This is a genomic window from Streptococcus sp. Z554 (assembly GCF_053010305.1).
This window is the reverse complement of the sequence record NZ_JBRKNV010000006.1, coordinates 54,387-112,057: the sequence shown is the minus strand read 5'-3', so window position 1 is coordinate 112,057 and position 57,671 is coordinate 54,387. Positions and strand designations below refer to the sequence as shown.

At 41.5% G+C, this 57,671-nt stretch carries 47 protein-coding genes and 4 pseudogenes (2 of these 51 cut by a window edge); 13 read left to right on the top strand and 38 right to left on the bottom strand.

Annotation, left to right across the window (positions count from 1 at the left end; genetic code table 11):
* The 3 genes from trxB to ACVC7R_RS06680 all read right to left on the bottom strand — a co-directional run.
* Positions 1 to 549: the 5' portion of a thioredoxin-disulfide reductase gene (trxB, locus tag ACVC7R_RS06690; RefSeq protein WP_447264032.1), read on the bottom strand. It extends 372 nt beyond the left edge of the window; the window shows 549 of its 921 coding nt (coding positions 1-549); its start codon is at positions 547 to 549; the stop codon falls past the left edge of the window.
* An 8-nt stretch (positions 550 to 557) separates the two neighbouring features.
* The gene (gene trxA, locus ACVC7R_RS06685; RefSeq protein WP_447264031.1) at positions 558 to 872 is read right to left on the bottom strand and encodes a thioredoxin; all 315 of its coding nucleotides are present in this window, start codon (positions 870 to 872) and stop codon (positions 558 to 560) included.
* 399 nt (positions 873 to 1,271) lie between these two features.
* Positions 1,272 to 2,000 (bottom strand): ArsR/SmtB family transcription factor, encoded by a 729-nt coding sequence (locus tag ACVC7R_RS06680; RefSeq protein ID WP_447264030.1) that lies wholly within the window; start codon positions 1,998 to 2,000, stop codon positions 1,272 to 1,274.
* 415 nt (positions 2,001 to 2,415) lie between these two features.
* Here ACVC7R_RS06680 and ACVC7R_RS06675 point away from each other — a divergent pair.
* The 3 pseudogenes from ACVC7R_RS06675 to ACVC7R_RS06665 all read left to right on the top strand — a co-directional run.
* Positions 2,416 to 2,715, top strand: a pseudogene (locus ACVC7R_RS06675) (tyrosine-type recombinase/integrase); the annotation flags it as partial.
* Positions 2,716 to 3,266: 551 nt separating this feature from the next.
* Positions 3,267 to 5,509: pseudogene (gene gshAB, locus ACVC7R_RS06670) on the top strand (bifunctional glutamate--cysteine ligase GshA/glutathione synthetase GshB).
* Between the two features lie 136 nt (positions 5,510 to 5,645).
* Positions 5,646 to 5,970, top strand: a pseudogene (locus ACVC7R_RS06665) (transposase); the annotation flags it as partial.
* A gap of 357 nt (positions 5,971 to 6,327) precedes the next feature.
* On the opposite strand, the gene ACVC7R_RS06660 reads toward ACVC7R_RS06665, so the two are convergent.
* The 11 genes and pseudogenes from ACVC7R_RS06660 to pbp2b all read right to left on the bottom strand — a co-directional run bounded on the left by ACVC7R_RS06660 (position 6,328) and on the right by pbp2b (position 15,525).
* On the bottom strand, positions 6,328 to 6,699 hold the full coding sequence (locus tag ACVC7R_RS06660) for a type II toxin-antitoxin system death-on-curing family toxin (protein WP_447264029.1): 372 nt from the start codon (positions 6,697 to 6,699) through the stop codon (positions 6,328 to 6,330).
* Entirely contained in the window at positions 6,696 to 6,953 is a 258-nt protein-coding gene (locus ACVC7R_RS06655) for a type II toxin-antitoxin system Phd/YefM family antitoxin (RefSeq protein WP_023919367.1), read from the bottom strand. Before ACVC7R_RS06655 ends, ACVC7R_RS06660 begins: the two co-directional genes overlap by 4 nt.
* A 267-nt stretch (positions 6,954 to 7,220) precedes the next feature.
* Positions 7,221 to 7,535 (bottom strand): annotated as a pseudogene (locus ACVC7R_RS06650) (zeta toxin family protein); the annotation flags it as partial.
* Between the two features lie 257 nt (positions 7,536 to 7,792).
* Complete coding sequence (gene rpsI, locus ACVC7R_RS06645) at positions 7,793 to 8,185, bottom strand: 30S ribosomal protein S9 (RefSeq protein WP_000075969.1); 393 nt, start codon at positions 8,183 to 8,185, stop codon at positions 7,793 to 7,795.
* Between the two features lie 18 nt (positions 8,186 to 8,203).
* Entirely contained in the window at positions 8,204 to 8,650 is a 447-nt protein-coding gene (gene rplM / locus ACVC7R_RS06640) for a 50S ribosomal protein L13 (RefSeq protein WP_001044624.1), read from the bottom strand.
* A gap of 159 nt (positions 8,651 to 8,809) precedes the next feature.
* Positions 8,810 to 9,517, bottom strand: a complete 708-nt coding sequence (locus tag ACVC7R_RS06635; RefSeq protein ID WP_447264028.1) for a YwaF family protein — start codon at positions 9,515 to 9,517, stop codon at positions 8,810 to 8,812.
* Between the two features lie 120 nt (positions 9,518 to 9,637).
* Positions 9,638 to 10,249 (bottom strand): NUDIX hydrolase, encoded by a 612-nt coding sequence (locus ACVC7R_RS06630; RefSeq protein WP_447264027.1) that lies wholly within the window; start codon positions 10,247 to 10,249, stop codon positions 9,638 to 9,640.
* Positions 10,236 to 11,609, bottom strand: coding sequence for a UDP-N-acetylmuramoyl-tripeptide--D-alanyl-D-alanine ligase (locus tag ACVC7R_RS06625; protein ID WP_447264026.1), 1,374 nt, complete (start codon positions 11,607 to 11,609; stop codon positions 10,236 to 10,238). The genes ACVC7R_RS06630 and ACVC7R_RS06625 overlap by 14 nt, the downstream gene beginning before the upstream one ends.
* A gap of 53 nt (positions 11,610 to 11,662) precedes the next feature.
* Positions 11,663 to 12,706: a D-alanine--D-alanine ligase gene (locus tag ACVC7R_RS06620; protein WP_447264025.1), complete on the bottom strand. Its 1,044-nt coding sequence runs from the start codon at positions 12,704 to 12,706 to the stop codon at positions 11,663 to 11,665.
* Between the two features lie 166 nt (positions 12,707 to 12,872).
* Positions 12,873 to 13,469 (bottom strand): recombination mediator RecR, encoded by a 597-nt coding sequence (gene recR / locus ACVC7R_RS06615; RefSeq protein WP_006152788.1) that lies wholly within the window; start codon positions 13,467 to 13,469, stop codon positions 12,873 to 12,875.
* Positions 13,470 to 13,479: 10 nt separating this feature from the next.
* The gene (gene pbp2b / locus ACVC7R_RS06610) at positions 13,480 to 15,525 is read right to left on the bottom strand and encodes a penicillin-binding protein PBP2B (protein ID WP_447264024.1); all 2,046 of its coding nucleotides are present in this window, start codon (positions 15,523 to 15,525) and stop codon (positions 13,480 to 13,482) included.
* A gap of 192 nt (positions 15,526 to 15,717) precedes the next feature.
* Here pbp2b and ACVC7R_RS06605 point away from each other — a divergent pair, with 192 nt between their 5' ends.
* Positions 15,718 to 16,569, top strand: coding sequence for a MurR/RpiR family transcriptional regulator (locus tag ACVC7R_RS06605; protein ID WP_447264023.1), 852 nt, complete (start codon positions 15,718 to 15,720; stop codon positions 16,567 to 16,569).
* Between the two features lie 113 nt (positions 16,570 to 16,682).
* Here ACVC7R_RS06605 and ACVC7R_RS06600 read toward each other — a convergent pair whose 3' ends face one another.
* The 22 genes from ACVC7R_RS06600 to nrdR all read right to left on the bottom strand — a co-directional run bounded on the left by ACVC7R_RS06600 (position 16,683) and on the right by nrdR (position 51,753).
* The gene (locus ACVC7R_RS06600; protein WP_447264022.1) at positions 16,683 to 24,542 is read right to left on the bottom strand and encodes an alpha-L-fucosidase; all 7,860 of its coding nucleotides are present in this window, start codon (positions 24,540 to 24,542) and stop codon (positions 16,683 to 16,685) included.
* Between the two features lie 311 nt (positions 24,543 to 24,853).
* Positions 24,854 to 25,738 (bottom strand): ROK family protein, encoded by an 885-nt coding sequence (locus ACVC7R_RS06595; RefSeq protein ID WP_447264021.1) that lies wholly within the window; start codon positions 25,736 to 25,738, stop codon positions 24,854 to 24,856.
* A gap of 15 nt (positions 25,739 to 25,753) precedes the next feature.
* On the bottom strand, positions 25,754 to 26,671 hold the full coding sequence (locus ACVC7R_RS06590; RefSeq protein ID WP_049548138.1) for a dihydrodipicolinate synthase family protein: 918 nt from the start codon (positions 26,669 to 26,671) through the stop codon (positions 25,754 to 25,756).
* A gap of 166 nt (positions 26,672 to 26,837) precedes the next feature.
* Positions 26,838 to 27,488, bottom strand: coding sequence for a YesL family protein (locus ACVC7R_RS06585; protein WP_447264020.1), 651 nt, complete (start codon positions 27,486 to 27,488; stop codon positions 26,838 to 26,840).
* Positions 27,489 to 27,508: 20 nt separating this feature from the next.
* Positions 27,509 to 27,961, bottom strand: coding sequence for a YhcH/YjgK/YiaL family protein (locus ACVC7R_RS06580; protein ID WP_447264019.1), 453 nt, complete (start codon positions 27,959 to 27,961; stop codon positions 27,509 to 27,511).
* A 256-nt stretch (positions 27,962 to 28,217) separates the two neighbouring features.
* Positions 28,218 to 29,057, bottom strand: coding sequence for a carbohydrate ABC transporter permease (locus ACVC7R_RS06575; protein WP_004250812.1), 840 nt, complete (start codon positions 29,055 to 29,057; stop codon positions 28,218 to 28,220).
* A 16-nt stretch (positions 29,058 to 29,073) separates the two neighbouring features.
* On the bottom strand, positions 29,074 to 29,940 hold the full coding sequence (locus ACVC7R_RS06570) for a carbohydrate ABC transporter permease (protein ID WP_447264048.1): 867 nt from the start codon (positions 29,938 to 29,940) through the stop codon (positions 29,074 to 29,076).
* 233 nt (positions 29,941 to 30,173) lie between these two features.
* Positions 30,174 to 31,508, bottom strand: coding sequence for an ABC transporter substrate-binding protein (locus ACVC7R_RS06565; protein ID WP_447264018.1), 1,335 nt, complete (start codon positions 31,506 to 31,508; stop codon positions 30,174 to 30,176).
* Between the two features lie 116 nt (positions 31,509 to 31,624).
* The gene (locus tag ACVC7R_RS06560; RefSeq protein WP_447264017.1) at positions 31,625 to 32,323 is read right to left on the bottom strand and encodes an N-acetylmannosamine-6-phosphate 2-epimerase; all 699 of its coding nucleotides are present in this window, start codon (positions 32,321 to 32,323) and stop codon (positions 31,625 to 31,627) included.
* Between the two features lie 281 nt (positions 32,324 to 32,604).
* Positions 32,605 to 36,756 (bottom strand): SIALI-17 repeat-containing surface protein, encoded by a 4,152-nt coding sequence (locus ACVC7R_RS06555; protein ID WP_447264016.1) that lies wholly within the window; start codon positions 36,754 to 36,756, stop codon positions 32,605 to 32,607.
* A 347-nt stretch (positions 36,757 to 37,103) separates the two neighbouring features.
* Positions 37,104 to 38,087, bottom strand: a complete 984-nt coding sequence (locus ACVC7R_RS06550; RefSeq protein WP_447264015.1) for an acetylxylan esterase — start codon at positions 38,085 to 38,087, stop codon at positions 37,104 to 37,106.
* A 311-nt stretch (positions 38,088 to 38,398) separates the two neighbouring features.
* Positions 38,399 to 40,489, bottom strand: coding sequence for an ATP-dependent DNA helicase RecG (recG, locus tag ACVC7R_RS06545; protein ID WP_447264014.1), 2,091 nt, complete (start codon positions 40,487 to 40,489; stop codon positions 38,399 to 38,401).
* Complete coding sequence (gene alr / locus ACVC7R_RS06540) at positions 40,440 to 41,543, bottom strand: alanine racemase (protein WP_447264013.1); 1,104 nt, start codon at positions 41,541 to 41,543, stop codon at positions 40,440 to 40,442. The genes recG and alr overlap by 50 nt, the downstream gene beginning before the upstream one ends.
* Positions 41,533 to 41,895 (bottom strand): holo-ACP synthase, encoded by a 363-nt coding sequence (gene acpS / locus ACVC7R_RS06535; protein WP_447264047.1) that lies wholly within the window; start codon positions 41,893 to 41,895, stop codon positions 41,533 to 41,535. The genes alr and acpS overlap by 11 nt, the downstream gene beginning before the upstream one ends.
* Positions 41,896 to 41,939: 44 nt before the next feature.
* Positions 41,940 to 42,971, bottom strand: a complete 1,032-nt coding sequence (locus ACVC7R_RS06530) for a 3-deoxy-7-phosphoheptulonate synthase (protein WP_447264012.1) — start codon at positions 42,969 to 42,971, stop codon at positions 41,940 to 41,942.
* Position 42,972: 1 nt separating this feature from the next.
* Positions 42,973 to 44,004, bottom strand: a complete 1,032-nt coding sequence (locus tag ACVC7R_RS06525) for a 3-deoxy-7-phosphoheptulonate synthase (protein WP_447264046.1) — start codon at positions 44,002 to 44,004, stop codon at positions 42,973 to 42,975.
* A gap of 80 nt (positions 44,005 to 44,084) precedes the next feature.
* Positions 44,085 to 46,598, bottom strand: a complete 2,514-nt coding sequence (gene secA, locus ACVC7R_RS06520; protein ID WP_447264011.1) for a preprotein translocase subunit SecA — start codon at positions 46,596 to 46,598, stop codon at positions 44,085 to 44,087.
* Positions 46,599 to 47,178: 580 nt separating this feature from the next.
* Positions 47,179 to 48,489 (bottom strand): ribosome biogenesis GTPase Der, encoded by a 1,311-nt coding sequence (der, locus tag ACVC7R_RS06515; protein ID WP_447264010.1) that lies wholly within the window; start codon positions 48,487 to 48,489, stop codon positions 47,179 to 47,181.
* A 13-nt stretch (positions 48,490 to 48,502) separates the two neighbouring features.
* The gene (locus tag ACVC7R_RS06510; RefSeq protein WP_447264009.1) at positions 48,503 to 49,216 is read right to left on the bottom strand and encodes an NADPH-dependent oxidoreductase; all 714 of its coding nucleotides are present in this window, start codon (positions 49,214 to 49,216) and stop codon (positions 48,503 to 48,505) included.
* Complete coding sequence (gene dnaI / locus ACVC7R_RS06505) at positions 49,213 to 50,109, bottom strand: primosomal protein DnaI (RefSeq protein ID WP_447264008.1); 897 nt, start codon at positions 50,107 to 50,109, stop codon at positions 49,213 to 49,215. The genes ACVC7R_RS06510 and dnaI overlap by 4 nt, the downstream gene beginning before the upstream one ends.
* On the bottom strand, positions 50,110 to 51,279 hold the full coding sequence (locus ACVC7R_RS06500) for a DNA helicase (RefSeq protein WP_447264007.1): 1,170 nt from the start codon (positions 51,277 to 51,279) through the stop codon (positions 50,110 to 50,112). It lies immediately after the preceding gene.
* Complete coding sequence (gene nrdR / locus ACVC7R_RS06495; RefSeq protein WP_004250782.1) at positions 51,280 to 51,753, bottom strand: transcriptional regulator NrdR; 474 nt, start codon at positions 51,751 to 51,753, stop codon at positions 51,280 to 51,282.
* Between the two features lie 142 nt (positions 51,754 to 51,895).
* Here nrdR and ACVC7R_RS06490 point away from each other — a divergent pair, with 142 nt between their 5' ends.
* From ACVC7R_RS06490 to ACVC7R_RS06480, 3 genes are read left to right on the top strand one after another with little or no spacing between them, the layout of a single operon-like run.
* Positions 51,896 to 52,261 (top strand): GntR family transcriptional regulator, encoded by a 366-nt coding sequence (locus ACVC7R_RS06490; RefSeq protein ID WP_247913217.1) that lies wholly within the window; start codon positions 51,896 to 51,898, stop codon positions 52,259 to 52,261.
* Between the two features lie 3 nt (positions 52,262 to 52,264).
* Complete coding sequence (locus ACVC7R_RS06485) at positions 52,265 to 52,960, top strand: ABC transporter ATP-binding protein (protein WP_447264006.1); 696 nt, start codon at positions 52,265 to 52,267, stop codon at positions 52,958 to 52,960.
* 15 nt (positions 52,961 to 52,975) lie between these two features.
* On the top strand, positions 52,976 to 53,707 hold the full coding sequence (locus ACVC7R_RS06480) for a hypothetical protein (RefSeq protein WP_368910524.1): 732 nt from the start codon (positions 52,976 to 52,978) through the stop codon (positions 53,705 to 53,707).
* Positions 53,708 to 53,777: 70 nt separating this feature from the next.
* Here ACVC7R_RS06480 and ACVC7R_RS06475 read toward each other — a convergent pair whose 3' ends face one another.
* Positions 53,778 to 54,473 carry an LrgB family protein gene (locus ACVC7R_RS06475; protein ID WP_447264005.1) on the bottom strand — a complete coding sequence of 232 codons (696 nt, stop codon included), beginning with the start codon at positions 54,471 to 54,473 and terminating at the stop codon, positions 53,778 to 53,780.
* On the bottom strand, positions 54,470 to 54,844 hold the full coding sequence (locus ACVC7R_RS06470) for a CidA/LrgA family protein (protein ID WP_447264004.1): 375 nt from the start codon (positions 54,842 to 54,844) through the stop codon (positions 54,470 to 54,472). Before ACVC7R_RS06470 ends, ACVC7R_RS06475 begins: the two co-directional genes overlap by 4 nt.
* A 179-nt stretch (positions 54,845 to 55,023) precedes the next feature.
* Between ACVC7R_RS06470 and ACVC7R_RS06465 the strand changes: the two genes are divergently transcribed.
* From ACVC7R_RS06465 to queE, 6 genes are all read left to right on the top strand, one after another.
* Complete coding sequence (locus ACVC7R_RS06465; RefSeq protein ID WP_004250773.1) at positions 55,024 to 55,404, top strand: MarR family winged helix-turn-helix transcriptional regulator; 381 nt, start codon at positions 55,024 to 55,026, stop codon at positions 55,402 to 55,404.
* A gap of 95 nt (positions 55,405 to 55,499) precedes the next feature.
* Positions 55,500 to 55,721, top strand: a complete 222-nt coding sequence (locus ACVC7R_RS06460) for a DUF4649 family protein (protein ID WP_004250771.1) — start codon at positions 55,500 to 55,502, stop codon at positions 55,719 to 55,721.
* Positions 55,722 to 55,735: 14 nt separating this feature from the next.
* On the top strand, positions 55,736 to 56,050 hold the full coding sequence (gene trxA, locus ACVC7R_RS06455; protein WP_001029581.1) for a thioredoxin: 315 nt from the start codon (positions 55,736 to 55,738) through the stop codon (positions 56,048 to 56,050).
* A 202-nt stretch (positions 56,051 to 56,252) separates the two neighbouring features.
* A complete protein-coding gene (queC, locus tag ACVC7R_RS06450; RefSeq protein WP_004250769.1) occupies positions 56,253 to 56,906 on the top strand; it encodes a 7-cyano-7-deazaguanine synthase QueC in 654 nt (217 codons plus the stop codon).
* Positions 56,906 to 57,349 carry a 6-carboxytetrahydropterin synthase QueD gene (queD, locus tag ACVC7R_RS06445; RefSeq protein WP_447264003.1) on the top strand — a complete coding sequence of 148 codons (444 nt, stop codon included), beginning with the start codon at positions 56,906 to 56,908 and terminating at the stop codon, positions 57,347 to 57,349. Before queC ends, queD begins: the two co-directional genes overlap by 1 nt.
* Positions 57,342 to 57,671 carry the 5' portion of a 7-carboxy-7-deazaguanine synthase QueE gene (gene queE, locus ACVC7R_RS06440; RefSeq protein WP_447264002.1) on the top strand. The gene runs 387 nt beyond the window's last position, so the window shows 330 of its 717 coding nt (coding positions 1-330); its start codon is at positions 57,342 to 57,344; its stop codon lies beyond the right edge, outside the window. The genes queD and queE overlap by 8 nt, the downstream gene beginning before the upstream one ends.

The window sequence follows — 57,671 nt, the reverse complement described above, 5'->3', positions numbered from 1 at the left end:
CATAATATCAGATGCGCGTAACTCATTGCGGCGGTGGACAACGGTCACTTTCGATGCAAAGCGTGTCAAATAGAGGGCTTCTTCCATAGCGACATCACCCCCGCCAACTACAAGAACTTCACGCTCTTTATAGAAGAAAGCATCACAGGTCGCACAAACGCTGACACCTTTTCCGACGGCCTCTTCTTCGCCTTCAATCCCTAGATATTTAGCGCTAGATCCTGTTGCGATAATAACGGCCTTGGTATCAATGATTTCACCATTATCCAGATGTACCTTGAAAGGAGACGATTCACCTTCAATTTTTTGAACAAATCCAAAGGTCATTTCGGTGCCAAACTGTTCTGCTTGGCGACGCATTGTTTGGACTAATTCGTTGCCAACAATCCCGTTTTCAAAACCTGGATAATTTTCTACGAGGGTTGTGGTGGTTAATTGACCACCCTCCAAATAGCCTGTGATCAATCGATTTTTCAAACCAGCTCGACTTAAATAAATGCCAGCTGTGTACCCTGCAGGTCCTGAACCTACAATAATTACATCATACATAAATCACCTCATGATAACTGTGCTTGAATTTTTTCCATCAATACTTGTTTAGGATGAACACCAACAAGAGCATCGACGGGTTTGCCATCTTTAAAAATCACCATTGTTGGGATAGAACGAATGCCAAAGAGATTGGCGAGCTCTTGTGATTGGTCCACATCCACCTGAGCAATCGTTGCTTTTCCGTCAAAGTCCTGTGAAAGTTCTTCCACTACCGGTTCCATCATCCGACAAGGCGGGCACCACTGCGCCCCAAATTCGATAAAACTCACCCCATTTTGGATAGCTTTTGCAAATGTTTCGGTTGTTAGTTGTGTCGTCATAAAAAACTCCTATCTAAAATAAATCGCTTCTATTCAATCATATGATTGAATAGTATAAGAATAAAAGAATGAATTTCAAAAAGGTTAACTTAGCCCTTCTAAAAATCCAATTTGTATCACTTAGTTTCTTTGAGATACTAAATAAGAAGTATTTCAAAGATGTAATTCAATAAAATCATTGAATAGGTTGAGTAAAAAAGAAATTCAACTTTTTTATTGAATAATTGAATTATAGCACACTAAATCTATTTTGCAAAGATTTTGCTCACGAGTCTCAGGTTATAAGAAAAGAGGCTGGGAAAAAAGTCCTAGCCTCTCAATTGTTTTTGGATTGTCGAGCAAGACGTAGTGGTTGAGTGGGCTCTACTACGATGATTTCATCAGCTTTTACAGCCCAACTCAACTTTTCGGAGGTGGGACGATGAAATCGAATTCTACGAATGACCGATTTCTGTCCCCACTCTCAAGTTCTGAACGAGAGGACGCACCCCACTTCCAATCAGCAAAACTGCGATTGAGACTATAGATACTGTAGCCTAAACTCTGTAAATCCTGTGCTGCTAGGTTAGCATAGCCACATTGGCGCCCGCGACAATAAACAATGATGGTCTTCTCTTTGGGAAGCTGAGCTTTTTTTTGATCAAACTCATCGATTGGTAAATTAAGAGCTTTTGGCAAGTGCCCTGCCTCATACTCCTCAACAGGCCTTAAATCAAGTAGGAGAGCATCTGTCTTAGCTGCTAATTCAATTGCATTAGCGAGCTCAATCTGAGGAACACCAGCTGCCTCATCATAGTCTGACTCAATCGCTCTGACTTCTGCTAACTGTTCTTCACCGACGGCAAATAACAGAAGGACTAACTGGATAACCTTTTCAGAAGCCAAGCTATAACGGATAAAATTACCATTTCGACTCGTCACCACCAAGTGACTTTCTTTTAAAATCTGAAGGTGGCGCGAAGTATTGGCAACAGAGAGACCCGTCGCATGCGCAATTCCCTCAACTGTCTTTGGTCCCTGTGATAATATATTTAAAATATCAAGACGCTTCTCACTTCCTAGCCCCTTTGTTAAGCGGGATAGCTCTTGGTAAATTTTTTGTTTGTAATCAATCATTGTCTCTTGCATCAAATCAACTCCTTATCTATTCAATTTAATAGTATAATTCTTAAAAACAATTGTCAACTATTCCATTCGAAAGATGTTGATACTCATTTGTGGCAAAAAGCCGGCATTCGCCAAAAAATAAAAAGAATACTTATCCTTAACATTTACTAATATTAATAGGTAAATCATGTAAAAAGAGACCTATCTCTGAAAAAATGAAATTTTTAACGAGCCGCACTTTCTTTTGTGACATACTATCTATGTGCGACCATAAATTGTATCAAAATGATTTACTTAGAGCTCTCAACTGCCAACAATTTTCTAATGATTAATTTGAACATTCATAAAAATAGTCCACAACTACTTCTCTTGTCGCTATTATCTCAAAGCCTAAAACAAGAGACAAGAAGTAAACAGCATGCAAGACATACTACCCGAACAGTTTGTCTTTACTTATATAGACACTAGAGGAAACATCAACAAGCCTTTACATGCTGACTATCTCAACAATAAAATGAAAAGCATCAGAAAGCTACATAAAGAGCTGGCACATGCTACACCTCACAAGTTACGCCATACAGGAGCAACACTCGCTAAACAGGCTGGAACCTCTATGGAAGCTATCTCTGAAGCACTCACTCACAGTGATACAATTACAACTAAGACTTATGTCAACACTTCAAATGTAATCCCAATGGCTGTTGGGGAAATTGCCTTTCGTAATCTTAAAAAATAATGGTGTGAATTTGGTGTGAAAAGTGGTGTGAATTTTGCTAAAATCCATCAAAAAAACACCCCATGGTGTGAACCACGAAGTGTTTCGAAACGTTGATATAATCGTATTGATTAACGTTTTGAGAATTGTGATGCTTTACGAGCTTTCTTAAGACCTGGTTTGGAAAGTATGGATTTCAGTTGGACTAAAAACAGCGTAATATAACGGCTTTTCAGAACTATATCTACTAATTAATTTCATAAAATATGAATCATTATTTTTTAAATAGGGGAATAGTTTAGGTCTGTAAGAATTAACTTATACACTTACAAGGTTTATTCTGATCGACTTTATAACTGTCTACGAAAAAAAGACAGAAATGAGAGATTGAGTGTGGGGAAAAAACTATTAGGTGTAGTTTCAATACTTCTACTAATGTTTTTGCTTATATTTAATGCAAGTAAATAGTCAATTCGTCCGAGCATTTCCTTCTCCATCTCCGTAGCAGAAAGTTGAGTTTATTTAACAAACTGATAAAATAATAGAGAAACTAGTTATTTCGAGGCCCAATCATGAACCTATCAAACGTATTTCAAAAATTATCCCCAAATACTCCCATCTTACAAGCTACCTTTGGTCTGGAGCGCGAATCTCTACGAATCAATACTGAAGGCCGTGTCGCTCAAACGCCACACCCTGAAAAATTGGGTTCTCGCAGTTTCCATCCCTATATCCAGACAGATTATAGCGAACCTCAACTAGAGCTCATTACACCGGTAGCACAGTCGACCACGGAAGCTCGTCGCTTGGGGCCATCACCGATGTGGCTATTCGCTCAATGGATAAGTCAGAATATCTTTGGCCTTTATCCATGCCACCTGTGATTGTAGAAGAAGAGATTCAGATTGCCCAGTTGGAAAGTGACTACGAGTATCAATACCGAGTTGGTTTGGCAGAACGCTACGGCAAATTGCTCCAGTCCATATCTGGAATTCACTATAATTTTGAACTCGGCAAAGATCTGACCCAGCAGCTCTTTGAAGTCAGTGACTATGACGATTTACTGACCTTCAAGAATGCCCTCTATCTCAAGTTAGCTCAGAACTTCTTGCGTTATCGCTGGCTCTTGACCTACCTTTACGGAGCAAGCCCGCTAGCAGAAAAAGGGTTTTTGACAGATGAAATTGGTTGCGTGCGGTCGATTCGTAACTCCAACTACGGCTATGTCAATGCCCCCGATGTTCACATTTCCTTCTCTTCACTGGAGCAATACGTGACCGACATCGAAAACGCTGTTGGATCTGGGCAACTGTCCGCCGAAAAAGAATTTTACTCTGCCATCCGTTTACGCGGTGCTAAGACTAGCCGGGACTTTTTGACTAAGGGCATCTCCTATCTAGAGTTCTGCAACTTTGACCTCAACCCCTTTGAGCCACTGGCAATCAGCCAAGAAACACTAGACACCACCCACCTCTTTGCACTCGCACTCTTGTGGCTAGACGATATGGAGCAAGTCGACGAAGAATTGGCAGTAGCTGCTACTCTCAACAACCAAATCGCTCTCAGCCATCCCCACACACCACTTCCTAAAAAGGCTGACCCTAAACCTATCGTGACAGCCATGAAGGACATCGTCGCTCACTTTGGACTGGATGACTATTATAGCCAGCTTATCACTAAGGTGGAGGCCTCTCTTCTTGATCCACGTTTGACCCTTTCTGGAAAAATAGCAGAGCAGGTTGAAGAAGGGTCCCTTGAAAAATTTGGCCAACAACAAGGACAAGCCTTTCATGACTATGCTTGGACAGCACCTTATGCCCTCAAAGGCTATGAAAACATGGAACTCTCCACCCAAATGATTCTCTTTGACGCCATTCAGCTGGGCTTGAACGTAGAAATTTTAGATGAGGAAGACCAATTTCTCAAACTCTGGCATGGTGACCATGTGGAGTACATTAAAAATGGCAACATGACATCCAAAGATAACTACGTAATTCCACTGGCCATGGCTAATAAGGTTGTGACCAAAAAGATTTTGGACAAGGCTGGTTTTCCAGTACCTGCGGGAGCAGAATTTGCTAACAAGGACGATGCCTTGCGGTACTACGGACAAATAGCCAACTCTGCTATTGTTGTCAAACCCAAATCCACCAACTTCGGTCTGGGCATTTCCATCTTCCAAGAGCCAACAAGCCTTTCTGGCTATGAAAAAGCCCTAGACATCGCCTTTTCGGAAGATAGCCATGTGCTAGTCGAGGAGTTTGTGGCAGGGACCGAGTACCGTTTCTTTATCTTGGATGGAAAATGCGAGGCTGTCCTGCTCCGCGTCGCGGCCAATGTCGTAGGCGACGGAAGCTCAAGCATCCGAGAATTAGTCGAAAAGAAAAACCAAGACCCTCTGCGTGGTCGCGACCATCGCTCACCTCTTGAAATCATCAATCTGGGTGATATTGAATTACTCATGTTGGAACAGCAGGGTTACACACCTGATACAGTCTTGCCTAAAGGTAGCCAAACCTTTCTGCGTGGTAATTCTAATATCTCAACTGGAGGCGACTCCATTGACATGACTGACCAGATGGGCGAGAGTTACAAACAACTAGCTGCCGATATGGCGACTGCTATGGGGGCTTGGGCCTGTGGAGTCGATTTGATTATCCCAGACTACACCAAGCCTGCTAGTAAGGAGCTACCAAATTGCACCTGTATCGAACTCAACTTCAATCCTGCCATGTACCTGCACACCTATACTTACGTAGGGCCAGGACAACGTATCACACCGAAAATTTTACGGAAGTTGTTTGGAGAGATATGAGAATAAGATCAGAGATTTTCTGAGCTTACTTTTTTATATTTGATAAATGGTAAAATATAGTGCAACAAAAAACTCATAGAGCCCAATCTCGTGTAAACTGTAAGTAACCACACTAAACAGAACACGGGAGAAATCTATGAGCTACCATCATATTACCATAATTGAGCGAATTAAGATAGAGACTTACCTAGAATTAGGTCTCAAACTCTGCCAAATAGCTAGAAAATTAGGCGTTCACAAATCAACCTTCTCAAGAGAATTAAGTGTTGTAATGACACTTACTCTGCACAAGCAGTACAAACACACAATGAACAATTGGCTAAGCAGATGAGAAGAAAATCGAGTTAGACTCCTGTGAATTGAAGTAGGAAATTAAAGAGCGATTACAATCTTCATGGTCTCCAGAACAAATTTGTAGTCGTTATCAACTTGAAAATAGGTCCATGGTGTCCTTCAAAACCCAATTTGTAAAATTAAGCTAGAAAAAAAGCATCTCGTATTTTTGATACGAAATGCTTTTAATAAATGTAAATAAGTTTTAACGTTTACTAAATTGTGACGCTTTACGGGCCTTTTTCAAGCCTGGTTGGAAACACTTCTATTGAATACGTTTCAAAATGCGCTTAAAATCAATGTTTTCTCACGTTTTCAGAAAGAACAATTTCATCTAATTTGAATAACTTTCATTTGAATGGTGTGAATTTTACACTAAAAATACACTAATTGAGCTAGATTTTACCAAAAAGTTCACACCATTATTACCTTCGAATCATTAAAAAATAAAGCAAGTAATTTTTAATAGTCACTTGCTTTTTGTATCAATGACTTTTTACAAAATCTAAAATATCTTCGTAGGTTAATTCTGATGCCGCTACACCCAATCCGAGATGAACCAACTCTTCATCAGTACAATCAAGCATAATATCGTTAAGTTCTAGTAGCACAAGCATTACAAAAATACCAATGCGCTTATTTCCATCTAAAAAAGCGTGATTCTTAATCAAAGAATAACAAAGCCTAGATGCCTTTTCTTCAATAGTTGGATATTGATCAACTCCAAAATAAGTGTCAAAAACATTCGAAAGCGAGGCCTCAACTAACCCCTTGTCTCGTACACCATCCATTCCTCCCGTAGATATAATCAATTGATTATGTAAGGCAACAACCTGTTCAACGGTTAATCGCTTCATTTAGCTAATTCCTTCAAGGCTTCTAGGTGGCGTGACAAGATAGAGCTTGCCACCTCGTCAACACTAGCTTGATCTGCAACAACAGCTTCTGTCTGTTCTACTTGAACCAAGGTGTTATAGTCAACTAAAACATATTTAGGTTTATTGTTTTTCAAAATAACAGCTGTACCCTTACTATCAACCATACGAGCAACTTTAGAGAAATTCTGATTTGCCTCCGTGATTGGAATTAAATTTTCAAGATTAATTTGCATTGTCATCGCCTCCTTTTGTTTATCATACCATTATTAAGCAACAAAAGCAAAAATATAGGATGGATTTATCCTATATTAAGTGAAATAACTTAGTAATTTGAGGGGGGGTTAGATCTTGCGTACGGTAAATGAGAATACTTTCATGCTCAACTATAGTAAAATGATGGCAGCTCATAAGACTTCCTTTCGTAACTAGTTCGTTCAATTCTATTTTACTAGAAAATCTTATGAGTTTTTATTATCATGTACTCATAAATTAGCCCTTCGTCACTTATTAATTCCCCCCATCTCTCTCGACCGTTCCTGTCCCAACTTCAACATCTCTTCCTCCACCTTACTCCATTTTCCAAATAGGCATTCGTGTAGAACTTCTGTTGCTGAGGTTTCGTCTACTTGCGAATCATAAACACACGATTGATCTCTTTGATAAATTTGAATTTGTCTAAAAAGTTTATCCTTTCCCAACTCCCGTAAGTTATCCACCAAATGTTCTACAATTCCATCATGGTGTGCTTTAGGAGTTGCTCTAGATTGACTAGGATCTATGGCGTAGAGCTCCTCATAACGTATCAAAGTACTGATATCCTGCTATTTCCCATAGTTTTTAAATTTTTAAGCAAACCAAAAAAAGACATCCAAGAGAAAATTCTTGAATGTCTGTAAACGTTGATAGTATCGTGTTGATTAACGTTTTGAGGCAACTGACTTCGTCAGGTTGCAGCCACATTTGTAAGCGACTAAAGTCGCAACAACTGTGTCAATTGCACCAATTTAGTAAAAAAGTACAAAAAAAGAACACCCCGAAAGGTGCTCTTTGTAAGTATAGTAATTCTCTCGAATTAACGTTTACTAAATTGTGATGCTTTACGAGCTTTCTTAAGACCTGGTTTCTTACGTTCAACTTTACGTGAGTCACGTGTAAGAAGTCCTGCGCGTTTCAATGAATCGCGGAAGTCTGGGTCTACTTGAAGAAGGGCACGAGCGATACCGTGACGGATAGCTCCTGCTTGACCAGCGTATCCACCACCTACAACGTTAACGAAAACGTCATATGAACCTACAGTTGAAGTAACTGCGAATGGTTGGTTGATTACAAGACGAAGGTCAGCGTGTGGGATGTACTCTTCAACATCTTTTTTGTTAACAGTGATTTTACCAGTTCCTGGAACAAGGCGAACGCGTGCAACAGCGTTTTTACGACGTCCAGTACCTGCATATTGTGCTTGTGACATACTTTATTGTTCCTTTCCTTAGATAAGTCCTGAAATATCAAGAACTTCTGGTTGTTGTGCAGCGTGAGTGTGCTCAGCTCCAACGAATACTTTCAATTTCATACCTTGAGCGCGTCCAAGAGTATTGTGTGGAAGCATACCTTTAACTGATTTCTCGATCAAACGAACTGCATTTTTAGAACGAAGTTCACCAGCAGAGATTTGTTTCAATCCACCTGGGTGGTTTGAGTGAGTGTAGTAGATCTTATCAGTTGCTTTTTTACCAGTCAATTTAACTTTTTCAGCATTGATAACGATTACGAAGTCACCTGTATCAGTGTGTGGTGTGAATGTTGGTTTGTTTTTTCCGCGAAGTACGCTAGCAACAACTGCTGAAAGGCGTCCAAGAGGTACATCAGTTGCGTCAACAACGTACCATTTGCGTTCTACTTGGCCTGGTTTAGCCATGAATGTAGTTTTGTTCATGATTTCTCCTATATGAATGTCGTTTTTGTTTACAGGGCGGATGTTCCGGTCCGCAGGGTATTTGAAAGGTTCCGGGGCCTTACAAATGGGGTAAACAATACCGCCTACTATTGTATCAAAATTCTCAGATAAAAGTCAAGCGGTTGGGAAAATATTTTTTTATTTCTGCCAGATTCTGAGTCTTCTTTCACCCTTCTCCTCAAGCATTGTCAGAAAGGCTTTAGAAACTAAGTAAATGGCGCATGTCAAGAATAGCGTAACGACTAGATAATTGATCAAACGGCCGTGGTCTCCAATCAATGGTGGTTTTGTTAAAAATCCATAATCTCCACCCGTCATTAGATTAACCACAAAGATCACAGCATTAAGGGAAGAGGTGATGACTAGGATTCGTTTGAAATCCAATAAACTGGCATCGTAGTCCTTCAAGAGATAAATCAAAGAATTTCCAAAGAGGGCTAAGTGGCCGAAAATAAAGGACAGGATAGCGATATGGGGGAAAGGATAGGGATCTGGAACTGGATAAACAAAGGCCGCCAAAGGGCCAAAGGTTCCCAATACAGCAAAATACTGCTTAACTCTAGAAACACCAGGAGTCAACAGCACTACAAACATAGCCAAGCGGCAATGATAAAAGGGTAGGCTTTCAGTTAGAGGCATCTGATTAACCAAATACCAACCGTAAAGAAGGATTAACTGTGTCGCCTGTAAAATCTGGAAAAAGCGCTGACAAGCTTTCTTCTCCCCATAACGATAAGCAATAAATACAGTCAATGCTAATAATGTAAATAGACTTCCATACCAAAGAAGATCAAATCGGGGTGGCTCCGTCGGCTGCGTGCTAAATAAAGCATCCCAAAAATTCATGTAACTTTCCTCATTTTCATATAAGCCAATCTCTTACTGATTTTTATAGAGCCTAGCTTATATTTATTTCTTATAATTTTGTGTAAAAGAAACTGTCAATCTTAATATAAAGTAAAACTTCTAATCGACATATTGTTCCCGCTCACCCTGATAGACCTGCCATAGAATTTCCATTTGTTCTTGGGTTATTCGTTTTTCAGATAGGGGTGGGAGATTCTTGATGTCAAAAAATTCAAGTTCCGCAATTTCTTGATTTTCTTGAAATTGTCCATCTAATAACTGACAGTCAAAGACGAACTTGGCATACTGCTTGTTCTGAAGTTGAAAGCGGTTGGTATCAAAAACTGCCAATAAAGAGCCTACTTCTGCTGAAAATCCTGTTTCTTCCTGAACTTCTTTTCGGATATTTTCCTTGGGAGAATATCCTACCTCACCAAAGCCACCAGGTAATGCCCAAGTATCCTCTCCTTGTTCTCTAACCAAACAAATCTTCTGGTCTTGAACAATCCAAGCTCGCACATCCATCAAGGGCGTTGCATAGCTACCTGTTGGTTTTAAAATTGCAGTCAATTCCTCTTGTTTGAGCTCTGTTTGATCCTGCAAGACACTTGATAAAATCTGACGTAAATTCTCATAACGTTCACGGTCAAAAGGATCCCTTGTATAGGTCAAACCAGTATCGGTAATGGCTAACATTCTCTGCAGAGCCTTAGCAAAATCAGTTGTGCTCATTTTCTAGACTTTCTACTAGCTTAGCTAGATTCATAGAGTTTGAACCTTTAAGCAAGATTTGGTCATGTGCACCAAGACTTTCCTTAACTTGCTTGACCATGGCTTCAAACTGGTCTTCTTCAGCTGTTTTCTTGAAGTAGTAAACATGGCCAATTGGGAACATTTGACTGGCTAATTGAGCCAATTCAGCAATGTCTTCACCATAGAAAATAACAGTATCAAGAACATCTGGTGAAATGCTCAAAATCATCTGATTATGAAGTTGAACAGACTGATCTCCAAGTTCTTTCATATCTGCCAGAACTGCGATTTTCTTACCACCTTCATTTGCTGGAATAGCTGAAAATGTTTCGAGGATGAGCTTCATAGCAGTCGGATTGGCATTGTAAACATCTGATAAGATATCCGCACCGTTGGCTGCCTTTTTCCACTCTGTACGATTGCGGGTCAACTCTAGATTTCGGAAGGCTTGACCAAGCTGCTCCTCAGATACTCCTTCTTGCAAGGCAACATAAGATGCAATCATAGCATTGGTCGCATTGTACTTACCAGTTACTGGCAAGTCAAGAGCCTGCACCAAGAAATTAGCCTTAAAGGTTAAGCTATCCTTACGCTCGATCAAGTCTGTAATTTCGAGTTCTGCACCTGGTCCGAAACGAACGACTTTTTGCTCAGTAGGTAGATAATCCTCTACAATAGGATCAGCTGGCGCCAAGAGTAAGCCACCTTTCTCCATCCCATCAGTAATCTGTAATTTCCCTTTGGCAATCTCAGAACGGTCCTTAAAGAAGGCTAAGTGAGCCTCTCCGACTAGAGTCACAATGGCTGTCTTTGGATGAGCCAATTCAGACAAGAGATGGATGTCTCCTAGGTGATCCTGACCCATCTCCAAGACCAATTTCTCAGTGTCATCCGGCATATGGAGAACTGTATAAGGCAATCCAATCTCGTTATTGTAATTTCCTTGCGTTTTGTAGGTTTTGTAGCTTGTAGAAAGCAGATGAGCCAACATATCCTTGGTCGTTGTCTTACCGTTCGAACCTGTAACAGCAAAAACATCTACTCCTGTTTTTTGAAGGTAATAGGCTGCAAGAGCTTGAAAGGCTGTCAATACATCATCTACTAGAATATAGGGATGCCCGTCTACTTCCCTCTCCGATAAGGTTAAAGCTGCGCCATTTTCAAAAGCTGTCTCGATAAAGTCATGACCATCACGCGCTCCCTTGAGCGGCACAAATAAGTCACCCTCAGCAATCAAACGACTATCAAACTCTGCCTTGACTAGGGGCTTGTCCGCATAGCTTGTCACATCATTTTTTGCACCAACAACACGCGCAACTTCGTGAATGGTAAGTTTCATGTTTACTCCTTTAAAAAGAGGCAAGGAGTCCTTCCTCGCCCTTATGTTCGTCTTTACAATAGGTGCGCTTCACGTTTATCAAAGCTTTCCTTAGCAAGGCCAACCAAACGCTCAATTAGTTCTGGGTAAGGAAGACCCATATTGTCCCAAAGTAAGGGATACATAGACCATTGAGTAAATCCTGGCATAGTGTTGAGCTCATTTAGGAAAATTTCACCCTTATCTGTATAGAAGAAATCGCAACGTGAGAGACCAAGTCCACCAATAGCACGGAAGGCAGCTTCTGCATTTTTACGCATCAGAGCTACTACATCATCACTAATCTTAGCTGGGATATCCATGGTAATCTTGTTATCGATATACTTTGCCTCATAATCATAGAAGGCTACATCTTTGACAACTTCACCAGGTAGCGTGCTCTTGACATCATAGTTTCCTAAGAGACCGACCTCGATTTCACGCGCATTGACTCCCTGTTCTACCAAGACACGGCTATCGTACTTGAAGGCAAGTTCGAGAGCTTGATAGAGTTCCTCTTGATTCTCAGACTTAGAAATACCTACACTAGAACCCATATTTGATGGCTTGGTAAAGACTGGGTACCTTAATTTTTCTTCAACTTCCGCAATCTTAGAAGCTAGGTCATCTCCCTCAACAATTGCTACATAAGGCACTTGAGCGATTCCAGCAGACTCCAAGACACGCTTAGTTGTAATCTTATCCATAGCAAGGCTTGAAGACAAGATGTTGCAACCAACATAAGGCATTTTCAAGACTTCTAAGAAACCTTGAACGGAACCATCTTCTCCCATAGGTCCATGAAGAACTGGAAAAACAACTGCATCTTCTTCGTAGATGGCACTTGGAGCAATTTTCTTGTCCCAATCAATCGTTTCATTGGTCATGAGACGTTCGTCTTGTCCAGGAGTTTGGGTAAATTCTTGGGTTTTGATAAAGTCTCCAGACTGACTGATAAAGAAGGTTTTGACTGCGAAACGATCATAGTTAACCGCACGCATGACACTCTCAGCTGACAATACAGACACTTCACGTTCTGCACTCCGTCCACCATATAATAGAATAATTGTTTGTTTCATATGATTGTCCTATTTCTACTAGAATACTCGCTTTTTAGTATATCACATTTGTCTCTTTTTTGAAACTTGTATAGCAAAAAAGAGACTGGATTCAAAATAAATCCAGCCTCTTGACTCTTATATATCGTATCTACTTGCTAATTGCCTATCTCTTTATTCTTACGGGCTAGAGTTCGGTACGATTTTCAATGGCTCTTAGGAGCGTTACTTCGTCCGCATATTCGATATCTGCTCCTACTGCTAGACCTCGTGCTAGACGAGTGACCTTAATCCCTGCAGGTTTCAGCAGTCGAGAGATATACATGGAAGTCGCTTCCCCATCAGCTGTTGCATTGGTGGCTACGATAACCTCTGAAACTTCACTATCCATGAGGCGAGTCATGAGACTTTTAAGATTGATATCGTCAGGACTAATCCCATTCATAGGGGAAATCAAACCGTGTAAAACATGGTAAAGTCCGTGGTATTCCTGGATATTTTCCATAGCAGCAACATCTCGGCTATCCTCCAGAACCAGAATCGTTGATTGATCACGACTTGGATCGGTACAGATAGAGCAAGGATCCTCGTCTGTTAAACGTCCACAGATGGAACAATAGGTCAATTCTCGCTTGGCTGCAAGAAGATTTTTTGCAAATTCATTGACGTCGTCATCCGACATTCCAATGGTATAAAAGGCCAGCCGGGTTGCTGTCTTAATCCCGATACCTGGAAGTTTAGAATAACTGTCAATCAGCTTGGCTATAGGTGTTGGGTAAAGCATGGCTTCCTTTCTAGTTCATTGGATGGTGTTGGTTGTATAGATTGATAATGTCACGAGCAATCGAAGGTCCGACACCGTTAGTTAGGTTGGTATTGTGAGGGAAAACAACTGCGACTGCAATCTGCGGATTATCTGTCGGTGCATAGGCAACAGCGTTGGTATTGTTGGCTTTTTGTCCGCCGTTAACGTAACTTTCGGCTGTACCAGTTTTTCCACTGATAGAGACTGCAGCCCCATTTGAAAAGGCGCGACCTGTCGTAAGTGCACTTGTTCCGTGCGATACCTGGTAAAATCCTTGTTGCAAGATAGACATGTCAGACTCAGAAATATTGATTTTATTCATTTCTGTGCTGTCATTTTTCTTAATGAGTTCTCCTAGACCACCTTGTTCGTTGTTGTCGTAGATTCCTTCTACGATGTGGGGAGCTAAGCGAACACCATTATTAGCAATAGTTGCTACATACTGAGCCAACTGCATCGGCGTGTAGTTATCGAACTGTCCAAAAGCATTATTTAGATAGTTAGCCAAATCAAAGTCCTTAGGGATAAACCCTGTTGACTCATCTGGTAGGTCAATCCCAGTAGAAACTCCCAGACCATACTCGCCAAAAGTTGAACGTAATTTACCCATAGCAGACTCAAGATGGCTGGTTCCTACTGTCATATTAGGCTGATAGGTTTGCCCCATCATTCCCAAAGCAGTTTGAATCATATAGGCATTAGAAGAGTATTCCAAAGCCTCGACTGCTGTAATCGGGAAAGAACCATCATAATAAGGAGTATACCAGGAATTGATAGCTGGGGATCCCTGGAAAACGATTGGTTGGTCTGTCAAGGTCTGGTTCCCCTTAAGAACACCATTTTCCCAGCCTGAGCTGATGGTAGCCGCTTTAACGACAGAACCTGGCACGAAAACATTGGTTACTGTACCAAGTGAGTCTGGTGTCAATTCCCCAGTTTCTACATTATGCTTCATCCCTGACATGGCTAATACAGCACCTGTCTTAGGATTGAGAGCTACTGCATAAACACCTTCTGAATATTTAGCTCCACCATTGGCAAGTTCTGAGTTGAAATAATTCTTTAAGAGGTTGTCTACGCTATCTTGGAAGGCCAAATCAATGGTTAATTTGATATTTTTCCCCTTGCTACCTTCTTCGATATTTTCTACACTCTCCATGTCTCCGTGCTTATCCAAATGGATTTCCTTGACCGTACGTTTCCCTTGCAAGACTTCTTCGTATTGCTTTTCAAGATAGGAAGTCCCAACACGGTCATTGAGCGAGTAGCCTTTTTTCAAATAAGCGTCCACTTCTTCTGCTGGAAGACCAGATTTTTCACTAGAAACACTTCCCACTATAGATGAAAGAGAAGTTTCTAGGACTTTTCGATCCCATGAGGTAGAAATCGAAATGCCTGGCAATTCCTTGGAAGCAGAAGCAATCACAGCTACCTGCGTATCATCCAAAGGATCCGTTTGAATATTTCCTGTCGCAAAATTTTCTACGGAATTGAGCTGACTAAAGATGTAGATTGCCTTCTTTTCATCCTCTGAGTAGTCTAATTGACTGGAAGTAATACTCTCAGCAGCGTTTTTATAGAGTTCAGATTCGGAAAGTTGATTGCCATCTGAATCATACCGTTTATCTTTTGGAAGAGCTTCAACTGTTTTCTTATAAACTTCAGCATCAGCCAAGTAGTAATCAGCCATTTGACGGTCCGTCAACTCTGGAGAGGTGACTGTGACATAGGTCAACAATTTTTTGGAAATATCCTTTAAATCAGCTGCAGTCATCTTATTGCTCCGTGTGAAGGAAACAACTTGCTTCACAGTATTTTGGACTAACGGTTTACCTGCAGCATCATAGATTTCTCCACGAGCTGAACCCATGGTTACTCGAGTTTGGCTAGCAGAAGCGAGTTTGTTTTCATAAAAATCCTTGTGAAGAACTTGCATATAAAGCAAACGACCAATAATTGCTAAAAAGAGCAAAATAACGATTGCAAATAACAAATTAAGCCGTGTCGGTATCGAGTGGCTATTGAATTTTCTCATACACATCAATCTCATTTCTAATCAAAATCACACTCTTCATTGTACCATAATTTAGGTAGAAAATTATGGAAAAAGAAAAGACTTTTCCTTTTTGGTCCAAAAAGTATTTTCTATGATATAATGGAGGTAAGCGCTATTTTATTTGTTAGATTTGTCAAAGTAATTCTGGCAAATAGCTATAAAAGGAGTCCCATGAATAAGCAAGATATCTCTACGATTATCGACCTTCACTTTGAAGAGATGACCGATTTAGAGCAAGAAATTGCCCGCTATTTTCTACAGACAGATACGATAAATGATGACTTATCCTCTCAACAAGTCACGCAAAAACTTCATATTTCCCAGGCGGCGCTCACTCGTTTTGCCAAGAAGTGTGGTTTTAAGGGCTATCGAGAGTTCATCTTCAAATATCAGCAACAAAAAGACACTCTTTCTGCTCCTCAACAGGATATGAATCCTTTGACTCAACGAGTTCTCAGAAGTTATGCAAATGTGCGAGAAATTTCTCAAGGGTTGATTGACGATGAGCAGTTGGAACGTGTGGCTCAGATGATTGAGCAATCCGAACGCGTGTATTTTTTCGGAACTGGGAGTTCCGGTCTAGTCGCACGTGAGATGAAGCTACGTTTTATGAGATTGGGTGTCGTCTGTGAAGCCTTAACCGATCCAGACGGTTTTGCCTGGACGACTAGTATCATTGATGAAAAATGTCTGGTCTTTGGTTTTTCCCTCTCAGGAACAACACCGTCCATCATCGATAGTTTATTAGATGCCCAGGATATGGGAGCTAAGACAGTTCTATTTACAAGTGCACCGAATAAGGATACCCAAGCATTTACAGAAACAGTATTAGTCGCAAGCCAAAGCCAGGCCTCTTATATCCAACGAATCTCTGCTCAGATTCCAATGCTGATTATCATTGATCTACTCTATGCTTATTTCCTAGAGATTGATCGCGAAAGTAAAGAAAAAATCTTTAATAGCTATTGGGAAAATAATAGACTGAATGGTTATCGTAGAAACACAAGAAATAGAAAGCCCTGAAATTGAAAACAATTCAGGGTTTTTCTGTTGGCATACCTTTATCAACAAAAGAGGAGTCCACGATGGGACTCCCTTTTTAGTGTTTTAAAACACTTTCTTTGATTTAGTCTCTGCTAATCCTTCATCTCTTTTTTGAAGAAGAATAGCATTATTCCTGAAACTAGAGTGAGGGCAGGCAAAAGAGCTGAACTGACTTCTTCTCCTGTTGCTGGCAACTGTTTGCTTGTAGAATCTGCTACAGTTCCCTTAGCCTCTGCTAAATGCTTATCTTCTCCCATAGGTTGTGGAGCAGGAGTTTCTACATTTGCTGGTGCACTTGGTTGAGCTGCATCCTTGTACACTACCGCATAGACACCTAGATGTGGAGCTACAAATTCAAGTGCTGAACCTTTCTGTTCAAACTTCACTTCCTGCAATTCTCGATTTGCATTCATGGCATAGACATTGGCTACATCAGACGCCACAGCAACTTGAACAAGGGCTGCACCTTTCAATTGAACAAGTTCGCCTTTCTCATTCTTCAATTGAATTTGATAAGCATCGAAACGTCGACCTTCTAGAACCTGATCAGCAACCTTATCGACCTCTAGAACAGAACCTCCATTTAGGTCCCCTTCTCGGGCGATTAGTTTCAAGTTAGTTGAAGAATCTTTCAAGACCTTCAATTTGCTATCAGTTGATGGAGTTTCTTCCTTAGTACCAACTTCAATAATGCGATCTTGGGCTTCCTCACGTTCTACCTTAACAACCTTACGATTACCACCATCGACTTCTACATAAGTCGTCACTTGACCTTCTTTTCCTTCAGAAAGGACTTGTTCCTTACCTTTAGCCAAATCAGCATTCTCACGGCGGACAGTCTTGAAGGCAATTGGTTCTTTCTCTACTGTTAGATTTGGTAGGTTAAAGTCCAAATTCATAACGCCTTCTGTTGGCACAGCAGTTCCTTCTTGCGTACCAACTTCAAGGATGCGATCTTGGGCTTCCTCACGTTCTACTTTGACAACCTTACGATCGCTACCATCAACTTCTACATAGGTCGTTACTTTACCATCTTTTCCTTCAGAAAGGACTTGTTCCTTACCTTTAGGAAGGAGAGAATTTTCACGACGGATTGTATTGAAGGCAACTGGCTCTGTCGTTACTTCAAGGCTTGGTTGGGTTACACTCAATTCTTTAACACCTTCAGTTGGAAGACTTGAATGTTCCACTTCCTCTTCTGGCTTACTTGGTTCTTCAGGTTTTCTTGGCTCCTCTGGCTTACTTGGCTCCTCTGGCTTACTTGGCTCCTCTGGTCTTGCAGGCTCTTCTGGAGCTGGTTCCTCTTTTGGTGTCGCTTGAAGATTGTTGATAGATGCCAAAGCTGCTTGCAAGGCCTTATCTACTGCGTCCTGAGTCTTGGCTTCTTCAATAGCTGCTAAAGCTTGCTCTGCTAGTTCAACTAGTTTTTTCTTAGCTTCCTTGTCATCTCCCAACTCAGCAGTTTTATGTTTAATAGCTTCGGACAAGCTTGCCATAGCTTTATCGTAGTCAATCTTAGACTCTTCTGGCTTGCTTGGCTCTTCTGGCTGTGCCGGATTCTCTGGTTGAGCTGGCTCTTCTGGTTGAGCCGGCTCTTCTGGTTTTCCTGGCTCTTCTGGTTTTGCTGGCTCCTCTGGTTGAGCTGGTTCTTCTGGTTGAGCCGGCTCTTCTGGTTTTCCTGGCTCCTCTGGTTGAGCTGGCTCTTCTGGTTTTCCTGGTTCCTCTGGTTGAGCTGGCTCTTCTGGTTTTCCTGGCTCTTCTGGTTTTCCTGGCTCTTCTGGTTTTCCTGGCTCCTCTGGTTGAGCTGGCTCTTCTGGTTGAGCAGGCTCTTCTGGTTTTGCTGGCTCCTCTGGTTTTGCTGGCTCTTCTGGTTGAGCAGGCTCTTCTGGTTTTCCTGGCTCCTCTGGTTTTGCTGGCTCCTCTGGTTTTGCTGGCTCTTCTGGTTGAGCTGGCTCTTCTGGTTTTCCTGGCTCCTCTGGTCTTGCAGGCTCTTCTGGTTGAGCCGGCTCCTCTGGTTTTGCTGGCTCCTCTGGTCTTGCTGGCTCTTCTGGAGCTGGTTCCTCTTTCGGAGTCGCTTGAAGATTGTTGATAGATGCCAAAGCTGCTTGCAAGGCCTTATCTACTGCATCCTGAGTCTTGGCTTCTTCAATAGCAGCTAAGGCTTGTTCTGCTAGTTCAACTAGTTTCTTCTTAGCTTCCTTGTCATCACCCAACTCAGCAGTTTTATGTTCAATAGCTTCAGACAAACTTGCCATAGCTTTATCGTAGTCAATCTTAGACTCTTCTGGCTTGCTTGGCTCTTCTGGCTGTGCCGGTTTCTCTGGTTGAGCTGGCTCCTCTGGTTTTGCTGGTTCTTCTGGAGCTGGCTCCTCTTTCGGAGTCGCTTGGAGTTGATTGATAGATGCCAAAGCTGCTTGCAAAGCTTTTTCAACAGCATCTTGAGTCTTAGCTTCTTGAATAGCTGCAAGTGCTTGCTCACCTAGTTCAACTAGTTTCTCTTGGGCAGCTACATCATCAACCAGTTCTGTTGCTTTTTTCTCGATTGCTGCTGTCAAATCTGCAATCGCCTTATGGTAGTCAATCTTAGACTCTTCTGGCTTGCTTGGCTCTTCTGGCTGTGCCGGCTTCTCTGGTTGAGCTGGCTCCTCTGGTTTTGCTGGTTCTTCTGGAGCTGGCTCCTCTTTCGGTGTCGCTTGAAGACTATTGATAGATGCCAAAGCTGCTTGCAAGGCCTTATCTACTGCATCCTGAGTCTTAGCTTCTTGGATAGCTGCCAAGGCTTGCTCTGTTAATGCTACTAGCTTCTTCTTAGCTTCCTTATCATCACCAAGCTCGGCTGTCTTTCTTTCAAGAGCTTCTGTCAGACTTGCCATAGCCTTGTCGTAGTTTGGTTCCTCTGGCTGTGCTGGTTCTTCTGGAGTCGGCTCCTCTTTCGGAGTCGCCTGAAGACTGTTGATAGATGTCAAAGCTGTTTGCAAGGCCTTATCTACTGCATCCTGAGTCTTAGCTTCTTGGATGGCTGTCAAGGCTTGCTCTGTTAATGCAACTAACTTCTTCTTAGCTTCCTTGTCATCACCGAGTTCAGCTGTTTTTCTTTCAATCGCTTCTGTCAGACTTGCCATAGCCTTGTCGTAGTTTGGTTCTGCCGGTTGATCTGGCGTCGGTGTGTCTTCTGTACCGTAGTTTTCTTCCTTATCAAGGATTACTTGCAAGGCTGTTACTGTTTTCAGAACTTCTTGTGCATTCGCATCACTTACTGAAAGTTGATCAGATAGTTTGTCCAAGTTTGACTTGAAGGCTTGACGTGCCTCTGGAGTATTCTTCAAGCTTGTCTGGTCAAACTTAACCAACTCATCCTTCCAGTTCTTCATGGCTTGGATTAACTCTGCTTTGGTATAAAGAGCACTACCTTCACCATGAGTGATGAACTGGTCAACTTGGATACCAATATTTCTCGTAGTATCATTACGTTTTGGATCCAATTGCAAGGTTACAGCATGCCAACCTTCTTCGAGTCCAGTCAAACGAACAAGAGTCTGACCACCTTGACGTGTAGCAGCTGTACCACTGAAGTACTTCTTACCGTTGTACTCAGAAGCATTACCTAGGCCATCTTGATACTCGACTTTTCTACCGTCTAACGTCACCTTGTAGATACCATGTCCTGGATCCACATATCCTTTGATCTCAAGACCTGTTCCGTAGAAGTAGGCTGTTACGCTGGCATTTTTCTTCTGCTCTTCTGTCAAACGTCCAAATGACGCCCATGATTCTGTATTTTGGTATTTATCAGCTGAGTTCGTTTCATGGTTCCAACCTGGACTATAGTCAAGCTGAGTTGCCTGATCGTCATAGCTTGTCTGGTCTTTTAGGAGCAATTCTGCCTTCATCACTCGAATAGTAGCTTCTGAAGCAAATCCAAGAAGGGCATTGTCAGAAACGCTAGTCATTTTCACTTTGAAGTCAAAGATTGAATCAGCTTGCTCTGTAAAGTCGATAGTTGGAATCGTGATTGTTTTCTCAGTTTCACCGTCTTGGAAAGTCAAGTCAGCAGTTGTGTCCTTGTACACTTTACCATGAACCCCTGTTCCTGGCTCTGTTACAACATGGACTGTTGCTGTTCCTTTGCTACCACCAACACGTTTAATGGTTACAGTAACCGGTTGACCTTTTTGAACTTCATAGGTCGTTTCTTTCATCTCAAACATACCTTTACCAGCATTGTTGAGCGTGTAGATACCTTCCGTTGCAATAGCTTTACCAGTTTTGTTAACGAGTTTGATGGTATGTTCACCTGGAGCCAAGTCTTCAGTTTCATAAACCATCTGGCTACGTTTACGAGCTGCATTATTGGTTTGTACGTCTGCAACCTTTTGACCATCCACGTAAACGGACATTTCACCGTGGTTTGGATCCACTGTAGATACGACATATGCTTTTGTTCCAGTGAAGCGGTAGGTAACGCTAGCATCTTTTTGGTTAGTCCACATAGATGTTCCGCGGATACCTTCAGATTCATCATACCAAGTTGTATTTTCTTTATCAGCAGTTGTATTTGAATGGTAGTCCAATCCTAGAGGGTAACCATCTGTCTTCTCGATACTGCTTGGCGTCTTATAAACAGAGAAGTTTGTCAAAATTGGAGTTGCTTGTGCACCCGTAATGGTTACACGAATCTTTTGCGCCTCTACTGGTTGACCTTGGATAAGACGACGATAACCAACAGTCGAACCTTCACCGTATGGTACCCAACGACCATTGAGTTCAACTTCAACCTTGAATCCAGAGATACGCTGACCTTTAGCGATGTCTTCTTTTAGTTCGACTACGTCAAAACGTCTCTTTTGACCAAGATCGACAGTAAATTCACCTGTCTTAGCATCATTTGCTAGTGCCCAGCTAGTATCATCCTTACCATCTGTCAAGTGACTTGCTTGATACAAATGATTCTTACGAGTAGAACTTGCAGTTACAGTTGCACCTTTAGCAAAGTCAGTTGCATACATTTGATCCAAGGTTGCTCGGAATTCTTGCAAGCGAGCGACATCTGCATCTGCGAATTTACCTTCTTTATTAGGTGGAATATTGAGGAGAAGTGGCGTTCCACGACCAACAGACTTGAAGTAGATATCCATCAAATCTTTGATTGATTTTGGCTGTTGATTGTCATGATAGAACCAACCTGAACGGATAGAAACGTCTGCTTCACCAACTGAATACATATCCCCATCTGGGTCTCCATGGTTGAGATATTCATTCTTCACATCATCAGTGATTTTAGCTTTCTTGACCTTATGCCAAACTGGATCTCCAGCGATACCACGTTCATTACCAATCCAACGGACACTTGTCGGTTGAGCAGAGAAGATAGCGATATCTCCTTCAGCTTCCTTGATGTACTTGAACCACTCATCAAAGGTATAAGTTACTTTTTGAGCTCCGCTACCACGCGCACCGTCCATCCAAACTTCGATAAACTTACCATTGTTTCCGTATTTAGGATTGCCAAGGATTTCCTTGAGTTGGTTGAGGTAGTATTCGTTGTACTCTTTCTCAGTTGCAACATGATATTTAGGATGGTTGGCATCCCATGGTGATAAGTAAACACCCATATTCATGTCATACTTAGTCGCTGATTTAGAGATTTCTTCGAGAAGGTCACCCTTACCATCTTTCCATGGACTTGCAGCCACCGTATGGTCTGTATATTTAGATGGATAAATCACAAATCCGTCATGGTGTTTTACAACCATGATTGTTCGTTTGAATCCAGCATCCTTCAAAGTCTTAATCCACTGGTCTGTGTCAAGATTTGTTGGATTAAAGTACTGAGGATTTTCTCTACCATTTCCCCACTCAGAGTTGGTGTAGGTATTCATACCATAGTGGATGAAGGCAGCCAATTCTTCCTTGTGGTAGTCCAATTGAGCCTTGCTTGGAAGTGGACCGTAAGCAGCAATTTCTGTTTCTTCATCTTTTGGATCAACCACTGGAGTTACAGGAGTTGCTGGTTTTGGATCTTCAATCTTTTCGTATTCAAAAATAACTTCATTCACCCCTTTATGCTTGATAGCCGCTTCTTGGCTCGCATTTACTGCACGATAGCCTGCAATTTCTTTGGCTTGGAAATTATGAACAAAGGAAACATCGTATTCTTTACCTTCGTTATTATCCACAGTTGCAGTTGCCAATTCTTGGTCGGTACCTTTCAAACGATAATGAATGTCAAAGGAACCTTTATTGACCTTATAAACAACCTTGATAACACGAGTTCCTGCAGGAGCCTTGCTCACAACGCTATAATCATTTTCCCAAGCGTCTTTCAATTGTTTATTGACAGCTTTGCCATCAATCGATACAATCTCATATTTGTCTTTATTCTTCTTGAAAAAGTCCGTCTTTTCAATTTCTGTTTTATAGTTATAGTCGAACTGAGTTCCAACTTCCGTCTTTTCAACAAAAGTATCGTTTTCTTTGACTGGGTTATCATTTTGGTCCACATGCTCGATAACTACACGGCCATAGTCAACGCCTTCAAGGAGAGTTGCTACACCACTTTCATCAAATGAATATTTGTTTTCACCGATAACTGCTGTCTTATTTCTTAACATTTCTCCCTCTGGAGTGAAATAATAACGGCTACCGTTATCGCCTTGATACCAGCCTTTAACACCGTATTTATCAATGATTCCTTTAGCCCATGCTAATTGTTCTGGAGATAGTACTAGACCTCCACCGAAGCGGTCTTTTTCAGCAATGTTCGCATTGTCAACCGTACCACGTTGGTGGATCCCAATGACCTTACCATCACCGTTAATAATTCCACCACCAGAAAGACCTGATACAGAAGTCAAACGATAGGTAACACCTACTGTTCCCTTATCATCATACTTTTCAGTATCTCTAACAACACCGTCTGCCTTATACAATTGACCTGGCACAATTGGTTCCTTCAATTCTGGAGAAGTTGAATCTGTAGGGTAACCAATTGTGCTCACAGGTTCTCCAGCTTTATATTCCCGATGCTCTGCTAAAGGAGTAAAAGTTGCAGCCTTATTTGGACTTGCAATCTGTACTGGAACTGGAGCCACAACTAAGGCTAGGTCATTTTTGTACCCTTCACCAAACTTTTCTTTATTCCAGAAATGAATATCTTTTTCCTTAAACAAAATATCCTTTCCTGAAGTTGGTAATGATCTTTCTTTTGGAGTATTAGAACCAACATTGTAGTAGAACTTAGCAGTATCACCACCTAAGATATTACCAGCATTGGTTTCAGCATCCTTCTTCAAGAAATTGTGAGCGGCTGTCAGCATGATATTTGGAGCCACAAAGATACCTGAACCTGAATTGAGGTAACGCTGAGTTCCACCGTCTGCTAGAGGTGAACTGTAGATTGTGTAAATCATGGTAGCCGATGTAGCTGGTTGACCCTCATAATTGATATGCTTAAGGTCTTGACCACCATTGATAATAGCTCTATTGTCTTTCTCAACTTCAGTTGCATTTGATTCTTCAGCTTTTAAAATACTCTTAGTTTCTACTTTGGGACTATCCTTTTCTGATACAATAGCTGAAGTATCCAATTTTTTCACTGGTGTATCAGGATAAGCACGGTCAGGAATCTCTGCTGGTAGTAAATCGCCAGCTTCTTCAGTAGTTTTAGTTGCTTCTGTTACTTTTTCTGTAGCAGGAGCTACTTGTTCAGCTACATCTTCTTTAACAGGAGTCGCTACTTCTTTAGTTTCCTTAACTGCTTCAGCTTTTTCTTTATCTCCATCAACTACTTCTTTTGCTTGGCCTTCTACTTCCAGTTTTGGCTCTGCCACAACTTCGTTAGCAGCAACATTTCCAGATGCAAAAAAAGCTAGTCCAACTGCCACAGAGGCTACACCAACCGTTAATTTACGAATACTGAATATTCGACTTCTTTCAAAAAAATACCGTTTCATCAAATTCTCCTAATGAACAAAAGCAGTCAGCTACTGCAAGAGCCCAGTTTCTGCTGGCGACAATTTTATTTCTCAGTATCTAGTCTAAAACTCTTCTTCCTCCCAGTTTTTACTCTGTTTAAATCCATTTTAGAAATCGCTTACATTTTTTCTGAATAAAAAAATGACTTGATTTTACAACCGCTTTTTCGAGATTTCTCAGTATAATAAATATACTATATTATCCCAAGAAATGCAAGGGCTTCCAAAGTTTTATTAAACTTTTACCTAGCTTTTTCCCTGCCAAAAAACCCTAAATTGGCAAAGCCAATTTAGGACTGTTTGGTTTTGAAATGATAATAAGCACCGAGCATGCCAGCAGTATTCTGATGGTGGGCAAATTCAAGTCGAGTCTTGTCTGCCAAGCTTGGAACAAGCGAATCTTTCAAAGCCTTACGGATTTTTGGTTTCAAAATTGCTTCTTGCCCCATGATACCACCACCAAGGATGACTACTTCTGGATTGGCTACATAACAAATATTCGCGAGCCCCTTTCCAAGGTAGTCAACCATGCGGTCAATTCCCTCCATACAGAGTTTGTTGCCCTCGGTTGCTTCCTTGAAAATTCGGCGACCATTCCAATGTTCTACCTCATCACCATGTGCATCAGCCACATACTTAACAAGCGCGGTCGTAGAAGCTAAATCTTGGAAGTCTCCATCTTGCATATGCAAGTAGCCAACTTCACAGGCAGAATTACTAAAGCCATGAAAAACTTGACCATCAATGATTAAACAACCACCGATACCTGTTCCAATTGTCAAGCAAAGGGTAATACTTGCGTCCTTTCCAGATCCTGAGACAGCTTCAGCAAGCCCTGCACAGTTAACATCATTTTCAATTTCACAAGGAATGTTAAAGCTTTCTTCAATTTCCTTTTTAAATTGGGTTCCGGCATAATTTGGAATCTGTGGACCAGCGTAGAAAATCTCACCCTTATCAGGATCAACCATTCCCGCAGAGGAAATGGCTACACCTGATACTGGTCCTTTTTCTAGATAGCTAGCAACGATATCTTTTGTTTTCTGCAAGATGTGTGGACCACCCTTGTGAGCCTCAGTCGCTACTTCGTTAGACTCTACAAGTTGTCCATCCTGGTCGATCAAACCATATTTGATATTAGTTCCACCAATATCAATTGCAACGTAATTAGTCATAAAGCCTCCTATTGATTAGAGGAAACGCTCCTTAGTTTCACGAATCAATGCCGCAGCTGCTTCTACAACTGGACGATCTTCTTCGGTCACTGGTGTAAGTGGAGAACGAACTGATCCGATGTTAAGTCCTTCATTGATTTTCAAGACTTCTTTAATGACACAGTACATATTACCATGAGCTGCAGTCAATTTACCAATGATAGCGTTGATAGCGTATTGCAATTCACGCGCTGTTTCTAGGTCCTTATCCGCAATCAATTGGTTGAGTTTCAAGAAGAGTTCTGGCATAGCGCCATAAGTACCACCGATACCAGCTTTTGCTCCCATGAGACGTCCGCCTAAGAACTGCTCGTCTGGACCGTTAAAGACGATATGGTCATCGCCACCAAGACTAACAAAAGTTTGGATATCTTGAACTGGCATTGAAGAATTTTTAACACCAATGACACGTGGGTTTTTCAACATTTCTGTGTAAAGACTTGGAGTCAAAGCAACACCTGCCAATTGAGGAATGTTGTAGATAACATAGTCTGTGTTTGGTGCAGCAGCACTGATATCGTTCCAGTATTTAGCAACTGAGTACTCAGGCAAGCGGAAGTAAATTGGCGGGATTGTTGCGATAGCATCAACACCCAAACTTTCAGCATGGCGAGCCAACTCAATACTATCTTTTGTATTGTTGCAAGCTACGTGAGCAATGATGGTCAATTTACCTTTGGCAACTGCCATAACTTCTTCCAAGATCAATTTGCGGTCTTCTACGCTTTGGTAGATACATTCACCTGAAGAACCATTGACATAAAGACCTTGAACACCTTTATCAATAAAGTATTGAACCAAGGCACGAGTACGTTCTGGACTTACTTCACCCGCATCATCATAACATGCGTAGAAGGCAGGAATGACACCTTCATATTTTTTTAAATCTGACATAGATTTCTCCTAAAATTTCTTTTTTTCTCTGCACTGGGCAGATGATTGTTTACTATTTTAGTATACACCTTGTAAAAAGCGCTTTCAATACATATCAGCCACTTAGATTTTAATTTCTATTCATCTCACCAAGCTTTTCTTGTTTGAAAGTAGTTTCATATTGTTTTCAATTCTCTTGATATTTAGCAAACAATTTTTCCATTAATCCTGCTTGGCAAAAGGCAAGAAGACCAAAGCCAAAGAGTAGAAATGCTGAACCACCAAGCACTAGAGTAAAGCCTGATAGATAGAGAAGCATGATGATTAAGAAAATAATCGCAAGCATCAAGAAGAACCAAACGAAGTTAAAGCTGACTAAGAGCAAGCCCTTTTGAAGGACTTCTTTCCAAGTCAAGTCATAGCGCGCTGCAATTGGATAGCTAGCCAACATAACTAGGGTTAAAAATATCAGTATTCCCAAGCAAATGGCTTTAATGAGCTGAAAGGCGATACCCGTTTGACTCCAGAATAATGATAAATCAACGACACTAATCAGAAAGATTCCTAATTCCAACAAACCTAACTGAAAACCTAATTTCAAATTTTGCTTGAAGGCTCTGATATAGATTTTGAAAACAGGAACGCGACGGCTGCGCTTAACTTCAAAGATTGTCTGATAGAGACTGATCTTAGCTACTCCGATCGTCACAATAGGCAAACAAGACACGACAAAGAGCAGGTTAACCGTCACAATATCCAAAACCTTCTCGCAAAAACGCATCAGAAAATTATCCGTATCGAATGCTGCTTTTATCAATCCAGATCCTTTATGTGCCATTGTTTGCTCCTCCTAACTGACTAATCGATTAAAATTTTAAATAAATATTTGCGAACTTTATCTTCCATACCTGCATAACCATTAGGTTGATGAGGCTCCCCTGGGAAGAAGACTGCAAAATTGTGATAACCCAACAAGAGTGGGTATTGTTCGTGACAATGAACAAAGCCAATATCACTGGTTTCATCAAAGGCTACAGCCTCATCTTTGATGCGAGAACCGTAGCTAGAATACTCATGTCCTTCAACTAACAAATGTAAGTCTGCATAGTTTTTATGATGCTCAAAGCGATCATTTTCTTCTTTATTGAGAACATTTTCCTGTACAACTAGAAAAACCTTATCGCCATCAATCTCATACTTCCCAAGTTCAAAAGAATCTTTGCGATGTTCATAGAGATAATCAATGGCCTTGTCTAGATTAGGATGAATTCCTTTGTAAAAGCTAATGTTTTTTAAATCGTCAAAAATCATAGTAATTTCCTTTACCTGATTGTTATCCCAGACATAAAATGTCTAGCCAGTAAGTTTATAAGTGTCTAACAAAACTTCATGAAGTAAGCAACTCCTCTCCATTTTGTAGACACTTATAAACCTATATTGTATTTCGATAGATATATTTTTCTATACTCAATGAAAATTGAAGAACAAACTAGGAAGCTAACCGCAGGCAATACTTAAGTATGGCAAGGTGACGCTGACGTAGTTTGAATTCAATTTTCGCAGAGTACTATCCTTTGACAGCTCCCATAGTAATCCCTTGAGTAAATGATTTTTGGAATACCAAGAAGACTGTTACGATTGGCACCGCTGCAAGGGCAGCACCCGCCATAATCAAACCATAGTTGGTTGCCATCTCGGCCTGCATGGTTGCAACCCCAAGTGAGATAGTCAAGTTGTTACGAGAAGTCAACATAACCAACTGCATGAAGTAGTCATTCCATGTATTGATGAAGGTAAAGATTGCAAGAGCTGCAAATCCTGGTTTCACGATTGGGAAGGCTACGCTCCAGAAAGTACGAATCTCACCGCATCCATCGATCTTAGCAGATTCAAGCAATTCTGTTGGAATGTTTTCGCTGAACTGTTTCATGAGGAAGACCCCAAATGGCCATCCGATCAAAGGCAAGATAACTGCCCAAAGAGTGTCGTGAATTCCCATGAAGTTAACGATACGTACCAATGGTACAAGGACAACTTGTTTTGGAAGAGCCATGGCAGCGATAAAGATAGCGAAGAGAATGCGTTGTCCATAGAAACGTTTCTTAGCCAATACATAACCTGCTAGGGATGAAGTTGCACAAACCAAGAACATGGTTACCAATGAAATGAAGACTGAGTTCCACATCCATTGCAAGGCTGGGTTTTGCACCATCAATTGTTGGAAGTTCTCCATTGTTGGAGCTTTCGGGAACCATTGTGGTGGAATCATAATGGTATCCGGTTGTGATTTGAAGGCACCTGTCAAAATCCAGTAGAATGGAAAGATAAACAGTACAGTCAATAAAAGCAAGAAGATGGTTGAAATAACAGTGAAGGCTGTTAAAGGTTTCTTTTGTGTAGATTGCATAGCTGTCTCCTTTCTATTAATATTCTACGTCGTTTCCAAGTACTTTAAATTGAACAAAGCTGACAATTGCGATCATAACTGCCAAGAATACACCAATAGTATTGGCATAGCCATACTCAGTCAATTGGAAGGCTTTCTCGTATAGGTAGTACATGAGAGTACTTGTTGAGTAGTTTGGACCACCTGAAGTCAACAGCTGAATCAAAGCGAAACACTGGAATGAGTTGATGGTTGTAATGATTGCGATATAAAGAGTTGTTGGAAGAAGACTTGGCCATTTAATCTTCCAGAAAACTTGTAACTCAGTTGCTCCGTCGACACGCGCTGCTTCAACAAGAGAGTTATCAATGTTTCCCATTGCTGCGATGTAAAGAATGATTGGTTGACCAACTGATGTTGTCAAAAGAATAATCATAATCGCCATCAAAGCCCAGTTTTTATCTCCTAACCAAGAAATGTTTTGGCTAATGATATGGCTTGACTTAAGCACGAAGTTCAAAATACCTGATAGAGGATCATAAATCCATTTCCATACAACCGTTACGGCAACACTACCTGTTACAACAGGGAGGAAGAAGACGAAACGATAGAAAGATCTAGCAACAGCATTTTGTTGGTAAGTTTGCGATGCTACAAAGAGCGAGAAGAGTACAACTACAGGTACAGAACCAATAACCAAGATAACGGTATTGATTAAAGACTTTACAAAGACTGGGTCTTTAAACATACGGATATAGTTGTCCAATCCTATAAATTCAAAGCTTGTCATCGAATAGTTAAAGAAACTAGTGATGAATCCCATGATCATTGGAGCTAGGACAAAGACGGTAAAGAAGATTAATACTGGTGCTAAGAAAGCATAAGAAACAATTGTTTCTCTCATGCGAATTTTATTGACTTTCACAGTTGGCACCTCACTTTCAAATAGTTTTTGTTTTTCGACTGTCATCTGACATTGATGTAAAATCAAAATGAAATTTTTTCCAAGATAAACCTATGTAAGAACTTCATTTTAATTTTGACCTGTCAGTTCCTTACATTTTTTAAACAAAACTCCCCCTTTTCGTACACAGTTACGCACAGGGAAAAGGGGGGATTTTACTTTTTATTTAGGGCTTATTTTTTAGCTGCTTTTTTGATGGTTTCATTCGCTTTTTCAGTGAATGTCTTCAAAGCTGCAGCAGGTTCTTCGTCACCATTAGATACTGATTGCAACATTGGGAACCAAAGTGTTCTCATTTCAGCAAATCCGTCAATTGTGTTGTAGTATGGAGCGTAGTATTTAGTCCAACCACTGATTGTTTCCATACGTTTGTCATCGTAAAGTTTACCAAATGAAGTACGAACTGGGAATGCTCCTGTGCGAACTACGTCTTTAGGACCCCACTCTTTATCATCTGCGATGAATTGGATGAATTTCTTAGCTGCGGCAACTTTCTTTTCATCCTTGTTGTTGAATACTGCAAATCCGTTTACAAGGTATTCAAGAGCTGGTTTACCTGAGTCAGATGGGAATGGTACTTCAACCACTTCAACCTTACTTGCTTCCAACAATTTAGCTTGGATACCGTTTTGAGCTGGAGCCCAAAGGATAGTGTAAGAAGTTTGACCGTTTGCAAAGTTTTGGATGTCTGCTCCACCGTCAAATTGTGAACCGTTGTTCAACAAACCATCTTTAATCCAGCTAGTTGCTTTTTCAAGACCTTTGACGAATTTAGGATCGTCAGTTGTGTATTTAGTAACTTCTTTGTCTGTTACAGAACCGCCGTAAAGGTTAGCGATGAAGGCACGTGTTCCTTGGTCTCCCCCTTGACCAGAACTGAACAATGAACCTGGAGTGTAGCCTTTATCTTTAAGTGCTTTCAAGACTTTTTCGAAATCATCTGTTGTCCAACCTTCTTTAACAAGGTCAGCTACACCAGCATCTTCCAACATTTTCTTGTTCATTGCCATGTAGAATGGTGCTGAACTGATTGGATACATGTAAGCTTTATCGCCAGCTTTACTTGCTTGGATGATGTTTTCGTTGTTAACATCTTTCACAAATTCGTCTGTGAAAAGATCGTTCAACTCAGCCAATTTACCATTTTTACCGTAATTGATGATACGACCTGGTGCATCGAAAAGTACATCTGGAGCAGTTCCAGCTTCAATAGCTGTCGTGATTTTTTCTGGACCAGATTTGAAGTCGATTGTTTCTAGTTTAACTTTGATATCTGGGTTTGCTTTTTCGAAAGCTTCGATGATAGATTTTTCATAAGTTCCTACACCGTCACCTGTTTTTTCTTGTGTGAAGACAGGGAATGCCCACCAAGTAATTTCTGTAGTTGCAGCAGCAGAGTCGCCACCTGATTTAGCCGCATCTTTGTTAGCGTCTGATTTGCCACAAGCAGCAAGGGAAAGAACAGCAGCACCCGCAAGTACTGTACAAGCTAGTTTTCTAAATTTCATTAGTATTCTCCTAAATGATGATAAGCGTATCCGAAACGGATAGTGAGTATTGACAACTTTGTATACGTTTACATTTTATTTTGCGAATCAACCACTCTCCTCGTGTTTTAATTGTCTTATTTGAGACCCGCAACAAATCGTTCCGTAATCTCTTTTGGTCTAGTAATGGCTCCACCAACTACAATGCCTCGCACTCCGTAACCTAAGATCTGCTTAGCCTGTTCTGGTGTATGAATTTTCCCTTCTGCGATAACATCTACTCCGGCATCGCAAAGTTTCTTAATCAATTCAAAGTCTGGACCATCCACTTTTGGACTATAAGATGTGTAGCCTGACAAGGTGGTTCCAACAAAGTCGATTCCTGCTTCAACTGCTGTTAGGCCTTCTTCAAAGGTACTGATATCAGCCATCAATAGTTGATCTGGATATTTTTCTTTGACTTGTCGGATAAAATCTTGAATTTCCAAACCATCATAACGTTCTCGTTTGGTACAATCAAGTGCAATAACTTCAATGTCAAGAGCCGCTAATTCATCAACTTCTTTCATAGTAGCAGTGATGAATGGTTCCTGTGGTGGATAATCACGTTTGATAATTCCGATAATCGGAAGTTTTGTGACCTCTTTGATTTCTTTAATATCCCGAACACTGTTTGCTCGGATACCGACTGCTCCACCCTGCTCAGCCGCTTTGACTAACAAGGGGATTACACCTCCCGCTTCTGTGTAGAGCGGTTCGTGAGGAAGTGCCTGACAAGAAACGATGATTCCATCTTTAATCTGCTCAATCAAGGCTTCTTTACTGATCTGTGGCATCCACTTTCCTCCTTTTCTTTTTTCTTATGAGCCTATTATATATCATTTTTAAAGCGCTTTCAAGAACTTGTACTAGAATAGATTGAAGTTTCAAAACAATTTTATGAAACAGAATCTCCTGAAAGTAGTTTCAGAGAAATTATTCTCCTTTGAATTTCCTTGCATCCCCACCCTAATCTTCGTTTTTTATAAATAAAGAGCCTGTAGCAACTGAGTGCTACAGACCCTCTAAGTATAAGTCTAATTCTTTTTATAGAGACTTTTTAGATTCAATGTTGCCATTAATCTTCTTTTTTCTTAGCCATTCCAAACAAACCGAGAAGCATTCCAACCATTCCTACAGATACTAGAGGAGTTGAAACCTCACTTCCTGTTGCAGGGAGAGTTGCTTGTTGTGGTTGAGCTGCTGGAGCTTGATATGTCTTGTCTTGCTGTGCTATTAAAGTGACAAGCGGTTTTTCTTCAACCTTATATTCCGGAAGTTCGTTTTTGGCTGCTTCGACTGCATTTACTCCGCCTGTGAATTCTGGAAGTTCATGCTTAAGGGCTTGAACTGCATTTGCTCCACCTGTGAATTCTGGGACTTCATGAACTGCTGCTTCGACTGCATTTGCTCCGCCTGTATATTCTGGAAGTTCATGCTTGAGCGCTTGAACTGCGTTGACGCCGCCTGTGAATTCTGGGAGTTCATGAACTGCTGCTTCCTCACCATTGACGCCACCTGTGAATTCTGGAACTTCTACTGTTGGCGCTGCTTCGTCACCTACTGTTGCACTAGGAGCAGAGTATTCAGGAAGCTCTGCTACAGCCGCTTCCTCGCCATTGACACCACCTGTGAATTCTGGAACTTCTACTGTTGGCGCTGCTTCGTCGCCTACTGTTGCACTTGGAGCAGTGTATTCAGGAAGTTCTGCTACAGCCGCTTCGTCGCCATTGACACCACCTTCGAATTCTGGAACTTCTACTGTTGGCGCTGCTTCCTCACCTACTGTTCCAATAGGTTCAGTGTACTCAGGAAGCTCTGCTACAGCCGCTTCCTCGCCATTGACACCACCTTCAAATTCTGGAACTTCTACTGTTGGTGTTGCTTCGTCGCCTACTGTTGCAATAGGTTCAGTGTACTCAGGAAGCTCTGCTACAGCCGCTTCCTCGCCATTGGCACCACCTGTGAATTCTGGAACTTCTACTGTTGGCGCTGCTTCCTCACCTACTGTTGCACTAGGAGCAGAGTGTTCAGGAAGCTCAGCCTCAGTTGCTTCGTTACCATTGACATCACCTGTGAATTCTGGAACTTCTACTGTTGGTGCTGCTTCGTCGCCTACTGTTGCAATAGGTTCAGTGTACTCAGGAAGCTCTGTTACTGCTGCTTCGTCACCATTGACACCACCTGTGAATTCTGGAACTTCTACTGTTGGCGCTGCTTCGTCACCTACTGTTGCACTAGGAGCAGAGTGTTCAGGAAGCTCAGCCTCAGTTGCTTCGTCACCATTGACATCACCTGTGAATTCTGGAACTTCTACTGTTGGTGCTGCTTCGTCGCCTACTGTTCCACTAGGAGCAGTGTATTCAGGAAGCTCTGCTACAGCCGCTTCCTCGCCATTGACACCACCTTCGAATTCTGGAACTTCTACTGTTGGTGCTGCTTCGTCGCCTACTGTTCCAATAGGTTCAGTGTACTCAGGAAGCTCTGTTATAGCCGGTTCGTCACCATTAACTCCATTCGTAAGTTTAGTACCTACCACAGATACTGGTAAGTTATGCATACTTTCAATTGCACCCGCTTCAATAGCTTTAACTTTTTGACCGATATCTTCAGGAGCTATTGTAAATAGGAGAGTCTTCGTATCATACTGAGTCATGAAGGTTGCAGTCTTACCATTAGCTAGTTTGAGAGTTGGAGCTTGGTTTACCAAGACTTCTGAATCAAACTCCATAGCAATAATGCCTGGCCATTTTTCCATAGCCTGTGTAACTTTCACTTCTTTAGGAGCAAGTCTCTCTTTAGTTAGATAATCCCAGTTGAATTTCTTAAATGATAAAGTATATGGATTGCCACCCACTTCGTGGTGCTCATATAAGAGACCAAATTCTTTTGGACCGATTTGTTGAAGTGAGTTATAAGCGTACTCCCCTTCTTGAATCAGATGGTGGTGAAGCCAGGTCAACTCGCCATCTTCTTCTACACGTGCTACGCGAATGTAACCATTCTTACGACCTGGTCCATTAGCATTTGCTAGAAGGATATACTCCTTACCATCTTGAACCGTATGAGTCGCCGCCATTTGAACATAAACATCGGGTACATCATAGCGTGCTACATAGTTGTCCCATGTAATACCACCATCATTACTTGTCGCAACTTGCAAATCACCAGTCAAACCACGCATAAAGAGTTTTAACTGACCATTATTCAATTGAACAACAGAAGCTTCTGTATTTTGAGCGTAGTAATTGTTCATGTTACTTGAATCAACTACTGTGCCATCATGAAGTGTACGGTTGTCATTGACACCGCCACCCATATGCCAAGTCTTACCATGGTCATCTGAATAGATAATGCGAGATGATTGAGAACCGTTGAGGTGGTGGGTTCTGTTTGTCGTATAGACAGGGACAACAATCCGACCTTTATGAGGTCCATTCTGAAGGGTAATGCCCACTCCAGGTCCCACACCTAAGAATTTCATCCAATCAGCTTTGACCATTGGAGTAATATCTTGTGGCGCAGACCAAGTCTTCCCATCATCATCACTATAAGACATCCATAGGTAGCTGTCTTTAGCAATTCTAAATGGAGAAGTTTTATTGCTTGTAAAGTAGATATTTCCTAGTAGCTGCTCACCTTGATAAAGGTCACCTTTATCGCTATATCCAGGCTTAACAGGATTTACAACAACACGGTAATCCGTTGCCTGACCATCTGGTGTGTAGACAAGCCCATTTTCACGAATCGTATAGGCTCCATTTTCTCCTTCACGATATAGAATTTGATAGGTTTTTCCATCAATTTCCTTATAGGCAACTTCTCTTTCAGAAGACATTCCGAAGATTCCTTTACCTTCTGGGAACATATCGTAGACTGAGAAGATTCGTTTGGTTTCCGAATCTTGGACTAAAACCATGTCGATATTTACTGGTGAACCGATGTTTGGATCCTTGGCTTTTGGATTGTCACGTAGATTCGTAAGAGTGATGCGATCGCTCCACGTTTGGCCCTTGTCTTCACTTCGTTTGACGACCATACCGATATCACCCCAGTCATAGTGGTGTAAGCGGCGTTCGTCAGCACCAGCAATCAAAGTTCCCTTGTCAGTCTTAAGGAGGGCTGGAATACGATAGCTATTAATACCATCTGGATTTGACTGCCCATTTTTACCCGCTGTAAAGACATCTGTTTTTTTAGAAATTTCAGCCCCTTCTGGAAGTTCTTGCCCCAAGTCTCCTCTTTCAAATAATTGACTTCGTGTTTGAACTTCATCTTGTGTTAAGGCACGGTCGTAAACTGTTAAATTACGAACTTGTAGATTTGAGCCCCAAACTGTCTTGTTTCCTCGTTTGGTCGCTCCGATTTGAACGTGATTCACATCTGGCATATCTTTGATGAATTTCCCAGATTTTAGACTTGTTCTGGATAAGACACCATTTACATATAAACGAACTCTTCCAGTAGGGACTTCAGTTGTTGGTTTTTCCACAGTAAAGGTAACTGAATTCCACTGACCAGGGCGAACCTTTAATGGCGCATCCGTGTATTTATCATAGAATTGTGTACCATTTGCATCACGTCCTTCGATAAGGGCTGTGTTATCAAAGACTGACATGGTGAAGTACTCATTTTCCTTGGTATCACTTGACACAGAGAAAAGATTGTAAAAACGTGGTGCAGATGCGTCTGGTTTGAACTCCATATGCACTGTTGCATCTTGAAGTTTCTTTAATTTACCCAAATCACTTGTAAGATCATCTCGCTGATTATTTTCTGCATTGATAGTAACGTCATTTTTTTCTACGACAGTGTTGACATTTTCCAATTCTCTTGAGTAATAATCCCTAGCAAGTGCTACTTGGTTCTCAGTTTCTTCTGCATTTCCAGTTTCTGCAGCTGGAGTCTCTGCTGGAGTTTCAGTTTCTGTTGGTTTTTCAGAGCCCGGATTTGCTTGCAACTCCTCACGGTTAACTTCTGTTCCTTTATCTGTCGCTGTTGCCAACTTATCAGCAAGTTCCTTATCTAAGTTAGCTAGATTTCCTGTTTCTACTTCTTTTGGCAATTCTGGCAAAGCTTGTCCAGCTGTTTCACCACTAGTTGCTGGAGCTTCTTGAGCTAAAACTGGTGAAGCACCAAAAACAACTGCTCCAATGACTACTGATGCAGCTCCTACTGTAAACTTTCTAATTCCAAAACGTTGTTTCCGTTCAAAATCTCTCTGTGTCATATTTTTCCTTTCTTTTTACAAAAATAAAGCGCTTTCTTTTTTACTTAAAAATTTTTGCCTCCAGGGCATATATCGTGTAAAGAAACTATATTGTTGATGGGTTTCCCCATTCTTTTTCATCTGAAATGTGGTTGCCCTTATTTACTTCCTTCCAGTAAGCAACCATTTTACTCCTTTCGACTTGATGTTACATTTATTATATAATAAATATTACAAATAATAGCCTTCATAATCTATAATAGAATTTACTTTCAGATATATTTTTATGTTTCAAGTTTTTTGAAACTACTTTCTGTATCCTTCGACAAAGAAAGCCCTGTTTTTGGCAGGGTTCTTTTTACATATTTTTAGTGACCAACATAGGTAAAGGGAATTTCGCTCCCACACAACCAATTGTAGACCTGGTCGTTAACATGGACATTCATAGCTTCATGTGCATATTCAGGCATGAGACGATAACTCTTCTCACAAGTCAAACGATTGTAGATGGCGAATTGAGTGATCGGATAGCAGACATCGTCATCAAGCCCTGTAATCATTCTCACCTCACCTTTTATTCGAGGGGCAAGATTTTTCACATCAATATAGCCAAGTGTTTCCATGATTTGCTCTTCTGTCTCATGGAATGGATCATGAAACTTAAAGTAACGGAAGAGTTCATCATAGGCTTCACTCGTATTTCCAATCTCTAGCACGCGTCTAAAATCTGACAAGAATGGGTAGATAGCAACTGTTCGCTTAATCCGTGGATTGAGGCCTGCAGCCACTAAAGCCAAGGCTCCTCCTTGTGAAGCTCCATAACTAGCCAGTTGCTCTTCATCCACTTGTGGGAGACTAGCTACAATCTCAATCAATTGATAAATATCTAGATAAACATCCTTATAGAAGAGTTGCTCTTTCCCTTCAACAGCACCACGGATGATTTGTCCCTTAACTGTATTTCCCAACGGAGAACGCAAACCATCTTGTGAATATCCAGATTGCCCTCTGACATCCATAGAAACGACACCATAACCAGCGACCGTAAAGGCTAGCATATCTGTCCAATCCCAGCAACGTCCCATATAACCATGGAAGTGGAAAATGACCGGTACTTTCTTTTCTGATTTTGGTAAGACTACACGCGCATAAACAAGTCCGTCACGTGTACCTTTAAAGGTAAGCTCATAGCATTTCACATTTGGGATATGAAAGTCTCCTTCCTCTAGTTGGTAGTCTGGCAAGACCGAAACCTTCTCAATCTCACCATCCCAAAAAGCATCAAAATCTTGAGGAATTTCATCCCTTCCTCTGTATGTTTTCATTTCTTCTATTAATGCTGGATTTCTCATAAAACTCTCCTTTGTTTTGCAACCGTTATCACAACTGTAGCACATATAGGGAAGCAATGCAAGAAAGAACGGTAAATGGAAAGTGTTTTTAAGGTCTAGCTCCCGCAAGAATCCTCTTGAAAGTAGTTTTAAACAGATAAAAAAGAGCGATTTCGCTCTTTTTCTTAATATTTAGGAGAAGGTTGAGTTACCTTTTGGAATGTCTTTTGATACGTTACTTGAATAGTCATGGGAGAGTCCTCGTTTCTTTTTGATGACTCTAGTATAGATAGTCAATCTGAAAGCAAACTTAAGATTTTCTTAGAAAAAGCTTAATCCAAATACTCTTTCTTCTCCAGATGTAAGGCAATCATGTGCCACTCTGGATCCTCTCGCCAGTTAGGTAGAGAGCTGATATAGCTGGCTACCTTACGAGCTTCCTCAAGTATTGGGAAGTCCTCAATAATATCAGCTACATGAAACTCTGGCAGACCTGACTGTTTAGTTCCAAAAATTTCACCAGAACCTCGCATTTTCAAATCTTCCTCTGCAAGGATAAAACCATTGGTCGTCTCCGTCATGATGCGCATACGGTCCTTTCCAGAGTCAGTCTTGGGATTAGCCACTAGAACTGCATAGGACTGCTTATCTCCTCGACCGACACGACCTCTAAGCTGGTGAAGTTGACTCAGTCCAAAACGATCAGCATCCATGATAATTATGACGGTCGCATTGGGAACATTGACCCCAACCTCGATCACCGTTGTAGACACCAAAATGTCAGTTTTTCTCTCTTTGAAATCCTGCATAATCTTGTCTTTTTCATCACTCTTCATCTTACCATGTAAGAGAGCAACTTTTGCTTTCCCAGAAAAATGACTTGTCAACTCCTCTGACAGAGCAATCGCATTTTTAAGGTCCAAAGCTTCAGATTCTTCAATCAAAGGAGAAATAACATAGGCTTGAGAACCATTTTGAATCTCTCCCTCCAACCAAGTCAAGACCTGTGGCAACTGCTCATGCTTGGTCCAACGAGTTACGATTGGTTTGCGTCCAGCAGGCATCTGATCAATAATAGAAACATCCATATCCCCAAAGGCAGTGATGGCTAAGGTCCGTGGTATGGGAGTTGCCGTCATCATGAGGACATCTGGATTTTCCCCTTTTTCACGTAAAATACGCCTTTGTCCCACACCAAAGCGGTGTTGCTCATCAATGATAATCAAGCCGAGTCGAGCATAGTCTACTCCATCCTGTATAAGAGCATGGGTTCCGACAATCACATCTGCTTCCCCCTTGGCAATGGTTTCCAAGACCTTGCGTTTTTCTGCAGCTTTCAGTGACCCTGTCAGCAGAGCTAATTTCAAATCAGGAAAGAGACTCTCTAGACTTTCAAAATGCTGCTCTGCAAGAATCTCTGTTGGAACCATGAGGGCAGCCTGGTAACCAGCCGTTACAGTAGCATACATGGCTAGACCTGCAACAACTGTTTTCCCGCTACCAACATCCCCTTGTAAGAGTCGATTCATGTGATGGTCCGACTTCATATCTGTTAGGATTTCTTGCAGACTCTTTTCTTGAGCTTGGGTCAAGGCAAAAGGCAATTTCTCTTTAACTGCAGTTAATGTTTTCTGAGACCAGTTCAAGACCAGACCACTTCCATGAACCTTATTTTCAGACTTGAGGGTCTGTAATTGCATTTGGAAATAAAAGAGTTCCTCAAATTTGATTCGACGGAGAGCCTGTTTATATTCTGCCAAATCCTTAGGAAAATGCATGGCACGAACAGCCTGACTACGAGGCATGAGTTTGTATTTATCTAGCAAGGACTGGGGGATGTTTTCTTCTATCAAGAGGTCCAGTCCTTGATCAAAGGCTGTCTTGATGACCTTAACAAGTCCTGCTTGACTGACGCCTTGCGCTAGGCGATAGACAGGTTGGAGGTCATCCTCGACTTGGGCTAAAACCTTCATGCCTGTAAGACTAGCCTTGGCACGATCCCACTTACCAAAGACGGCTAGAGTCGCACCTAGTTCAATCTTGTCTGCTAGGTAGGGTTGATTAAAAAAGTTAACCGCAAAAACAACCTCTCCCTGTTTGAGGCTAAAGCGCAGGCGATTCCGCTTAAAACCATAATACTGAACACTAGCTGGTGTCACCACCTGACCAGACAGGACCGCCTTTTCACCGTCTTCTAGCTCGAGTACTTGCTTGGTCTTAAAATCTTCATAACGGAAAGGAAAGTAGAGCAAGAGATCTTGCAAGTTTTCAATTCCTAGTTTGGCGTACTTCTCTGCTGACTTTGGTCCCACACCAGGTAAGACATGCAAGGGTTGATGTAAATTCATGCTCCTCTCCTCTCCATTTGTTTTTTTAATAATATTCTCTCGGAATGCGATCACTGAGGAGACAAACCACCTCATAATTGATGGTTCCTCGGTAAACTGCTACATCTGTTGCAGTAATTTCTTTATCTCCGTCTGAGCCAATTAAAGTTACCTTGGTACCCAATGGATAAAGCTTAGGTAAGCGAATGGTGATTTGGTCCATGGATACACGCCCTACAATAGGACACAATTGGCCATCCACCAGAACTGAGAAATGCTGCATGTCTCGTGTCCAACCATCTGCATAACCAATCGGCAAAGTAGCAATGACTTGCTCACTGTCTGCCTGATAGGTCGCTCCGTAGCCCATACAAGCTCCAGTCTCTACTGTTTTGATATGAACGATGGCTGACTCCAAAGATAAGGCTGGTTTTAATTCATAAGGCAATTCCAAAACTTGTCCACTTGGATTGAGACCATACATGGAATCCCCCATGCGAACAGCATTAAAAATCGTTTCCGCATGCCAAAGGGTTGTAGCGGAGTTACTTGCATGAACCAGTTCTGGCAAATCTTTAAATTCTGCTAGAATGTCTTTGAAACGCTGCAATTGTTGTTCAAAGTAGATCTCTGACTTCTCATCTGCAGTCGCAAAGTGAGTAAAAATCCCTTCAACAGAGGCACCATGTTTCTTGAGTATAGTTTGGGCTTCTTCAGCCTCACTAGCACTTCTAAAGCCAATGCGTCCCATACCTGAGTCTATCTTCAGGTGAACGGTTAAGCCTGATAAGTCTGACTCAGTAGCAAGAACATTTTCAAGCCATTCCAATCCTGCTACGGTCAAGGTAATATCAAATTCTTGCGCTAGCGGAATTGATTCCACCTCGGATATTCCTAAAATGAGGATTTTCTTAGAAATCCCTGCCTGACGAAGTTCAATGGCTTCATCGATATTAGAAACGCAAAAACCATCTACATCATCCTGGATAGCAGTCGCAACAGCTACAGCCCCATGTCCATAGGCATTGGCTTTCACAACCGCCCATTTGAGGGTGCCTTTAGGAATGTGTGCTCCCATCTGTTGGATATTGTAGCGGATTGCTTCTAGATTAATAAGGGCCTTGGTTGGTCTATGTGGACTAGTTTTCATGATTTTCCTCCAAAATAACACTAGCTGTCACAAACTGTTCTGTATGGCTAATCGATAACCAAACATTTCCTGAAAATGGGGATTTGCTGAAGTAGGGAGCCCCTCTCTCATTGTTCAAAACTTCCAAGTCCTGAAAGCCCAGCTTGCCAATACCCGTTCCCATAGCCTTTGAAAAAGCCTCTTTAGCTGACCAACGACCAGCCAAATACTCGATCTGTCTACGACCTTTGAGACTAGCAAAGCGCTCCATTTCCTTGTCTGTCAAGACACGCTGCGCAAAACCTTCTCTTTTTTCAACTGCATTTTGTATGGAAGCTAATTCTTCGATATCGATTCCGTGTCCAACTATCATTTTCATCAAAAGGAGTTGAGAACCCCCAACTCCATCCTTTTCACTTATTTTGTTAAGGTAGAATAAATTTCTTCTACCAAGGCTACTGTATTTTCCCAGCCTAGACATGGGTCTGTAATGGAACGACCAAAGACTTCTGGTTGGTTTTGGCGACCATCCGCTAAGTAGGATTCAATCATGAAACCTCGAACTGTCTTCTTAATCTTTTCATTCCAGTCACGGTTGAGCAAGGTTTGACGAACAATTCGAACTTGCTCCATATATTGTTTCCCTGAATTATCATGGTTAGTATCAATCATGATAAAAGGATTTTCAAGGCCCATAGACTCGTAGTGACCGATAGCATTTAAGAGAGTTTCATAGTAGAAGTTTGGTTCATTCTTCCCGTATTCATTCATAGCTCCACGAAGGATGACGTGGGCCAGGGGATTTCCAGACGTTTCAACTTCTTGACCATGGAAAAGAAAGGTTTGTTTGTTTTGTGCAGCATAGATAGCATTAAACATCACAGATAGATTTCCAGAGGTGGGGTTTTTCATCCCCACAGGTGCATCAATCCCTGAAGCTACAAAACGGTGTTCTTGGTCTTCGACTGAACGCGCACCCACAGCATGATAGCTGACTAAATCGTCAACTAAGACGAGATTGGATGGATAAAGCATTTCATCCGCTGTGGTCAATCCAGTTTCTGTAATCACTCGATAATGAAGCTGACGAACAGCCTGCAAACCATTAATCAAACTTGGAGCTTTAGAAGTATCTGGCTGATGAACCAACCCCTTATAGCCATCTCCATTGGTACGTGGCTTTGCAGTATATACACGCATGACCATGAAAATCTTGTCCGCAACTTTTTTCTGCAAGTCTGCCAAACGGCGAGCATACTCCAGAACTGCTTCTTCATTGTCAGACGAACAAGGGCCAATGACCAAAAGAACACGGTCATCCTTTCCTGAAAGGATATCTGCTAGTTCTTGGTCACGACTTTCCTTATGTCGCAAGGTTTCTGCAGATAATTGTGTTGCCGCCTTAATCGCTTCAATATTGATTTCTTGGCCTTTCTCAATAAATGCCATCTTATTCTCCTAGTCTTTGGTAGATTTCACGAACAAGAGCTTCCGTGTTTTCCCATCCTAGACATGGATCCGTGATCGATTTACCAAAGACCTCAGGTTCGTTTTGACGACCATCTTCTAGATAAGACTCAATCATGAATCCACGAACATATTTTTTAATCTTTTCATTCCAGTCGCGGTTAATCAAGGTCTGGCGAACGATACGAATCTGCTCCATATACTGTTTCCCTGAATTATCATGGTTGGTATCAATGATAATAAATGGATTCTCAAGTCCCATCTTTTCATACTGAGCAATAGTATCCATCAAATTATCGTAGTAGTAGTTAGGAATGTTCTTCCCGTACTCGTTCAGAGCTCCACGGAGAATAGCGTGCGATAGAGGATTTCCAGTAGTCTCGACTTCTTTCCCTAGGAAAAGAAAACTCTGCTTGTTTTGAGCTGCATAAATACCGTTGAACATGACATTGAGATTTCCAGAGGTTGGATTTTTAAAACCAGTCGCAAAATCTGCTCCGCTGGCTACAAAACGGTGCTGTTGGTCTTCAACCGAACGAGCTCCAACCGCCATATAAGAAATCAAATCATCTACCAAGGGAAGGTTCTCTGGATACAACATTTCATCTGCCGTGGTCATTCCTGTTTCAGAAATAACGCGGTAGTGCAAATGGCGGACAGCTTTAATTCCATTGATAAGGCTTGGTGCCTCTTTGGCATTTGGCTGGTGAATCAAGCCCTTATAGCCATCACCATTGGTACGTGGTTTAGCTGTATAGACACGCATCACCATAAAGATACGGTCTTTTACTTCTTCTTGAAGTTTTGACAATCGCTTCGCATACTCAAGAACTGCCTCTTCATTGTCAGACGAGCAAGGGCCAATCACCAATAAAATACGTTGATCATCTCCTCGAATAATCGCTTCAAGCTCTTGGTCACGTTGGAGTTTGTTAGCAAGTACTTGTCCTTCTAATTTAGACAAACTACGAACCTCTTCAATATCAATTTTCGGACTTTTTGCTGTAAATACCATCATTCATCTCCTTATAAAGCAAACGGATGCCAAGCGAAAATTCACTTTTCACTAGGCATCCGCCTGAAAATTAGTCATTCTTAACGTCGTTTACCGTGACAGTTTTTAAATTTCTTACCAGAACCACATGGGCACAAGTCATTACGTTTCACTTGACTGAGGTCCAAATCAGCTGGAAGATTTCTTTGTTGCGCAGCAATATTTCGGGTTGCTGTCGTACTGATATGATGTTCAGCTTGTGGTCGCTCTTGCTCATGAATTTGTGCTTTCATCATCAAGCGAGTCACATCAAACTCAATCGAACCAATCATATCGTTAAACATACGGAAGCCTTCCGCTTGATATTCTACAACAGGGTTGTTTTGAGCATAACCACGAAGTCCAACAGCATTTCTCAACTGGTCAAGGGCATCGATATGGTCTGTCCATTTATTATCAACAACACGTAGAATCAAGACTTTTTGGAATTCTTTAACGGCTTCTTCATCACGAAGTTTAGCAACTTGGCTATCGTAGACCTTCAATGCACGTTGGTATAACTCATCTTTGATAGCTTGGTCTGACAAACCTTCTAGGTCTGAAAGGGAAATTGAATTTTCTGGAAGCAAGTTGTACTTGGCAAAGTTCAAAATTGCTTCGAGTTTTTCATCTTGTTTAGAACGAGCATGATTGTCGACAATACGGTTGATTGTACGTTTAATCATGGCGTGAATTTCTGGAGCAAGGTCTCGATCAGCAGTGATGACATCATAACGTTGTGCGTAGATAATCTCACGTTGTTCACGCATAACATCATCATATTGAAGGACTTGTTTACGAGTATCGTAGTTGTTTCCTTCAACACGTTTTTGCGCTGCTTCAACCTGACGTGTCAACATACGAGATTCAATGGCTTCGTCAGACATGTTGAGACGTTCAAAGACACCCTTCAAGCGTTCTGAACCGAAACGTTTCATCAAATCATCTTCGAGTGACAAGTAGAATTGTGATTCACCTGGGTCTCCTTGACGACCTGAACGTCCACGAAGCTGGTTATCGATACGACGGCTCTCGTGACGTTCTGTACCGATGACGCAAAGTCCACCAAGTTCACGAACACCTTCACCAAGCTTGATATCGGTACCACGACCGGCCATGTTGGTTGCGATCGTGACCGCACCACGCTGACCAGCATTCATGATAATTTGCGCTTCTCTATAGTGGTTTTTGGCATTCAGTACTTCGTGAGGCACACCTGCTTCAACCAATTTCTTAGAAAGGAAATCACTGGTTTCAACGGCAACGGTACCTACCAAGACTGGCTGGCCTTTTTGGTAACGGGCCTTAACATCTTCAACGACAGCCTTGAATTTTGCATCGAGGCTAGCGTAGAGAAGGTCTGAATGGTCGATACGTTGGATTGGACGGTTAGTAGGAATCGGAATAACACGAATGTTGTAGATTTCGCGGAATTCTTCTTCTTCGGTTTTACCAGTACCTGTCATACCTGCCAGTTTTTTATACATACGGAAAAGGTTTTGGTAGGTAATTGATGCTGATGTCTTGGTTTCATCTTGGATTGGCACACCTTCTTTAGCTTCAATCGCTTGGTGCAAGCCATCAGAGTAACGACGACCTTCCATGGTACGACCTGTAAATTGGTCGACAATCAAGATTTCTTGTTCTTCGCTGACCACATAGTCAATATCAAGAATCATGATGTAGTTGGCACGAAGGGCATTGTCGATAAAGTGAGTCAATGCTACGTTTTCAATGTCATAAAGATTTTCTAGTTTGAAGTAGCTTTCGGCCTTGTCGATACCCGAGTCAGACAAACCGATTGTCTTAGACTGAATATCAATGATATAATCATCTTTATCCAGAGACTTCACAAAGTGGTCAGCCATATGGTAGAGTTGGCTTGTTTCAACTGCATTAGCGCCTGAAACGATCAATGGTGTACGAGCTTCGTCGATCAAGATAGAGTCAACCTCATCGACCAAGGCATAGTTGAGTGGACGTTGAACCATGTTCTCTGCGCGAACAACCATGTTGTCACGAAGATAGTCGAAACCAATTTCTGAGTTCGTTGAGTAAGTAATGTCACAGAGATAAGCTTCTTTTTTCTCCATTGGAGATTTTGCAGCCAAGTTAATTCCTACTGACAAACCAAGCCATGAGTACAACTCACCCATTTCAGTCGCGTCACGTTCTGTAAGGTATTCGTTGACGGTAACTACGTGGACACCTTTTCCTGCAAGGGCATTAAGGTATACCGGCATAGTCGCTGTCAATGTTTTACCCTCACCAGTACGCATCTCAGGAACGTCACCGTGGTGAAGAACGATACCACCCATAACCTGAACCTTATATGGGAAGAGACCAAGGACACGCTTAGCACCTTCGCGAACAACTGCAAATGCTTCATACAAGAGCTGATCTAACGTTTCACCATTTTGATAACGTTGCTTAAACTCATCCGTTTTCGCTTGGAGCTGCTCATCTGTCATTGCAGCCATCTCATCTTCGTATTTCAAAACCTTGTCAGCCATCTTTTCAAGACGACGAAGTTCACCTTTATCATTTTCGATGATTGTTTTTAGTAAATTTGCCATTTTTTTCCTTACTTCGAATTTTTAATATTTTAAAACGTTCTTCTCATTGTAACATATTTGCCAAGTTTTTTCAAGAAAGAATCCGTTTTCCCTTAGGACAAAAAAAGGGATAACCAAGATGATTAGTTCCCTTAAAATTTCTCTTTCCAGCAAGGTTTTTTACTGAGATTTTCCCTCAGTCGTTGCTAGCTTTCTTCTTGTCCAATCTCAGTTTGTTCATCTTTTTTAGACAGTCAAAAACTTTCCAGTCATTTACAAGGGATAAGAAGATTAAGAGCAACCAAATGCCCCACCTTGTTAAATCTCTAGGACTTAACCAAATATAATTAAACAGTAAAACTGAAAATCCTGTAAAAGCTATACTAAACAAAGCCCACAAAGGAAGGTAAATCCAGTAAAAATAATAGAAAAAAGTGAAGTATCTACTATCTCTATCTACCTTCTCAATCCAACGCAAAAAGTAAAAGTAGGGCGCTAAAACCAACAACTTCAACAACTTCTCCATCTCACACCTCACCAAGTCTTTTCTTATTTTATTATAGCAAAAAAATCTGGAAATATCTTTCCAGATTCTGCTTTTTTATTTTCGTTTTCTTGCGATCAGATGGATCGGTGTCCCTTCAAAGACAAAGGCCTTGCGGATTTGATTTTCCAAGAAACGCAAGTAAGAGAAGTGCATCAGTTCTTCTTCGTTGACAAAGATCACAAAGGTTGGTGGTTTGGTTGCCACTTGAGTCGCATAGAAAATCTTGAGACGTTTTCCTTTGTCGGTCGGTGTTGGGTTGATGGCGATAGCATCCATAATAACATCATTCAAGACTGCTGATGGGATACGGGTATTTTGACTCTCGCTGATTTGTTTAATCATCTCTGGAAGTTTGTGGAGACGTTGCTTGGTCAAAGCTGATACAAAGATAATCGGTGCGTAAGGCAGGTATTGGAACTGCTCACGGATATCCTCTTCCCAGTTTTTCATGGTGTGGTTATCTTTTTCAAGAGTATCCCACTTGTTGACCACGATAATCATCCCTTTACCGGCTTCGTGAGCAAATCCAGCGATACGCTTGTCGTACTCACGGATGCCTTCTTCAGCGTTGAGGACCATCAAGACTACATCTGAACGGTCAATGGCACGCATGGCACGCATAACGGAGTATTTCTCTGTATTTTCATATACTTTACCAGACTTGCGCATACCAGCCGTATCAATCATGGTAAATTCTTGACCGTCAGCATCTGTAAAATGGGTATCAATGGCATCGCGAGTTGTACCAGCTACAGGACTGGCAATGACACGATCTTCTCCCAAAATGGCATTGATCAAGCTAGATTTTCCGACATTGGGACGTCCAATCAAGCTAAACTTAATGACATCTGGATTTTCTTCTTCGACTTCCTGCGGGAGTTTTTCCACGATGGCGTCTAGCACATCCCCTGTACCAATCCCGTGCACAGACGAAATTGGTAAAGGTTCGCCCAAACCTAGAGCATAGAAATCATAGATATCATTTCGCATTTCAGGATTGTCTACCTTGTTGACTGCAAGGATGACTGGTTTATGAGTTTTATAAAGTTTACGGGCTACGTACTCGTCTGCATCCGTGATTCCTTCTTTACCGGAAACTACAAAGACGATGACATCCGCTTCTTCCATGGCAATCTCTGCCTGGTGCTTGATTTGTTCCATAAATGGAGCATCAACATCGTCAATCCCTCCCGTATCAATCATACTGAAAGAACGGTTAAGCCATTCACCAGTAGCATAGATACGGTCTCGTGTTACTCCTTCGACATCTTCTACGATTGAGATGCGTTCCCCTGCAATACGGTTAAACAGGGTTGATTTCCCAACATTGGGACGTCCTACGATGGCAACAGTTGGTAAGGCCATGTTTTCTCACTTTCTACAATAAGTTCTTTTGTTCAAGATTTTCTCTGGTTGAGCTTGGTTCAGGCTGACCGAATTGCTCTGCAAGACGTTGACTCCAAGTGGTAGTCGCACGAGCTCCTGCATATTCAGTCTGCACACGATCATAGGCTTCAATAGCCTCAGTTGTTTGTTCTTGGTATTCTTCCTCAAAGACAACATTTTCGAGTGGTAATCTTGGTTTTACATCATGTTTTTGGTTCGGTACACCCAGTGCAATCCCAAAAACTGGGTAGGTGTAGTCAGGAAGGTTGAACAATTCTGCTAACTCAGCAGATTTGTAACGCACCAATCCAATAATTACCCCACCGTAACCTAGACTCTCTGCAGCCAGCAAGCTATTTTGCCCAGCAAGTGCAGCATCCACAGATGTAATCAAGAGACCTTCCACACCTTGTGGTTGGAAAGTATCTGTATGGAGACGAGCTCCTTTTTCTGCACGGTTTAGATCACCAACAAAGAGCAAGAATGCTGCTGATTGACGAATAGCTTCCTGAGGAACTAGTTCATACAGAGCATCTTTCTTCTCTTGACTTCTGACTACAATCACTGAATAAGATTGGAAATTTTTCCAAGTTGAAGCCATTTGGGCAGCCTTCAAAATCTCATTCAAGTCCTCTTGAGGAATCTCTTGCTCCTTAAATCTGCGCACTGATGAGTGGCTTTGCATTAATTTAATCGTTTCTGTCATCGACGATTTTCTCCTTCTAATCTTGTTTCCTCTGCTAAATAACGGATACGCTCCATGACACGTCTAGCTTCCCAAGTTTCATCATTTCCGTTCTTGCCTTTTGCAAAATGTTTTTCCAAATCTTCAAAATTGAAGTTGGAAGTGAAAAAGGTCGGTAAATCTTCCTGCATACGATACTGAAGAATCACTTGCAAGATTTCATCACGGACCCACGGTGTTGATTGTTCAGCACCAATATCATCCAAAATCAAAACTTCAGCTTGCTTAATCTCATCCACCAAAGTCTTAACATTTCCATCACCAATAGCATTTTTGACATCAATAACAAAGCTCGGATAGTGGAGGAGAGTTGATGAAACACCACGTTTTTCTGACAAATCATGGGCTAGGGCAGCGACCATAAAGCTCTTCCCAACCCCAAAATCTCCATAGAGATAGAGACCCTTACGGATGACCGGATATTGGTCAACAAAGGCGAATAACTTTTCGAAAACCGGTAAGCGCCCTGCATCATCTAAATCAACTTGAGCTAGGCTAGCTTTTTTAAGACTAGCTGGAAGATTGATCAGTCTGAGACGGTTCTTGATAGCTGCTTCTTTCTCAGCCGCAATCAGTTCCGGAGTTTCCTCATAGGATACATCTGCATAACCACGATTCATGACCAGAATAGGCTTATAACCACGCGCAATATAGTCTGTATCTCCGCGAAGGAACTTATCACGTTCGGTGATGTATTGGTTAAACTTAGAGATACTACGATTCAATTCCTCTTGACTGAGAGATTCCTTCTGGATAAAAGCCGCAACATCCGGATCTTTTACAATCTGCTGGACCAAGTCTTGGTATTGAAAACGGCTGGGATGACCTTTAAGCACATCTCCTACACTTTCCATCTAGTCTCCTCCTTTCCCTAATCGGGCTAACATTTCTTTTTTCTTGCGTTCTAACTCCAAACGAGTTTCTTCGCTGGTTTCATTCTTATATTCCGGATTACTCCATTTAGGAACATTGGTTTTTGCCTGGCTTGCCTGCGCCGTTTTTTGTTCCTGCCCCTTTTGATTCTTCTCTCGGATTCGCAATACAGCTTCTTCAGCAGACCTGACTTTGTTATAAGAGTAATCATTAGCCACTTTCATGGCATATTTTTCATTGAGATTGGCCGAATCAACCTTGTTGAAGGTCAAAAGTATAACCACATTGATGACTTCGTCAAGCAAGCCTAGGTCTGCCATCTGTTTCAGCAAATCACGTTCAGCTTGGATAATTCCAGCATTTCGTGTCTGTTTGATTTCTGCCAAAAAATGCAGGGCAGTTTTACTTTTAGCTTCTCGGATAATGGTTGCTTCCTTAGGGCTAAAGTCCGATGCGACGGGCTGTTGCGCTAATTTTTCACGCATGCGCTTGACAGAAATGACTTGGGAAACTGCTGTTCCTTTAGCTAACTGATAAGTTTCAAACCAGGTCCATTTTTTCTCGTCAGCGATTTTAAATAACTCTAAAACATCTGACTGTTCATCTTGGAAACGGAGACCATCTCTCGCCATGAGCTGACGAAAATGATCCAAATCAAAATCATTCGTAAACTTAGCTCTTACTGGCATCTCATCCTGACTAACCATGTCCTCTATCTCTGGAAAGACCTGACTCAAAGAAACCGTCAAAGCTTCTCCGTCTGCAGACTCTTGACGCAAATCAGAAACTGCTGGATCGCCAATTTTTTTCTCCAATAAAGTCCGATAAACTGTGTGACGCAAGAAATCTGAACTAGAAAGCGTTGGATGAATAGCAAGTTCATAGCCGTCACCCTTTTGATAGAGGGTAAGCAAGTTGAATGCTGATAAGATTTTAAAAGCTTTTAAGAGTCTGTCCATCCCAAAATTAAGATGGTTGAGAATCGCAGCAAAGAGGTGTTCCTTTTGTCCATTATCCCAAAAGGCTAGGGTATAAAGGTAAAGACTGAGCGCATCCTGACCGATAATCGGGAGGTAGCACTGCACCAAAGTTGTGGGATCTTGCGACACCCGATTATTCTTAAGAAAAGAAAAACGATCATTAGGCTTCATTTATTTTTCCTTTTTCTTCTTTGAAGATTGCGTAATTTGTTTGAGAAGATTTTCGAGCTCGCTCACGTCTTTAAAGCTACGATAGACGCTGGCGAAACGAACGTAAGTGATTTCATCTAGTTCAGCCAATTCTTCCATGACCAGAGAACCAATATCTTCACTTTGAATTTCATTATCATTACGACTGAGGAGTTTTTGTTCGATACGATTGACCACCATGCCAATCTCATCACTAGACACCGGACGTTTTTGAGCCGAACGAATAATCCCGTTAAAGATTTTATCTCTGGAGAACTGCTCCCGTGTGCCATCCTTCTTGACCACAACCAGCGTTCTCTCTTCTACACGTTCATAGGTCGTAAAACGATGCTGACATTCTTCACACTCACGTCTTCTTCTAATCGTATTTCCTTCTTCAGCCTGACGGCTATCGATAACACTTGATTTAGTAGCGCCACATTTTGGACAACGCATGCCTTCCCCTCCTTGTCGTTTTCTTTTCATTATACCATTTTTTTGAGCAATTCCCAAAATAATTCTCCTTTTGGCTTGACAAGTTTCTTGTTTAGTTGTATTATTTAATTAACACAATAGATATTGTAGAAAGGAGACCGTGATGTCCTGGATATTTGATAACAATAAACCTATTTATTTGCAGATAATGGATAAGATTAAACTGCAAATTATTTCCCATAAACTCGAACCCAACCAACAGCTACCAACTGTCAGAGAGTTGGCTAGTGAGGCTGGTGTCAATCCTAATACCATCCAACGTGCCCTATCAGACCTAGAAAGAGAAGGCTTCGTATACACCAAGCGTACTGCAGGACGTTTTGTCACAGAGGACTTGGACTTAATCCTCCAATCCCGGAAACAACTATCAGAAGAACAACTGCAGCAGTTTGTAACAGGCATGGTAGAATTTGGCTATGAAAAAGAAGAACTACCAACTGTTTTGAGAGATTATATCGAAGGAGTTTAGACTATGACCTTGTTAACGTTTGAAAATGTTTCAAAATACTATGGAGCAAGCCCTGCTCTTCAAAATGTTTCCCTTGAAATTCCAGCAGGAAAGATTGTGGGTCTCCTTGGCCCAAACGGTTCCGGAAAGACAACCCTGATTAAACTAATCAACGGCTTGTTACAACCTGATGGAGGGCGTATTCTGATCAACGACATGGAACCAAGCCCAGCAACTAAGGCAATTGTTTCTTATCTGCCTGATACAACCTATCTCAACGAGCAAATGAAAGTCAAGGAAGCTCTTACCTTTTTCAAGACCTTCTATAAAGATTTCAATCTAGAACGCGCTCAAGGTCTTCTTCGCGACCTTGGCATCGATGAGAATAGCCGTTTCAAGAAACTCTCAAAAGGGAACAAAGAAAAAGTTCAGTTGATCCTTGTCATGAGTCGTGACGCTCGTTTGTATGTTCTTGACGAACCAATCGGTGGTGTCGACCCCGCAGCTCGCGACTATATCTTGAATACCATCATTAACAACTACTCTCCAACTTCGACTGTCTTGATTTCAACTCACTTGATTTCCGACATCGAACCAATCTTGGATGAGATTATTTTCCTCAAGGACGGAAAAGTCGTCCGTCAAGGAAATGTGGATGATATTCGTTACGAGTCAGGTGAATCAATTGACCAGCTCTTCCGTCACGAATTCAAAGCCTAGATAAAGGAGATTATTATGTTTTGGAATTTAGTTCGTTATGAATTTAAAAATGTCAACAAATGGTTTTTAGCCCTCTATGCAGCTGTACTATCCTTATCTGTCATCATCGGTATTCAGGGCAGTAGCCTCTCAAGCACCTATTATCAAGATAAGGGCGTTGTCATGTTAGTATTTCTATCTCTGGTTTTTGGGGGATTGGTTATTACTTTGAGTATCTCAACCTTGATTTTGATTATTCAACGATTTAAGGGAAGTGTTTACGATCGTCGTGGCTATCTAACTCTCACCCTTCCAGTATCTGAACACCAGATTCTCTCCGCTAAACTTCTTGGAGCCTTTGTTTGGTCTTTGGCAAGTACAGTGGTCTTCCTTTTTAGCCTTTATATTATCATTTCCATGATTCAACCAGACGCCTTCCTATCTAGTTTTGCCGAGTATATGCTAAAAAATTATACAGATAATTTCTGGTTAGCCTTGATTTCCTATATTTTTAACACTCTTGCAGGTATTCTTTGTATCTACTTGTCTATCTCTATCGGTCAACTCTTTAATGAATACCGTACAGCTCTTGCGGTCGTCGCCTACATCGCCATCCAAGTTGTTCTTGGATTTATCACCCTCAATCTTCGCATCGATTTCGACTACAATTGGGTTTTATCCTTTGAAATTTTCAAAGATTTAATCCTTAGCGTCGGCTTCTATCTCGGAACCTACTACATCTTGAAGAACAAAGTTAATCTACAATAATAAATGAAACCCCTAGCAACTAAAGCTAGGGGGGCTTTTTTTACCCAAATAAATGAAACATTCTTAGTTTTTAACTCAAAATCAAATTGGCTACAATAGGACTGACAAATACGTAAAGTAAACCTGTTACACCGATTGCTAAGCCAGCCATGGCGCCAGCTACTGATCCGTAGTGAAATGCTGTCCCAGTACCGACTGCGTGGCCAGTTCCTCCAAGAGCAAGACCTGCGGCTACTGGGTCGTCAATTTTTAGCCATTTCAAGAGTGTTGGCCCGATAACGCTAGTCAAAATGCCAGTTGCTACCACAACTACCAAGGTGATCGTCGCTATCCCTTGTAGCTTATCCGTAATTCCAACTGCCATAGCCGTCGTTACAGACTTTGGGAAAAGCGAAATCGCCAAGAAGAAATCCATACCGAAGAATTTTGCAACGAAAGCTGTAAAAACTGTATTCACAACAACCGCTAAGAAACTACTGAGTAAAATACTTCTAACATGGTGCTTCATGAGGTGAAAGCTCTTATAAAGAGGAATCCCTAGGGCTACTGTTGAGGGAACAATCAAGTTATTAAGATAAATCCCACCTTGATAATAAGCAGCATAAGAAATACCCGTCAGTTTTAGAAAAGCAATGATAAATAAAGTCGCTAAGAGTAAGGGAGTTGTTAGAGGGTGAGGATACCTTCTAAAGATAATCATGCCTCCAAGGTAAGCCAAAATGGACAAGGCTATCCCAAATAGTGGATTGGATACAAATTCGCTCATTTGACACCTCTTTCTTCGTAATCTCCTTCATAACGCTTTTTGATAAACTGAACGACCAGCGCAATCAAGATAATATTGATAACTGCTGCAAAAAAGACAATCAAGACAATGGGCAATAAATAGGGAGCAATCACATCAAATTTCTCCATAATCCCAACTGCAGGAGGTAGAAAGAGGATAGTCATATTAGCTAGGAGAAAATTCCCAACCATGTTGACATGACGTACCCGCAACCACTTAAACTGCAAGGCTAAAAAAAGGATAATCAAGCCAATAATACTACCCGGAATCGGCAAATGGAAAAAAACGGAAATTCCCTCACCGATTAAAGAAATCACAAATAAAATCATTAACTGAACATATAACTTCATCGTATTCTCCAAAAATAGACTTTCTGCATACCAGTTTACTCCTTTTTCTGAAAATTTCAAGGAAATACACAAGAAACATCCTTCTTGCTATCTATTCCAAAAAGTTGTATACTAATTGCGTGCGCAAGCATCTCAGATAGGCAATCTGTTTATAACTACCATATAGAAAGGAGATTGATATGACTTACTTAGAAAAATGGTTTGACTTCAACCGCCGACAAGTAGAGCTAGAAGCTCTTTTAGAGCAAACGATTGCTGAACAGAGTGACCAAAGCCTAACGCTCAAAGAATTCTATCTCTTGCACTTTTTAAATCAGGCTCAAGAAAAATCTTTGAGACAGATTGACCTGCCTGACAAACTCCATCTGAGTCCAAGTGCTGTATCACGAATGGTGGCACGCTTAGAAGCCAAAAACTGCGGTTTACTTAGTCGGAGATGTTGTGACCAGGATAAGCGAGCTAGTTTTATCTGCCTCACTAAGGAGGGTCAGACAACTCTTGCCTATCTACAAAAAGCTGTAGAAGAAAGCCTTGAAACAAAAGCAAGTTGGCTTTCCTAAAATTTTTACAAAAAACTTGCGTGCGCAAGCAATTTTCTTGACATTCCTTTTTCCAAGGAGTAAAATGAAGATATGATTTAGCAAAGGAGAATCCTATGATTGAAATCACTTATCTTGATGCCAGCAAGCAAGAGAGAACCATGACCTTCGAGTCATACGAAGAATTTGAACGTTCTCAACATGCCTGCCTGATTGGTGTCGCAGACTACTACCCTGTCCAAAAAGTAACCTACAAGGGGCATGATTTGGACTACCATGGGACTTATGGAGATGTTTTCTTCTATCTCATGAAACAAGATTTAAGCCAATATAATTAAAAAGGAGAAATACTATGGCAAAAGCAATTACAGATGCAACATTCGAACAAGAAACTAAAGACGGATTGGTCTTGGTAGACTTCTGGGCAACTTGGTGTGGTCCATGTCGTATGCAAGGTCCAATCTTGGACAAATTGTCTGAAGAACTTTCAGAAGATGTCTTGAAGATCGTTAAAATGGACGTTGACGAAAATCCGAATACAGCTCGTGCATTTGGTATCATGTCTATCCCTACTCTTCTCTTCAAGAAAGATGGACAAGTTGTTAAACAAGTGGCTGGTGTCCACACAGCTGAACAAATCAAGGCCATCGTTGCTGAATTAAGCTAATCAAAGGAGAGACCAAGTGCATTCATTTGGTCTCTTTTTTCTTGCCCTTTGCCATTTTTCAAAAAATATGCTAGACTGTAACTAGAATATTACGATGTTTGGGACATGCCATCGCTAAAAAAAACCTCTACTTGGTATTTTTTAGCTCCCTCTGGGGAGCTTTTTGCGTGCTCTGAACATTTCCCATTTTGGAAGGAGTACTATGAAACGTCAATCAGCCTTGGTCGTCTTTAGTGGCGGTCAAGATTCAACAACCTGCCTTTTCTGGGCCAAGCAACACTATGAAAGGGTCGAAGCCGTTACCTTTGCCTACGGTCAACGCCACCATTTAGAAATTCAAGTGGCCAAAGAAATCGCTGAGGAACAAGGAATTCGTCATCATATCCTAGATATGTCTCTGCTAGGACAAATTACTGAAAATGCCTTGACTTCAGATTTAGAAATTGAGCAAAAAGAAGGAGAGGTTCCTAATACCTTCGTTGACGGTCGCAATCATCTCTTTCTGTCCTTTGCGGCAGTCCTTGCCAAGCAGCGTGGAATTACGGATATCGTGACAGGAGTGTGCGAAACAGACTTCTCAGGTTATCCTGACTGTCGGGATGTCTTTGTCAAATCACTCAATGTCACGCTCAACCTTGCTATGGATTACGACTTTGTGATCCAAACGCCTCTCATGTGGCTAGACAAGGCTGAAACTTGGGAATTAGCTGACCAACTCGGTGCCTTTGACTACGTTCGTGAGAAGACCTTGACCTGCTACAATGGGATTATCGGTACTGGTTGTGGAGATTGTCCTGCCTGCCATCTACGCCAACATGGTTTAGAGGTTTATCTCTCTCAGAAAGGAGAGGCCTGATGTTTTTTGCCCCCAAAGAAATCAAACAAGAAACTGGGGAATCTCTTGTCTACAATCCTCACAGAACCTTAGTCTCAAAAGAATTTACCTTCGATGCTGCCCACCACCTCTTTCACTATGAAGGAAAATGCAAATCCCTACACGGTCACACCTATCATCTGCAAATCGCTATCAGTGGATTTTTAGATGATAGAGGTATGACCTACGATTTCGGAGACATCAAAGCTATCTACAAGGACTACTTAGAGCCCCACTTGGATCATCGCTATCTCAATGAAACCCTGCCCTACATGAATACGACTGCTGAAAATATGGTTTACTGGATTTTCCAAACCATGAGCCAAGAGTTGCCAGACGAACGCGGTCTCCGTTTGGAATATGTTCGCCTCTATGAAACTCCGACTGCCTTTGCAGAGTTTAGACGGGAGTGGTTAGATGACTAGGGAACGTGTCCTCAAACTACCAGTTTTGGAAATTTTTGGCCCAACCTTTCAAGGCGAAGGTCGTGCTATTGGCCAGAAAACCATGTTTGTCCGCACTGCTGGTTGTGACTACCACTGCGATTGGTGCGATTCTGCCTTTACTTGGGATGGTTCTGAGAAGCCTACTCGCATGACAGCTGATGAAGTGATCGCTGAGTTAGACAAACTAGGAAGCTACGACTATGTCACCCTATCTGGGGGAAATCCTGCTATCCTAGCAGCCAATATGGCTCAACTTGTCACCAAGCTCAAGGAACGTGGTATCACTCTTGCTGTTGAGACC

Bases quoted from the DNA above. Each gene is read 5' to 3' on its own strand.
- ACVC7R_RS06560 (WP_447264017.1), bottom strand. From the start codon at position 32,323: ATGCCACAGATCAGTAAAGAAGCCTTGATTGAGCAGATTAAAGATGGA.
- ACVC7R_RS06480 (WP_368910524.1), top strand. From the start codon at position 52,976: ATGTTTTGGAATTTAGTTCGTTATGAATTTAAAAATGTCAACAAATGG.
- ACVC7R_RS06585 (WP_447264020.1), bottom strand. From the start codon at position 27,488: ATGGCACATAAAGGATCTGGATTGATAAAAGCAGCATTCGATACGGAT.
- alr (WP_447264013.1), bottom strand. From the start codon at position 41,543: ATGAAAACTAGTCCACATAGACCAACCAAGGCCCTTATTAATCTAGAA.
- trxA (WP_001029581.1), top strand. From the start codon at position 55,736: ATGGCAAAAGCAATTACAGATGCAACATTCGAACAAGAAACTAAAGAC.
- dnaI (WP_447264008.1), bottom strand. From the start codon at position 50,109: ATGGAAAGTGTAGGAGATGTGCTTAAAGGTCATCCCAGCCGTTTTCAA.
- ACVC7R_RS06490 (WP_247913217.1), top strand. From the start codon at position 51,896: ATGTCCTGGATATTTGATAACAATAAACCTATTTATTTGCAGATAATG.
- ACVC7R_RS06465 (WP_004250773.1), top strand. From the start codon at position 55,024: ATGACTTACTTAGAAAAATGGTTTGACTTCAACCGCCGACAAGTAGAG.
- ACVC7R_RS06475 (WP_447264005.1), bottom strand. From the start codon at position 54,473: ATGAGCGAATTTGTATCCAATCCACTATTTGGGATAGCCTTGTCCATT.
- ACVC7R_RS06500 (WP_447264007.1), bottom strand. From the start codon at position 51,279: ATGAAGCCTAATGATCGTTTTTCTTTTCTTAAGAATAATCGGGTGTCG.
- ACVC7R_RS06530 (WP_447264012.1), bottom strand. From the start codon at position 42,971: ATGGCATTTATTGAGAAAGGCCAAGAAATCAATATTGAAGCGATTAAG.
- ACVC7R_RS06565 (WP_447264018.1), bottom strand. From the start codon at position 31,508: ATGAAATTTAGAAAACTAGCTTGTACAGTACTTGCGGGTGCTGCTGTT.
- recG (WP_447264014.1), bottom strand. From the start codon at position 40,489: ATGAGGTGGTTTGTCTCCTCAGTGATCGCATTCCGAGAGAATATTATT.
- ACVC7R_RS06655 (WP_023919367.1), bottom strand. From the start codon at position 6,953: ATGCAAATTAATCTTGAAAATTTAATTCCAATCACGGAGGCAAATCAG.
- der (WP_447264010.1), bottom strand. From the start codon at position 48,489: ATGGCCTTACCAACTGTTGCCATCGTAGGACGTCCCAATGTTGGGAAA.
- ACVC7R_RS06600 (WP_447264022.1), bottom strand. From the start codon at position 24,542: ATGAAACGGTATTTTTTTGAAAGAAGTCGAATATTCAGTATTCGTAAA.
- ACVC7R_RS06555 (WP_447264016.1), bottom strand. From the start codon at position 36,756: ATGACACAGAGAGATTTTGAACGGAAACAACGTTTTGGAATTAGAAAG.
- ACVC7R_RS06550 (WP_447264015.1), bottom strand. From the start codon at position 38,087: ATGAGAAATCCAGCATTAATAGAAGAAATGAAAACATACAGAGGAAGG.
- ACVC7R_RS06510 (WP_447264009.1), bottom strand. From the start codon at position 49,216: ATGACAGAAACGATTAAATTAATGCAAAGCCACTCATCAGTGCGCAGA.
- ACVC7R_RS06570 (WP_447264048.1), bottom strand. From the start codon at position 29,940: ATGAGAGAAACAATTGTTTCTTATGCTTTCTTAGCACCAGTATTAATC.
- rplM (WP_001044624.1), bottom strand. From the start codon at position 8,650: ATGAACAAAACTACATTCATGGCTAAACCAGGCCAAGTAGAACGCAAA.
- ACVC7R_RS06595 (WP_447264021.1), bottom strand. From the start codon at position 25,738: ATGACTAATTACGTTGCAATTGATATTGGTGGAACTAATATCAAATAT.
- ACVC7R_RS06660 (WP_447264029.1), bottom strand. From the start codon at position 6,699: ATGAAGCGATTAACCGTTGAACAGGTTGTTGCCTTACATAATCAATTG.
- ACVC7R_RS06605 (WP_447264023.1), top strand. From the start codon at position 15,718: ATGAATAAGCAAGATATCTCTACGATTATCGACCTTCACTTTGAAGAG.
- queC (WP_004250769.1), top strand. From the start codon at position 56,253: ATGAAACGTCAATCAGCCTTGGTCGTCTTTAGTGGCGGTCAAGATTCA.
- recR (WP_006152788.1), bottom strand. From the start codon at position 13,469: ATGCTTTACCCAACACCTATAGCCAAGCTGATTGACAGTTATTCTAAA.
- ACVC7R_RS06485 (WP_447264006.1), top strand. From the start codon at position 52,265: ATGACCTTGTTAACGTTTGAAAATGTTTCAAAATACTATGGAGCAAGC.
- secA (WP_447264011.1), bottom strand. From the start codon at position 46,598: ATGGCAAATTTACTAAAAACAATCATCGAAAATGATAAAGGTGAACTT.
- acpS (WP_447264047.1), bottom strand. From the start codon at position 41,895: ATGATAGTTGGACACGGAATCGATATCGAAGAATTAGCTTCCATACAA.
- ACVC7R_RS06575 (WP_004250812.1), bottom strand. From the start codon at position 29,057: ATGCAATCTACACAAAAGAAACCTTTAACAGCCTTCACTGTTATTTCA.
- ACVC7R_RS06525 (WP_447264046.1), bottom strand. From the start codon at position 44,004: ATGGTATTTACAGCAAAAAGTCCGAAAATTGATATTGAAGAGGTTCGT.
- pbp2b (WP_447264024.1), bottom strand. From the start codon at position 15,525: ATGAGAAAATTCAATAGCCACTCGATACCGACACGGCTTAATTTGTTA.
- queD (WP_447264003.1), top strand. From the start codon at position 56,906: ATGTTTTTTGCCCCCAAAGAAATCAAACAAGAAACTGGGGAATCTCTT.
- ACVC7R_RS06620 (WP_447264025.1), bottom strand. From the start codon at position 12,706: ATGAAACAAACAATTATTCTATTATATGGTGGACGGAGTGCAGAACGT.
- nrdR (WP_004250782.1), bottom strand. From the start codon at position 51,753: ATGCGTTGTCCAAAATGTGGCGCTACTAAATCAAGTGTTATCGATAGC.
- rpsI (WP_000075969.1), bottom strand. From the start codon at position 8,185: ATGTCACAAGCACAATATGCAGGTACTGGACGTCGTAAAAACGCTGTT.
- ACVC7R_RS06630 (WP_447264027.1), bottom strand. From the start codon at position 10,249: ATGAGCACAACTGATTTTGCTAAGGCTCTGCAGAGAATGTTAGCCATT.
- ACVC7R_RS06460 (WP_004250771.1), top strand. From the start codon at position 55,500: ATGATTGAAATCACTTATCTTGATGCCAGCAAGCAAGAGAGAACCATG.
- trxA (WP_447264031.1), bottom strand. From the start codon at position 872: ATGACGACACAACTAACAACCGAAACATTTGCAAAAGCTATCCAAAAT.
- ACVC7R_RS06590 (WP_049548138.1), bottom strand. From the start codon at position 26,671: ATGTCAGATTTAAAAAAATATGAAGGTGTCATTCCTGCCTTCTACGCA.
- ACVC7R_RS06680 (WP_447264030.1), bottom strand. From the start codon at position 2,000: ATGCAAGAGACAATGATTGATTACAAACAAAAAATTTACCAAGAGCTA.
- ACVC7R_RS06625 (WP_447264026.1), bottom strand. From the start codon at position 11,609: ATGAAACTTACCATTCACGAAGTTGCGCGTGTTGTTGGTGCAAAAAAT.
- ACVC7R_RS06470 (WP_447264004.1), bottom strand. From the start codon at position 54,844: ATGAAGTTATATGTTCAGTTAATGATTTTATTTGTGATTTCTTTAATC.
- ACVC7R_RS06635 (WP_447264028.1), bottom strand. From the start codon at position 9,517: ATGAATTTTTGGGATGCTTTATTTAGCACGCAGCCGACGGAGCCACCC.
- ACVC7R_RS06580 (WP_447264019.1), bottom strand. From the start codon at position 27,961: ATGATTTTTGACGATTTAAAAAACATTAGCTTTTACAAAGGAATTCAT.